Below are 56,663 nucleotides of genomic sequence, written 5' to 3' on the forward strand. Positions count from 1 at the left end.
ACGGTGATGCCGAGGTTCTCGTGGATGTGCTTGATTTCCAGCTGCATGTGTTCGCGCAGCTGCTTGTCCAGCGCGCCCAGCGGTTCGTCCATCAGCACCAGCTGCGGTTCGAACACCAGCGCCCGCGCCAGTGCCACACGCTGTTGCTGGCCACCGGACATCTGGCCCGGATAGCGGTGCGCCAGCGCATCAAGCTTGACCATGCCCAGCGCCTTTTTCACGCGCTCGGCGATCTCGCTCTTGTTCATCTTGCGCAGGGTCAGCGGGTAGGCAAGGTTTTCCGCCACGGTCATGTGCGGGAACAACGCGTAGTTCTGGAACACCATGCCGATGTTGCGCTTGTGCGGCGGCACGTTGTTCAGCAGCTGGCCGTCAAGGCGGATCTCGCCGTGGGTCGGTGTTTCGAAGCCGGCCAGCATCATCAGGCAGGTGGTCTTGCCGGAGCCGGAGGGCCCGAGCATGGTAAGGAATTCCCCGCGACGGATGTCGAGGTCGAGATGCTTGACGATCAGAGACTCACCATCGTAGCTCTTCTGCACGCCACGAAAGCTGACCAGCGCGTCACTGGCCGGTGTTGAGTTGCCCATCCAGTATTCTCCATTGCAGTTCCGCATTGCGGAATTATGTTTCAGTTTATCCAGATTAACCAGCATCGCTTGGACTGTAAAGCGCTTTTGTTCTGCATACCGGGGCGGTCAATCTGCGCTCAACTAGCGTCTATTAATTTAATCACACCGTTTAATAAAACAAGCAAAAATTATTTTACCCATCCGGCACCCTCATTCCTTTTTATAAGACATAGGAATGAACGGCACCTTGTTGGTGCGCAAGATACGGTCGTTCTGGCAACAAATCTGCCTATACGCGGAAAAAATGGAATTTGGTGCACCGCAACCAGCCCGTCCCTGCACCACACATTCAAACAACCGTTTGTCGTAAAGCGACAACAAAAAAAAGCCGACCTTGCGGTCGGCTTCAAAGGGAGTAGTAAAACGGAAACTTAAGCGAGCAGGTGGTTGTTCAGCTCGCGCATGCCGGCAGACAGCATCGCCAGGTCCAGCACGTCGAAGGACTGCAGTTCGACGAACATCTGCTGGCAGGCCTCGACATCGGCGCCACGCTGTGCAAGCCAGGCGTTGACGAAGGTCGCTTCGCTGGCCTCGTGCAGCGCCTGACGCGTCAGCTCGCGGTGCTGGCGATACAGGTCGTCGCGCAGAGCGGAGCGCGCCAGCGATTGCCAGCGGTTGTCGCGCGGCAGCTGGGTGATGGCAGCACGCAGCCAGTCCAGTTGCAGATCGCGGCCCAGCTGCAGGTAGTTGGCCGCAATTGCGTCCAGTGCCAGCTCGCTGCCCTCGCCGATCTCGATGATGTCCATCAGTGGTACCGCGAACTCCAGGCGCGCCAGCACGCTGGCCAGTTCGGCTGGAACGTTAGGCTGGGCGAAGCGGGCTTCCAGACGGGCAACCTGCGGGTAAACCTCGGCACTGATCAGCTGCGGCAGTTGCTGCAGCAGCGCCTGTACCTTGGCACCGTACTGGGCGATGACCGCGTTGACCGAACCGGACGGACGGCGGTTGCGCAGTACCCAGCGCACTACGCGTTCCACCAGGGTACGCACCACGACCATCATGTCGACCTGCAGGTCGGCCGATACCTTGTTGTCCAGCGCCTCGATCTGCGTCCACAGGCTCTCGGCGTCGAACACGCGGCTGGCGATCCAGAACGCACGGGTGATATCGGCAGCGGAGAACGCCGACTCTTCCTGCAGGCGGAACACGAAGGTCACGCCCATGCGGTTGATGATCTGGTTGGCCAGCTGGTTGGCGATGATCTCGCGCTTCAGGTGGTGCTTCTGCATCTGCTCGCCGAAGCGCTGTTGCAGCGGTTTCGGGAAGTAGTTGACCAGCACTGGCAGGAAGTCGGCATCGTCCGGCACGTCGGTCGCCAGGATCGCCTGATCCAGCGAGATCTTGCCGTAGGCCAAGAGTACCGCCACTTCCGGCGGCGTCAGGCCCTGGCGCGCCAGGCGACGCTCGTTGATCTGGGTTTCCGACGGCAGGTACTCGATCTCGCGATTGAGTTCGCCGGTCTTCTCCATGTGGTTGATCATGCGGCTGTGCGCGCTGAGCATCGACGCGGCGTGGCTGCGGTTGATCGCCAGCACCTGGGTCTGCAGGTAGTTGTTGCGCAGTACCAGATGGCCGACTTCTTCGGTCATCTCGGCCAGCAGGTCGTTACGCTGTTTCAGCGTCATGTCGCCGGCCTGCATCACCGCACCCATCAGGATCTTGATGTTGACTTCGTGGTCGGAGCAGTCCACACCGGCGGAGTTATCAATGGCGTCGGTGCAGATGCGGCCACCGGACAGCGCGAACTCGACACGGCCCAGCTGGGTGCAGGTCAGGTTGCCGCCTTCGGCCACCACGCGCACTTGCAGGTCGCGACCGTCGACACGTACCGGATCGCAGGCGCGGTCGCGGGCGTCGGCGTGGCTCTGGGTCGAGGCCTTGACGTAGGTACCGATACCGCCGTTGTACAGCAGGTCGGCCTTGGCCTTCAGGATTTCATGGATCAGCTCGTTCGGCGCCATGCTGTCCTTGTCGGTTTCCAGCCAGGCCTTCACTTCCGGCGACAGCGGGATCGACTTGGCGGAACGTTCGAAGATGCCACCACCCTGCGAGATCAGCTCGCGGTTGTAGTCGCTCCAGCTGGAACGCGGCAGGTTGAACAGGCGTGCACGCTCGGCGAAGCTCGCCGCCGCATTCGGCGTCGGGTCCAGGAAGATGTGCAGGTGGTTGAACGCGGCCTTCAGGCAGATGTGTTCGGACAGCAGCATGCCGTTGCCGAATACGTCGCCGGCCATGTCGCCGATACCGATTACGCTGAAATCCTGCTCCTGGGTGTTGATACCCAGGTGGCGGAAGTGGCGTTTCACCGATTCCCACGCGCCGCGGGCGGTAATGCCCATGCCCTTGTGGTCGTAGCCGGCGGAGCCGCCGGAGGCGAACGCGTCGCCCAGCCAGAAGTTGTAGGCTTCGGAGATGCTGTTGGCGATGTCGGAGAAGGTCGCGGTGCCCTTGTCGGCAGCCACCACCAGGTATGGATCATCCGGATCCAGGCGACGCACGTCGGCCGGCGGAATGATCTGGCCGGTCACCAGGTTGTCAGTGATGTCCAGCAGTGCCGAGATGAAGGTCTTGTAGCAGGCGATGCCTTCGGCCATGAACGCTTCGCGGTCGGATGGCGCCGGCAGTTGCTTGCCGACGAAACCGCCCTTGGAGCCCATCGGCACGATCACGGAGTTCTTCACCATCTGCGCCTTGACGAGGCCCAGTACTTCGGTGCGGAAGTCTTCCATGCGGTCGGACCAGCGCAGGCCGCCACGGGCGACCTTGGAACCGCGCAGGTGCACGCCTTCGATACGCGGGCTGTAGACCCAGATCTCGAACATCGGGCGCGGCTGCGGCAGGAACGGAATGGCGTTGGATTCCAGCTTGAAGGAAACGTAGGACTTGAGCGCGCCCTGGGCATCCTTCTGCCAGAAGTTGGTACGGCGGGTCGCCAGGATCACCTGCAGGAAGCCGTTCAGGATGCGGTCTTCGTCGAGGTTGGCCACGTCGTTGAGCAGGTCTTTCAACTCGGCCTGCAGGTTGGCCGCAGCGGCGTCGTCAAACGCGCTCGGGTGCAGGCGTGCGGCGAACAGTTTCATCAGACGGCGGGTGATCTGCGGGTAGTGCGCGACGCAGTTTTCGATGTAGGCCTGGCTGAAGGTGAGGCCGCCCTGGCGCAGGTATTTCGCCAGTGCGCGCACCAGCGTGATCTCGTGCCAGTCAAGGCCGGCCACCAGGGCCAGACGGTTGAAGCCGTCGTTTTCCACGTCGCGGGCAAACACGCGGGCCAGCAGCGTCTGGAAGTTCTTCTGGACGGCCTCGTCCTGCATCGCCTCGGCGTGTGCGCCCAGCTCCAGGCCGAAGTCGCTGATCCAGACGGTTTCGCCGTTGCGCTCCACCAGGTACGGATGCTCGTCACGCACCTGCACACCCATGTTTTCCAGGATAGGCAGGCTGGCGGACAGACCCAGCGGCTGGCCGGCACGGAACAGTTTCAGGTTGTACCCCTGGCCGCGATGGAAGGAACGATACAGCTTCATGGCCAGGCCGTGCTGTTCGGCGGCATCCTCGATCAGCTGGATGTCCAGCACCGCGTTGCGTGCCGCGAATTCTTCGCGGTAGGCCACCGGGAAGGCGCCACGGTAGCGGTTGAACAGCAGGTTGCCCTTCTCTTCGCCGTGCGCTTCCAGCAGCTGCTGGTGCAGTTCTTCTTCCCAGCCGCGTACCACGCGGGCAATGTCTTTTTCCAGCTCGTGCTCGTGGAACTGCGGCAGCTGGCCGCCCTGCACGCGGATGATGTAGTGCACGCGCGCCAGCGGGCTGTCGCTGATCTGCACGCTGAACTCGGCCGCGGCGCCGTTGAAGGCACTCATCAGCACTTTTTCGATCTTCAGGCGGATCTCGGTGTTGAAGCTGTCACGCGGCACGTACACCAGGCTGCTGACGTAGCGGTGGTAGCGGTCGGCACGGGTGAACAGGCGCACGCGCGGGCGCTCCTGCAGGCTGACGATGCCTTCCACGATAGGCTGCAGCGTTTCCACCGGGATCTCGAACAGTTCGTCGCGCGGGTAGCTTTCCAGCACGAAGGCCAGGGTCTTGGCCTTGTAGCTGTTGTCCACGTAGTCGCAGGCATTGACCACCGACGCCACCTTCTGGCGCAGGATAGGGATGTCCTTCGGTGCCGCCTGGTAGGCGCTGGCGGTGTACAGGCCGAGGAAGCGGCGCTCGCCGATCACTTCGCCCTTGCTGTTGAAACGCTTGATGCCGACAAAGTCCATATAGGCCGGACGGTGCAGCACGGAGCGCGATTGCGACTTGTTGAGGATGATCAACTGCGGCTGGTGCGCCAGTTCGCGCAGTGCCGGCGGCAGTGCCTCGAAGCTCTCCGAGTACTCCTTGCCGCCCTGATCCTTCAGGAAGCCAAGACCGGAGTCCTTCACGATCTTCAGGCTGTCCTGGCCATCGCGCTTGACGAGGTCGTAGTCGCAATAGCCCATGAAAATGAAGTGGTTGGCGGCCATCCAGTCGAGGAAGGCCACGGCTTCGGCCGCTTCGTCGGCACGCTCGCCCTTGACGTTGTCGAGGTCGGCACGCAGCTGCGCCAGCACCTCGCGCATTTGCGGCTCGTCCTTGACCACGGAACGCAGATAGGTCAGCACCTGCTCCAGGTCCTGCTGCAGCGCGTGCAGTGCGGCCGGGTCGCTGATGCGGTCAACCTGCACGTGGATGAAGGATTCCAGCGGCAGCGAGCGGTCTTCGGTGCGCTTCAGCGCGTCGATCACACCGTTCGCGTCGCGGCCTACCGACAATACCGGGTGTACCAGCAGGTGCAGGTTCAGGTTGTGGCGGGTCAGCAGCATGGCGATGGAGTCGATCAGGAACGGCATGTCGTCGTTCACGATCTCGATCACGCTGTGCGTGCTCTGCCAGCCGTCCCGCTCGAAATCGGGATTGTAGATACGGGACTTCAACTGACCCGGCGCGCGCTTGAGCGCGAACTCCAGATGAGCATTGGCCGCGCCGAACAAGTCCAGGGCGGAGAAGATCTTCAGATCTTCCGATTCAGTCTCTTCAAAGTAGAGGGGAATAAAACTACTGAGGCGGGCACTTTCCGTATCGGCCAGTTTTTGCTCTGCCACAGCTTGGATATCGGCGATCAGGCCAACAAATTCGGTCTTATTCGTAAGCGACATGTTGCTTCTCGTTTGTTATGAGGACACAGGCGTTGTGTGGTCGCATTGTAAGAGCCACCACAGACAAGGCATTTCCATATTGCGACATCCCCGTACAGATTCATTGACCGCACTGCACAAAAGCGGATATGGCGACACGCAGAAAGAAAGTTCGTTGCGCATTTTTCATTACAGCAATGCGACGGCAAATTACAGAATGGACCGTACCAAGCCATCGTCATTTCAGTAAAAAATCAAACGCAACGCATTGATATTGCTCACATTTTCAAAACAAACAAAAAACCGGTAGAATGCGCCCCCCTGCCGCTCAGGTACCTGCCATGACAGGTGGTGGATTGTACGTCGCCGCGTTGCGTGCCAACATTTGCCTGCCTCCCGACAGAGGAGGCGGTAAAACAACAAAACGTTATCCAGCACCAAAGGGAAGGGCCGCGACTGGCTCGAATGTCCGGAATCGAGCGGCGACATGCCGCCGTCTGGGCATGATTCTCCTGCCCGGGGAATCCTTCATCTTTCAGAGAGATAGAGACACATGAAAAAAGCATTTGTTCTGGCCGCGCTCGCCATGACCGCCACGGCTTTCGGCGCCCAGGCCGACACCGTCCGCTTCGGTATCGACGGCAACTATCCGCCGTTTGCCAAGCAGGGTGCCGACGGCAAACTGCATGGCTTCGATGTGGATATCGCCTACGCGCTGTGTGCCGCGATGAAAGCCAGCTGCGAGATCGTGCCGCAGGACTGGGATGGCCTGATCCCGGCGCTGAACGCCAACAAGTTCGATGCCATCCTGTCGTCGATGTCGATCACCGACGAGCGCAAGAAGGCGGTCGACTTCACCAACAAGTACTACAACACCCCGAGCCGCATGATCGCCAAGGCCGGCACCAAGGTTGACCAGGCCGCGTTCAAGGGCAAGAAAATCGGTGCGCTGCGCGCATCCACCCAGGAAAAGTTCGCCAAGGACTTCTGGGGCAAGAGCGGCGCCACCATCGTTTCCTACGGCAAGGCACCGGAAGGTTTCCTCGACCTGAAATCCGGCCGCATTGACGGCATGTTCGTCGACTCCGTGGTCGGCGACGCCGACTTCCTGAAAACCGCACAAGGCAAGGGCTTTGCCTTCGTCGGCCCGGAGTACAGCGACAGCAAGTACTTCGGCTACGGTGCCGGCATTGCCGTGAAAAAAGGCAACAAGCAGCTGACCGAGCGCCTGAACCAGGCCATCGCCCAGATCCGCAAGGACGGCAGCTACAAGAAAGTACAGGACAAGTACTTCAGCTTTAACGTGTACGGCAACTAAGCCACCCTAACCCCGCCCTCAGCCGAAGGCGGGGTTCTCACACCTATAAAAATATCCTGTCGGAGAACTCATGAAGAAGCCTTTGCTCGCGCTAGGCACGCTTGCCCTTGCCCTGTCCGCAACCGTGTCCGCAGAAACCCTGCGATTCGCTACCGATGCCAGCTACCCGCCGTTTTCGAAACAGGGTGCCGACGGCAAGATGACCGGTTTCGACCCAGACATCGCCCAGGCGCTGTGCGCGGCGATGAAAGCGAAATGCGAAGTCGTGCCACAGGATTTCGACGGCATCATCCCGGCGCTGAACGCGAAGAAATTCGACGCCGTGATCGCGTCGATGAACATCACCGAAGAGCGCAAGAAGGCAGTCGACTTCTCCGACAAGTACTACAACATGGCCAGCCGTCTGGTGGCCAAGCAGGGCTCCCAGGTCAACCCGGCCTGGTTCAAGGGCAAGAAGATCGGCGTGCTGCGCTCCTCGATCCAGGAAAAATACGCGCGTGACACCTTTGTCAAGCTGGGCGCGCAATTGGTGACCTACGGCAAGGCGCCGGAATCGTTCATGGACCTGAAAGCCGGCCGCGTCGATGCCGCCTTCGTCGATGCTGCGGTCGGCGATACCGACTTCATCAAGACCCCGAACGGCAAGGGCTTTGCGCTGGTCGGCCCCGACTACAACGATCCGAAATACTTCGGCATCGGCTCCGGCATTGCCGTGCGCAAGGGCGACAAGGCACTGCTGGCACGCATCAACGGCGCGCTGAAGCAGATCCGCGCCGACGGCAGCTACGACAAGATCCAGAAGAAGTACTTCAGCTTCGACATCTACGGCAAGTAAGCGCCAGCGGCGCAATACCGTGCAGCTGCGGCCGACTCCAAGGTTGGCCGCAGCGTCCAGACGCAAAAAACGGAGTAATACCATGTTTCTACAGGGCTACCTGCCCAGCATCATGGAAGGCACCATTCTGACCCTGCAGGTTGCAGTGTCGGCATTGCTGGTGTCCGTGGTACTGGGCCTGATCGGGGCGATGTTCAAGATGTCGCCATCCAAGCCACTCGCCTGGCTGGCTGAAGTCTATTCCACCGTGGTACGCGGCGTGCCCGACCTGGTGTGGATGCTGCTGCTGTTCTTCGGCGTGCAGATGCTGATCAACGAACTGTTCGCGCAAATGGGCTGGGAAGCGCCGGAGATCAACTCCTTCTTCGCCGGCGTGATGACCATCGGCTTCATCTTCGGCGCCTACATGACCGAAACCTTCCGCGGCGCCATCATGGCGGTGCCCAAAGGCCAGATGGAAGCCGGCCTCGCCTACGGCATGAGCCCGCTGCGCGTGTTCCTGCGCATCACCTTCCCGCAGATGGTGCGCTTCGCGCTGCCGAGCTTCTCCAACAACTGGCTGGTACTGGTGAAATCTACCGCGCTGGTGTCGGTGATCGGCCTCAACGACGTGATGTACCGCGCCGATACCGCCAAATCCATCACCCAGGAGCCGTTTACCGTCTACGCCGTGGTCGGCGGTATCTTCCTGGCCATCACCAGCGTGTCCGATCTTGCCCTCAAGCGTCTGGAAAAGCGCTACTCCACCGGTGTACGGGAGACTGAACTGTGATCGACGTAAACCTGATTATCGAACGCTTCCCGGCTTTCCTCGGCGGCACCGACGGCGCCCCGATCCTGTCCACCTCCGACGGTCTGCAACTGACGCTGGAGCTGCTCGGTCTGTCGCTGGTGTTCGGCCTGCTGCTGGCGGTGCCGATGGCGCTGATGCTGGTGTCGCGCAACAAGTGGGTCGCGCGCCCGGTGTGGCTGTACACCTACGTGTTCCGCGGCACCCCGCTCCTGGTGCAGCTGTTCATCATCTACTACGGCCTGTCGCAGTTCGACTGGGTGCGTGACAGCTGGGCGTGGGAATACCTGCGCGAGGCCTACGTCTGTGCCATCCTGGCGTTCACGCTGAACACCGCCGCCTACACCACCGAGATCCTCGCCGGTCAGATCCGCAACACCCACTACGGCGAGATCGAAGCCGCCAAGGCCATGGGCATGAGCAAGTGGCTGATGATGCGCCGCATCGTGATCCCGTCCGCGCTGCGCCGCGCGCTGCCGGCCTACAGCAACGAGGTGGTGATGATGATGCAGTCGACCTCGATCGCCGGCCTGGTGACCCTGGCCGACCTGACCGGTGTCGCCCGCCGCGTGTTCAGCGACACCTACATGCCGTTCGAGCCGTTCCTGACCGTGGCCGGCATCTATCTGGTGATGACCTTCGCACTGGTCTGGCTGTTCAAGCGAGCCGAGCAGCGCTGGCTGGCCTACCTGGCGCCGCGCAAGCACTAAGGAGCTGCCATGCACAGAATCGATCACCCGCTGCCGCCGACCAGCCTGAACACTGCCCGCCAGATCAGCAGTTTTCACTTCGGTCGCGCCGGACAGGGCGAGAAGGTCTACATCCAGGCCAGCCTGCACGCCGACGAACTGCCGGGCATGCTCACCGCCTGGCAGCTGAAGCAAAGGTTGGCCGCACTGGAGGCCGAAGGCCGCATCCAGGGCGAAGTGGTGCTGGTGCCGGTCGCCAATCCGATCGGTCTCGACCAGAACCTGAACGGCGTGATGCTGGGCCGCTTCGAGCTGGCCAGCGGCCAGAACTTCAACCGCCACTACCCGGCTTTTGCCGCCGACCTCTTTCACGAGCTGAAGGCGGAACTGGGTAGTGACGCCAAGGCCAACACCCGCCTGATCCGCGAGCGCCTGCGCAGCAAGGTTGCCGCCATCACACCGGCGAGCGAGCTGGCCGCGCAGCGCAAGACGCTGATGCTGCTGGCCTGCGACGCCGACGTGGTGCTGGACCTGCACTGCGACTGCGCCGCGGCGATGCACCTGTACACCGGCACCCCGCTGTGGGAGCAGTGCGAACCGCTGGCACGCTATCTCGGTGCCGTCGCCACGCTGCTGGCCGAGGAATCCGGCGACAACCCGTTCGACGAAGCCTGCAGCCAGCTGTGGTGGCAACTGCGCGACATGGCGGCTGCGGCCAACCTTGATGCCGCCATCGACATGGCCTGCCTCTCCGTCACCATCGAGCTGCGCGGCCAGGCCGACGTCAACCATACGCTGGCGACACAGGATGCCGATGCCATCATCGCCTTCCTGCAACACCGCGGCGTGATCGCCGGCACCGCCCCGGCGCTGCCGGAACTGCGCTATCCGGCGACGCCGCTGGCCGGCTCCGACAGCCTGCTGGCGCCGCATCCCGGCGTGGTGCACTACCACTTGCAATCCGGTACCGTCGTCGCCGCCGGCGACGCCATCGCCGACATCATCGACCCGGTCAACGACCGCGTCACCACCTTGCGCGCCAGCCGTCCCGGCATGCTCTACGCTACAGAAAGCCGCCACTACGCCATTACCGGCCAGTGGCTGGCCAAAGTGGCCACCCCTGAATCCTTTAAAACCGGAAAGTTGCTATCAGCATGAAACCGCTAGAACATGATCTCGCCGTCGGCGCCGCCGCTGATGGCAACACCAAACTGAACGTCATCGACCTGCACAAGAGCTACGGCAGCCACGAGGTGCTGAAAGGCGTCTCGCTGACCGCCCACGCCGGCGACGTGATCAGCATCATCGGCTCTTCCGGCTCCGGCAAGAGTACCTTCCTGCGTTGCATCAACATGCTGGAACAGCCGCACAGCGGCACCATCGCCGTCACCGGCGAAACGCTGAAGCTGATCACCGACAAGCGCAACGGCGCGCTGAAGGCGGAAGACCCGAAACAGCTGGCGCGCCTGCGCACCAAGCTGGCGATGGTGTTCCAGCACTTCAACCTGTGGGCGCACATGACGGTGCTGGAAAACATCATCGAGGCGCCGATCCACGTGCTGGGCGTGCCGAAGGATGAAGCCATCGCCCGCGCCCGCAAGTACCTGGACAAGGTCGGCCTGAAGAATGTCGAGGACAAGTACCCGTCGCACATGTCCGGCGGCCAGCAGCAGCGCGTGGCGATCGCCCGCGCGCTGGCGATGGAGCCGGAAGTGATGCTGTTCGACGAACCGACCTCGGCGCTGGACCCGGAGCTGGTGGGCGAAGTGCTGCGCGTGATGCAAGACCTGGCCCGCGAAGGCCGCACCATGGTGGTGGTGACCCACGAAATGGGCTTCGCCCGCGAAGTGTCCAACCATGTCATTTTCCTGCATCAGGGCCGCATCGAAGAACAGGGTCATCCGAAGGAAGTACTGACCAAGCCGAAAAGCGAACGTCTGGCACAATTCCTGTCCGGCAGCCTGAAATAAGCCGTACAATCTCCGCTTGACAAGCACGCGCCATGCTGACGATAACCTCGGCATGGCGCCTTCTTATTTGCATCGCCCTTCGCCCCATCACCAGATTGCTGACATGGTCAACGTAACTTCCGGCACCAAACCCGTCCGCTACGGCTTCCTGCTGCTGCCCAACGCGTCGATGGCCGACTTCGCCATCGCCACCGAGGTGCTGACCCGCGCCAACCAGCTGGCGGAAAAAAAGTGCTACGAGTTCCTGCCCTTGTCGCTGGACGGCCTGCCTGTCACCCTCAGCAACGGCCTGCGCCTGGCGGTGGACCTGCCGCTGGCCCACGCGCCCAAACTGGACGTGCTGGTGGTGCTGGCCGACGAGGTCGGTGTCGACATCGCCGCCGACGAACTGGCGCGCCTGATCGGCAGCCAGCTCAACGAACACACCATGCTCGCCGGCATCAACTGCGGCAGCTACTGGCTGGCCCGCGCCGGCCTGCTGGCCGGCCACCGCGCCACCATCCACTGGCAGGAAATCAGCCGCCTGACGGACGAATTCCCCGACGTGATCGTGTCGTCCAACCTGTACGAGATCGACGGCAACCGCCTGACCAGCACCGGCGGCGCCGCCACCTTCGACTTCATGATGGCGCTGGTTGCGGCCAACCTTGGCCAGGAATTCGCCGCGCAGCTGTCGGAAGTATTCAGCATGGAACGGCTGCGCCCCGGCAGCGAACGGCAGCGCATCCCGCTGGCCACCCGCATTGGCGGCAGCCAACCCAAGCTGACCGAGGCGGTGAGCCTGATGGAAGCCAATATCGAGGAGCCGCTGACCACCGACGACATCGCCTACTACGTCGGCGTGTCGCGGCGCCAGCTGGAGCGGCTGTTCAAGCAGTACCTCGGCACCGTGCCGTCCAAGTACTACCTGGAGCTGCGCCTGAACCGCGCGCGCCAGCTGTTGCAGCAGACCAGCAAGTCCATCGTGCAGATCGGCCTCGCCTGCGGCTTCTCCAGCGGCCCGCACTTCTCCAGCACCTACCGCAGCCACTTCAACATCACGCCGCGCGAAGAGCGCGCGCAGCGCACCCAGGGCTAAGCGTCACCGCCTTGCCGCGCCGGCCCCGGCGCGGCCACCACGCCCCGCGCACAGCCCCCGCTTCACTCATTCAGTTTTTCTGAACAGATACTCAGAAATGCTGTGTTTTATTTTGTACTAACTAAAACTATCCTGACGAGAACCAAATCCGCGATGAACACTCCTATGCAACAGCGCAGTGTGACCCGTTCGATGGCGCTGGTACGCGAGCTGGTACGCACCTACCAGGCGTTCGAGCAGTTGAGCAGCAGCCGCATCCGCAGCCACGGCCTGACACCGCCGCAATTCGACGTGATTGCGACGCTGGGCAACACCCCGGGCATGAGCTGCAAGGAGCTCTCCAGCCGCACCCTGATCACCAAGGGCACGCTGACCGGCGTGCTGGACCGGCTGCTGGACAAGGGGCTGATCAGCCGCCGTGTCGACGCCAACGACCGGCGCAGCCTGTTCGTGGCGCTGACTGCCGAGGGGGATAGCGTGTTCCGCGCCACCTTCCCGGATGTCACCGCGCACTGCGACGGCGCATTCGATGCGATGAGCGATGAAGAACTGAAGCAGATCACGGCCACGCTGGCTGGTCTGCGTGCCGCCATTACGGCAAAACTGGAGCCCTGAATGAACATGAAGCAACGTTACCACCCGAGCCAGATCCTGCTGCACGCGGTGACCGGCCTGCTGATCGTGCTGACCTTTGCCTTCGGCAAGTACGTGGCCAGCCTGCCGCTGTCGCCGGCCAAGTTCCAGCTGATCAGCTACCACAAGTGGGGCGGCGTCATCGTGCTGCTGCTGGTCGTGCTGCGCATCGTGCTGCGCCTGCTCAAGGGCGCACCGCCGCTGCCGGCCACCATGACGCCGCTGTCCAGAGGGGCCGCCCACGCCGGCCACCTGGCACTGTACGCGCTGATGCTGGCGGTGCCGCTGTCCGGCTGGCTGATGAGCTCGGCCTACGGCATCCCGGTGGTGCTGTTCGGCGTGCTGCCGCTACCGGACCTGATTGCGGCCAACCCTGCGCTGGCAGAACAGCTGGGCGAAGTGCACGAACTGCTCAACCAGCTGCTGCTGATCACCGTGATCCTCCACGTACTGGCGGCACTGAAACACCACTTTATTGACCGCGACGGCCTGCTGCAACGCATGAGCCTGCGTCGTTAACCCGAAGGACGAAAGCCCCCGATGAAAGCCCTGTTGATCTCCGCCGGCCTGCTGCTGGCCAGCCCGGTGTTTGCCCAGAGTGTCGACCCTGGCAAGAGCCAGCTCGTGTTCACCATGAAACAGATGGGCGTGCCGCTCTCCGGCAGCTTCAAGAAATTCGCCGCCAAGGTCAGCTTCGACCCGGCCAAGGCCGAGCAAGGCAGCGCCGACATCAGCATCGACGTGAACAGCATCAGCCTGCCCACCGCCGACGCCAACACCGAAGCGCGCAAGAAGGACTGGTTCAACACCGCCCAGTTTCCGCAGGCCCGCTTCGTGTCCAGCAGCATCAAGCCGCTGGGCGGCAACCGTTACCAGGTCAACGGCAAGCTGACGCTCAAGGGCATCACCCGCGAGCTGAGCGCGCCGTTCACCGCCACCGCCCAGGGCAAGGCCGTCAGCATCGACGGCACCCTGCCGATTTCCCGGCTCGCCTTCAAGATCGGTGAAGGCAGCTGGAGCGACACCGGCACCGTTGCCGACAATGTCGACCTGCGTTTCCGTCTTGTTGTAGCCAACCCTTGAACCACCCCGGAGTGTTAACCATGATTCGTACCACCCTGTTTGCGACCCTCATTGCTTCTGCCGGTCTGGCATTTGCGGCACCAACCAGCTACAGCATCGACCCGAGCCACACCTACGCCGCCTACGAAGTCGGCCACCTCGGCCTGTCCAGCCAGAGCGGCGCGTTCACCAAGATCAGCGGCAAGCTGAGCGTGGACGAAGCGGCCAAGAGCGGCAACGTCGACATCACCATCGACGCCGCCTCGCTGCAGACCTTCTTTGCCGATCGCGACAAGCACCTGAAGAGCGCCGATTTCTTCAACGTCGAGCAGTTCCCGACCCTGACCTACAAGTCGGACAAGGTGGTATTCAAGGGCAACAAGCCGGCCGCCGTCGAAGGCAAGCTGACCCTGCTGGGCGTGACCAAGCCAGTCACCCTGCAACTGGTCAACGTCAACAAGGCCAAGCACCCGATGACCGGCAAGGAAAGCTGGGGCGCCAACGCGGTCGCCACCATCAAGCGCAGCGAGTTCGGCATGAAGACCTTCATCCCGGCCGTCAGCGACGAAGTGAAGCTGAACATCGTTCTGGAAGCCAGCAAGGCCGACTAAGCCTGCAGGTGATGGAACAGAGAAAGCCGCCCCAAGGGCGGCTTTTTTGTTGCGGCCAACCTTGCACGCCGCCACGCCTCGCTGCCCAGCAGCGACAGCAATTCGGCCAGCGGCATCGGCCGGTAGAAGTGATAACCCTGCGCAAAGCGGCAGCCAAGCTCGGCCAGCAGCGCCGCCTGTGCCACGTTTTCCACCCCTTCGGCCACCACCACGCAGCCCATCGCGCGGCCGAGGCTGATCAGCCCCGCGATCAGGCGCGCGTCGATGCTGCGGCCGGTGATATCCGTCACCAGGCTGCGGTCGATCTTGATCACCTCGGCGTGCAGCCGCTTCAGGTAGTCCAGCGACGCGTAACCCATGCCGAAATCGTCGACCGCCAGCTTCAGCCCCAGCGCGCGCAGCGCGGCGATGTCGGCCTCGATGGCGGCGGTGAGATAGGTCATCGAGGTCTCGGTGACCTCGATCTCGAGGTTGGCCGCCAGCGCCAGTCGTCCTGCCTGCAGCTGGGCGTTGAGGAAGGCCGGCACCCCGCGGCCCAGGCTCTGCGCCGAGATATTGAACGACAGGATGAAGTCCGGGCGCAGGCTGACCAGCTCGGTGACCGCTTCCAGCGTCTGCGCGATCACCCAGTGGTCGAGGTCGGTGGCCAGCCCGCTGCGCTCTGCCGCCGGCACGAAGGCGCCCGGCGACAGCGCGCCGATATCGGCGTGCGGCCAACGTAGCAGCGCCTCGGCGCCGACGATGCGGCCGCCGAGCAGGTCGACGCGCGGCTGGAACAGCAGGGTCAGCTCGCCGGACTGCAACGCCTGCCCCAGGTAGCGCTCGGCGTGGCGCGCCGCCTGCAACGCCCGGTAGTCGCCGTGCCCCAGTTCGATGAAGCGGCGCGGGTTGCCGGCGCTCTCGAAGTTGAGATGCAGCGCGCACGACTCCACCAGCATGGCTGCCTCGAAGCGGCGCAGCGCCGGCGCCTGCCAGTCCAGATGGATGCACAGCGCGCTGCAGGTATAGGCGATGCCGCCGCCGGCCTCCAGCGTCCGCCTTTGCGCCAGCACCGTCGCCGCCTGCGCCGCGGCCTCCTCTGACAGCAGCAGCGCCCAGCAGCCGTCGAACCAGCTGTACACCGGCCCGCCGCCGGCCAGCGGCGCGAGCCAGGCCAGCATGTCCTGCTGCAACAGCGGCTGCTCGGCCGGCGCCAGGCGCATGGTCAGCGCCAGATAGGTATCGACCTTGACCAGCAGCAGCGTCTGCGTCGCCCGCGCGCTGCGGGCCGCGGCCACCTGCGCCAGCAGCAGCGCCCGTCCCGGCACCGCCGGCGGTGGCGGCAGGCTGTCGCCGCGGCGGCGACGCCGGACCCTGGCGGCGACGGCGGCCAGCAGCAGCTCGAAATCGAGCGGCTTGGACAGGTAGTCGCCGGCCCCGGACAGGCGGCCACGCAGCGGGCTGCGACGCTCTGCCGGTGCGGCAAGCAGGATGAACGGCAGCTGCGCCAGCTCGCCGTCCTGCGCCGCCAGCGCCTCCAGCAGCTCGACGCCGCCCATGCCCGGCATCACCACCTCGCTCAGCACCAGGTCCGGCAGCTGCTGCGCCATCAGGGCCAGCGCGGCGCACGCGTCCGCGACCGCCAGCAGGCGGTAGCCGGCCGCGGGCAGCACTTCGCCCAGCCGCTGCCGCAATGCGGCATCGTCGCCGACATACAGAATGGTGTACACATCCGCCATGGGCCGTCGCCTTGTCCTCGCTGGCCCGGTTGCAGCGGCCGGCAGCCACGCATCAGGCCGATAATTCATCCTATGCAACAAGCCGCCGGTGCGCCGTCTTTCTCGGTCCCGTGCCACCCCGCAGCCGGCAGGCAAGCACACGCCGGCCACGACACTGGCGCAAAATGCTGCGCAAAAACGGCTTATAGTGGGTTAAAATGGCGGGTTAACCACGCCGGGAGAGACCGATCCCGTGTGTGCCATCCCTATTCACCTCGACTGTTTCTCGACGGAATCATGAACAAGACATCCAAAGCCCTGGTCGTCCTTTCGGGCGGCCAGGACTCCACCACCTGCCTGTTTTGGGCGCTGCGCGAATTCGGCGCGGCCAACGTCGAGGCCCTGACCTTCGACTACGGCCAGCGCCACCGCATCGAGCTGGACGCCGCTCGCAAGGTCGCCGAGCTGGCCGGCGTGCGTCAGACCGTACTGCCGATCGACACCTTCGCCGCCATCGGCGGCAATGCGCTGACCGACGACAGCATCGCGCCGGAAGAAGGTGCGCGAGACGACGCCGACACCGCGCTGCCCAACACCTTCGTGCCCGGCCGCAACCTGATCTTCCTCAGCTTCGCCGCCGCCTTCGCCTACACCCGCGGCATCGAGCACGTGGTCACCGGCGTGGCGCAGACCGACTACTCCGGCTACCCGGACTGCCGCGAGAACACGCTGAAGGCGCTGGAGCTGGCGCTGCGTCTGGGCATGGACAGCCGCGTCACCCTGCACACGCCGCTGATGTTCATGAGCAAGGCGGAAACGGTGCACCTGGCGCAGGAGGTCGGCGCCATGGACGCGATGGCGTGGAGCCACACCTGCTACAACGGCGCCGTGCCGCCCTGCGGCCACTGCGCCGCCTGCGAGCTGCGCGCCAAGGGCTTTCTGGAAGCCGGCGTCGCCGATCCGCTCGTCGTACGCTGCGGGGAACACTGACATGAACAGCAGCCATATCCTGGCCGGCGCCAGCTTCGAGGCGGCGCGCAACCTCGCCGGCATCGGCGAGCACGGCCACAGCTTCCGCGTGCTGGCACGCGCCGACGCCCATCCCGGCAGCGAGGCAGCACTGCACGCCGACCTGGCCGCCGCGGTGGCGCCCTTCCACTACGCCCACGTCAACGCCACGCTGGCCGACGGCAGCGACCTGTCGATCGCGCGTTACCTCGCGTCGCAGTGCGGCCAGCCGGTCAGCCTGCAGCTGGCCAGTGCCGCCGATCGCGGCGCGCTGCTGGACGAGGACGGCAACGAGTACGTCTATCTCGACACCCGTTTCGAGGCCGCACACCAGCTGCCGCACGTCGGCCCCGGCCACAAGTGCGGCCGCCTGCACGGCCACGGTTTCGGCGTGCGCATCGTGGTCGATGCCAGCCGTAACAGCCTCAACGACATCCTGCTCAAGGCGTGGCCGCCGCTGTTCGCACGGCTGAACCACAAATACCTGAACGCCATCGCCGGCCTGGAAAACCCGACCAGCGAGGTGATGGCGGCGTGGCTGTACCGCGAGCTTGCGGCCAACCTTGCCGGCCTCGCATGGGTGGAAGTGCGCGAGACGCACACCGCCGGCAGCCAGTTCGACGGCGAAACCTTCCGCATCTGGAAGGAACAGCACTTCGAGAGCGCGGTGCCGTTCGATGCTGCCGGCAACTACACCGGCCACAGCTACCTGATCCGCCTGCTGCTGCAAGGCAGCGTCGACCGGGTGATGGGCTGGGTGCTGGACTTCGGCGACGTCAAGGACCGCTTCAAGCCGGTCTACCGCCAGCTGGACCACAACCCGCTGGAAAAGCTGCCCGGTATCCGTGCCGCCGACGCCGCCAGCGTCGCCGAGTGGGTGCACGGCGAGCTGAAGCCGCTGGTGCCGGAGCTGTCCCGCATCGACCTGATGGAAACCCCGCAACGCGGCGTGTCGCTGATCTTCCGCGGCGACATGCAGTGGCCGCTGCTGTAAGGAGACGAGCATGGCCATCTATACCGTCAAGGAAATCTTCTACACGCTGCAGGGCGAAGGCCGCCAGGCCGGGCGCGCCGCGGTGTTCTGCCGCTTCTCCGGCTGCAACCTGTGGTCCGGCCGCGAGGAAGACCGCAGCAAGGCGATCTGCCAGTTCTGCGATACCGACTTTGTCGGCACCGGCGACGACGGTGGCAAGTTTGCCGGCGCCGCCGCGCTGGCCGAGCGCATCGCCGCCGAATGGCGCGGCACCGGCGGCCAACCCTACGTGGTGTTCACCGGCGGCGAGCCGCTGCTGCAGCTGGACGACGCGCTGGTCGACGCCATGCACGCGCAGGGTTTCGAGGTCGCCGTGGAAACCAACGGCAGCCTGCCGGCACCGGCCGGTATCGACTGGATCTGCGTCAGCCCCAAGGCCGGCGCCGACTGGGTGCAGAAAAGCGGCCACGAGCTGAAACTGGTGTTCCCGCAACCGACGCTGCTGCCGTCGGAGCTGCCGGACGACCTGCAGTTCGAGCATCGCTACCTGCAGCCGATGGACAGCCCGCTGCAGCGGCAGAACACGCAGGAAGCCATCGCCTGGTGCATGGCGCATCCCGAATGGCGGCTGTCGGTGCAGACGCACAAGGTGATTAACATCCGCTGAACGCGGCGCGCGCCCGGCAAAAAGCCACGATGTCAGTCGTGGCTTTTTTGTGCGCGTTGCGGCCAACCTTGCTCAGATATCGTCGGTATCGGCCCAGCCGGTGCGCGAGCCGCGGTGGAACACACGGTCCTGCGGCAACACGTCGCCGGCGCCATGCGCCGCCACGCCCTGCAGCTGCCGGTAGTAGGCGGTGAAATCGGGCGCGGTGGCGTCAAACAGCTGCTGGAAGCTGTCGATCACGAAGTAGGTCTTCTGGAAGGTGTCGATGCGGTAGCGCGTGTTCATGATGCGCAGCAGGTCGAAGCCGATGCGGTTCGGGCTGTCGCTGTCCAGGCAGTACACCGATTCCGACTTGCTGGACACGATACCGGCGCCGTAGATGCGCAGCCCCTGCGGCGTGTCGATCAGTCCGAATTCCACCGTGTACCAGTACAGCCGCGCCAACAGCGGCAGCGCGCCGAGGTCTTTTGCCTTCATGCCGCCGAGGCCATAGGCCTGCAGGTAGTCGGCAAACACCGGGTTCATCAACAGCGGCACGTGGCCGAACAGGTCGTGGAACACGTCCGGCTCCTGCAGGTAGTCCAGCTGCTGCGGCTCGCGCAGCCACCATGTCACCGGGAAGCGGCGGTTGGCCAGATGCTCGAAGAACACCTCGTCCGGAATCAGCCCCGGCACCGCCACGATCTGCCAGCCGGTGGCAGCGGCCAGTTTCCGGTTCAGGCGCGCGAAGTCCGGCACCCGGTCGGCATCGATGGCCAGCGCCTCCAGCCCAGTGAGGAATTCGTCACAGACGCGGCCGGGCAGCATCTCGCACTGACGGCGGTACAGCGTGGCCCAGGTCTGGTGATCCTCGGCGCTGTAGCGCTCCAGCGGCTGCGGCAGGGTGAAGTCGGCGGCGTGCTCGAGGCCGACATTCTTGCGGACGGTGATGTCCGGCACGGTAAACGGGGTTGTCTCCATCATCGATCTTCTTGTGTAGGCGGCAGCGAGGCCAGAGCCCGCAGTGTAGGCGCGCTACGCTGCGGCTTGGCCGCAACATTTGCCATCGGCACGGATTATTTGCATACTTCCCGCACCAAAAACCGGAATATGCACAAAATGCGCAATATCGACTTCGACCGTTTCGACTACCAGATTCTGGAGGCGCTGCAGAAAGACGCGCGCGCCACCCACCAGAAGCTGGCACAGGACATCGCGCTGTCGCCGTCGCAGATCGGCCGCCGTATCCAGCGGCTGGAAGAGTGCGGCGTGATCCAGGGCTACCATCTGGCGCTGCGTCCCGACCTGCTCGACCTGTCGGTAACGGCTTTCGCTAATGTCAGTCTAGAACGCCACGGCGAGGCGTCCATCCGCGAATTCGCCGCCGCCATCACCGACCTGCCGGAAGTGCTGGAGTGCTACGCGGTGGCCGGCGAGGCCGACTACTGGCTGCGCATCGTGGTGCCGGACCTGCCCTCGCTCTCGCGCTTCGTGATGAACAAGCTGATGACGCTGCCGCTGGTGCGCAGCGTGAAATCGACGGTGGCGCTGGAGCCGATCAAGCACACCACCCGCCTGCCGCTGCCGCAGCGGCGCTAGGCCAGGCGGCCTGCCACTTTTGGCACGCCGCGGCCCAGCAAGCGGCCTGCTCCGGAGTACGGATAGCCGCCGGTACGACGGGGCCGGCTGAAGTGCTCTTTCGCATCGGAAGCAAACAGATGGCAGACGGCCCGGTCATGCAGGGGCTTTCTTGTATATTTCAATAATTCTTGTATAGTTGACGAATGGAAAAACAAACCGCCACCCAAGTATTCGAGTCGCTGTCCTCCGGTATCCGGCTGGACATCTATCGCCTACTCGTCAAGCGCGGCCTGGAAGGCATGGTGGCCGGCCAGATCGCCAGTGCACTCGACTTGCCGCCCAACAATGTGTCCTTCCACCTGAAGGGCATGACACATGCCGGGCTGGTTTCGGTGGAACAGGAAGGGCGCTATCAGCGCTACCGCGCCAATCTTCCCTTGATGCTGGAACTGATCGCCTACCTGACTGAGGAGTGCTGTGCGGGACATCCTGAGCAATGCGCCGAGATCCGTGCCGACTCCTGCTGCCCCGAAGCGGTCCTGCCCCCATTACCCAAGACTGAAATGGAAAGTTGAACTCATGAACGTGCTTTTTCTGTGCACCGGAAACTCCTGCCGCTCGATCCTGGGCGAAGCAACTTTCAACCACCTGGCACCTGCAGGCTGGAAAGCGATGAGTGCGGGGAGCCAGCCAACAGGCCAGGTGCACCCACGCTCGCTGGCACTACTGGCACGCGAGGGGATTTCGACCGAGGGCTACGCCAGTAAATCCTGGGACAACCTGCCAGCCACGCCCGACATCGTGATCACGGTATGTGCCAGTGCCGCCGGTGAAACCTGCCCGGCCTACCTGGGGCCGGTGTTGCGCACCCACTGGGGCGTGGAAGACCCGGCTCACGTCACCGGCACCGACGAGGAGATCGATGCCGCATTCATGACCGCTTACCGCATCCTGCGCGCCCGTATCGAAGCCTTCCTGGCGCTGCCCTTGGCTGAGCTGCAACAGGATCGCGTTCGTCTCAAGGCCGAGCTGGATCGTATCGGCACCCTGTTGCCGTAAGGACGTCACCAATGAGCGAAGATAAAAGCTACCACCAGCTGATTACCGGTCATGTCTACCTTGGCGGGGCGAGCGATGTTGCCGCCATGGTGGAACAGGATGGCGTACAAGTGATTGTGGATCTGCGTGAGGAGTCCACAGGCTGCGCAGCGGCCAACGTGATCTGGACCAAGATCCCCTTGGGCGATGATCCTGGCCAGGATCAGGCTGCGCTGTTCAAGGCCGCCATCGATGCGGTGGTCACCGCCTATCGTGCGGGGCAGAAGGTGGGCTTCCACTGTGGCGGCGGCAAGGGCCGTACCGGCACCGTCGCGGTTGGTGTGCTGCTGGAGCTGGGCCTGTGCCAGACTCTGGAAGAGGCAGAAGCCAAGGCCAAGGCGATACGCCCGGTCATCAGCATGAAGCCCGCACAGCGCACAGCCTTGCAGCGGCTATACCCGCAAGCCTGATCGGCTTGCCACTCGAAATGTGAGAAAGGATTGCCATGAAAACCATTCAGATTTTTGATCCGGCACTGTGCTGCAGCACGGGCGTATGTGGTGTGGACGTTGACCAGGCACTGGTGAGTTTTTCCGCCGACGTGGATTGGGCAAAGCAGAACGGCGCACAGATCGAACGCTTCAATCTGGCGCAACAACCGCTGGCCTTTGCCGACAATGCCGTAGTGAAGGGCTTTCTGGAGCGCTCCGGCCAGGAGGGCTTGCCGCTGGTACTGGTAGACGGCGAAGTGGCCATGGCTGGTCGTTACCCTACCCGCAAGGAACTGGCACGCTGGGCCGGCATCATCGAGATCAGTGCCCCGCAGTCAACAACCGGTAGTTGCTGCTCCGGCAGCAGCTGCTGCTAAGCGGGAGGCTCCCCATGCACTTCCTTGATCAACCCCCACGTTTCCTGTTCTTCACCGGCAAGGGCGGTGTCGGCAAGACCTCGATCGCCTGTGCTACTGCCGTACAGTTGGCCGCAGACGGCAAGCAGGTACTGCTGGTCAGCACCGATCCGGCCTCCAACGTGGGGCAGGTGTTCGGCATCGCCATCGGCAACCACATCACGGCAATACCCGCCGTGCCAAACCTGTCGGCACTGGAGATCGACCCGCAAGGGGCCGCCCAAGCCTACCGCGACCGCATCGTTGGTCCGGTGCGCGGCGTGTTGCCGGAAGCGGTGGTCAAGGGCATCGAGGAGCAGCTGTCCGGCGCCTGCACTACCGAGATCGCCGCCTTTGACGAGTTCACTGCACTGCTGATCGAATCGCCGCTGACTGCTGGCTTTGATCACATCATTTTCGACACCGCCCCCACCGGCCACACCATCCGGCTGCTGCAATTGCCCGGTGCCTGGAGCGGTTTCCTGGAAGCGGGCAAAGGAGACGCGTCCTGCCTGGGACCACTTGCCGGTCTCGAAAAACAGCGGGTGCAGTACAAGGCGGCGGTGGATGCACTGGCCGACCCGCTACGGACCCGGCTGGTACTGGTGGCCCGTGCCCAGCGCGCGACGTTGCGCGAAGTGGCGCGCACACACGAGGAACTGGCCGCGATTGGCCTGTCGCAACAATATCTGGTGATCAATGGCCTGCTGCCGCAGTCGGCCATTGCTCTGGACGAACTGGCGGCCGCCATTGCCCAGCGTGAGCAGCAGGCTCTGGCAGCCATGCCGGCGGTACTGCAAACCCTGCCAACCGATACTGTGGCACTCAAACCATTCAATCTGGTGGGGCTGGATGCCTTGCGCCGATTGCTGGTAGATGACAACACAGCTGGTGAACAGGCATCACTCCCCCCGGTCGCACTGTTGAATGCGCCAAGCTTGTCCGCACTGGTGGACGATATTGCCGCTGATGGTCACGGGCTGGTGATGCTGATGGGGAAAGGTGGGGTCGGTAAAACCACATTGGCCGCCGCCGTCGCCGTCGAGCTGGCGCACCGCGGTCTGCCTGTACACCTCACCACCTCGGACCCCGCCGCGCATCTGACCGAAACACTGGAAGGCTCCATGCCCAATCTGGCTGTCAGCCGTATCGACCCGCATGACGAAACCGAGCGCTATCGCAAGGAAGTTCTGGCCAGCAAGGGTGCCAGGCTGGATGCTGCAGGCCGCGCCCTGCTGGAAGAGGATCTGCGTTCACCGTGTACCGAAGAGATCGCCGTGTTTCAGGCCTTCTCTCGCATCATCCGTGAAGCCGGCAAGAAGTTCGTGGTGATGGATACCGCCCCTACCGGTCACACCCTGCTGCTGCTGGATGCCACCGGCGCCTACCACCGCGAGGTATCCCGCCAGATGGGCAGCAAGGGCCTGCATTTCACCACGCCGATGATGCAGCTGCAGGACCCCAAACAGACCAAGGTACTGCTTGCTACCCTGGCAGAAACCACCCCGGTGCTGGAAGCGGCCAACCTGCAGCAAGACTTGCGCCGTGCCGGCATCGAACCCTGGGCCTGGGTGATCAACAACAGCGTAGCCGCCAGTCAGCCGCGCGCCGCCCTGCTGCGCCAGCGTGCGCAGAACGAACTGAAGGAAATCGATGCCGTGGCCACGCATCATGCCCAGCGTTACGCCGTGGTGCCGCTGCTGAAGCAGGAACCGATTGGTGTCACGCGCCTGCTGCAACTGGCCAATCCTGCCAACGAGGCAGGCTGACGCCGGTGAGGCCCGGCGGCTAGCGCCGCCACTCGCGCCGTAGCGCGGGCAGCGAGATCAGGACCAGCGCGGCGGCGATCAGCAGCATGCCCAGCGCCTCGGCCTGGCTCGGTACCTCGGCCAGCAGCAGCCACGCCATCAGCACCGCCACCGCCGGTATCGCCAGGATGCTCATGCCGGCCATGCCGGCCGACAGCCGTGACAGCAGCAGCATCCACACCAGCCAGCCCAGGCCGCCGGCGAGCACGCCGGAGAACAGCAGCACGCCCAGCAGCGGCCAGCCCCACTCGATGTCGCGGCCAGGGAACAGCGGCAACAGCAGCGCCAGCACCAGCGTGCCCCACACCATCTGCCAGAAAGTCAGCGCCAGGGTATCGACCTGGTGCTGCGCGCGCAGCTTCTTGGCGATGATCGCCGAGCTGGCCCACACCAGGCCGCCGGCAATCGCCAGCGCGTCCGACAGCCAGTTGCCACCGAGATCCCACGGTTCGAGAATCGCCAGCAGCCCGACCAGGGCCAGCGCCACGCCCAGCCACTGCAGCGGTGCCAGCTTTTCGTGCAGCAGCAGCCGCGCCAGCAGCAGCGTCCAGAACGGCATGGTGTAGCACAGCACCGACACCTTGCCGGCGCCGCCGGCCACCAGCGCCAGATTGGTGAACACCACGAAGCCGGCGGTCTGCGTCAGCCCCAGCCAGAAGGTTGGCCGCAACGGTGTCGGTTTGAAGCGCCGGCCGGTGGCGCGCATGATCAGCGCCAGCGTGACGATGGCGAGCACGGTACGGCCGAGGCCGAGCTGAAAGGCACTGGCGTAGGCCAGGCCGAGCTTGGTGACCACCCAGTTGGTACCCCAGGCGAACCACAGCGCCAGCAGCATCAGCACGCTGGCAGTACGGTCGGAAACAGCAGACATGATGGACAAGGTTGGCCGCAAGAGAACAGGAAAAGAAAAACGGGCCGGAAGCATCCGGCCCGCGTCAGCACAGCATTGTACGCTTTATGCCGTCAGGTTTTTCGATACAATCTCGAACACGTCGTTCGACAACCCCGGCTTGGCCAGGATCTGCTGCAGGGCGGCGGTCATCAGCTGCTGGCGTTGCGGCTCCAGCTTGCGGCGGCGGTTGAATGCCGCCACCAGCCGGCTGGCCACCTGCGGGTTGATGTCGTCCAGCACCACGATCTGCTCGGCGAGGAAGCGGTAACCGGAGCCGTCAGCGGCGTGGAAGTGCAGCATGTTGCGGCCGAAGCTGCCCAGCAGCGCGCGCGCCTTGTTCGGGTTGCGCAGGGTGAACGCCGGGTGCGACATCGCGGCCTTCACGTGGTCCAGCGTGCACGGCAGCTGGCTGCTGGCCAGCAGGCTGAAGTACTTGTCCATCACCAGCGCGTTGTCCTGCCAGCGTTCGGCAAAGGCGAGATAGCAGTCGGTGCGGACATCGCCGTCGCGGTCGCGCAACGCCAGCAGCGCGCCCATCTGGTCGGTCATGTTGTCCGCGTTCAGGCACTGCTGTCCGGCCGCTTCTTCCGGCCAGGCGTCGGCCAGGCGCGTCAGCATGGCCAGCGCCAGGTTCTTCAGCGCGCGGCGGCCGGCATCTTCCGGCTGGTAGGCGCCACACTGGTTGATGTCGAAGGCCTCGTGCCATTCGCCGCGCAGCGCCTGTGCCAGCGAGGCCAGCACGAATTCGCGCACCGCGTGGATGTGCGCCGGATCGGCGACGTCGACCATCTCCAGGATCTCGGCCTCCGACGGCAGCGTCAGCATCAGCGCCTTGAACGCGGCATCGGCCTCGTGGTCGCGCAACACCGCGCGCAACGCCTCGACAAAGCCCTCGGCCAGTTGCAGCGGGCGGCCGGCGGCGTGATCGGCGATCAGCTGCTTGAACAGGCGCTCGGCGTAGGCCTGGCCGGCCTCCCAGCGCGCGAACGGGTCGCTGTCGTTGGCCATCAGGAACGCCAGCTCGTCGTCGCGCCAGTCGAACACCAGCTTCACCGGCGCCGAAAAACCGCGCAGCAGCGACGGTACCGGCGGCTGGCTGACGTTGACGAAGGTGAAGCACTGCTCGGCGGCACGCACATCCAGCACGCGGGTGGTGGCGCCGGCCTCGGTCTCGCCCTGCAGTTGCAGCTGCAGGTCCTGGCCGTCGCGGCCAACCAGGCCCAGCGCCAGCGGAATGTGGAACGGCTGCTTGTCGCCCTGCCCCGGCGTCGCCGGGCAGTGCTGCACCAGATGCAGGGTGTAGCTGAGCGCAACCGGATCGTACTCGCCGCGCACCGTCAGCTGCGGCGTGCCGGCCTGGCTGTACCACAGCGCGAACTGGGTGAGGTCCACGCCATTGGCGTCGGCCATGGCGGCGCGGAAGTCGTCGCAGGTCACCGCCTGGCCGTCGTGGCGGCGGAAATACAGCTGCATGCCCTTCTGGAAGCCTTCTTCACCCAGCAGGGTGTGGTACATGCGCACCACTTCGGCGCCCTTCTCGTACACCGTCATGGTGTAGAAGTTGTTCATCTCGATGTAGCTGTCCGGGCGGATCGGGTGCGCGGTCGGGCCGGCGTCTTCCGGAAACTGCAGCTGGCGCAGGTTTTTCACGTCCTGGATGCGCTGCACCGCGCGACTGTGCAGGTCGGAACTGAACTCCTGGTCGCGGAACACGGTCAGGCCTTCCTTCAGCGACAGCTGGAACCAGTCGCGGCAGGTGACGCGGTTGCCGGTCCAGTTGTGGAAGTACTCGTGGCCGATGATGGCTTCCACGCGCTCGAAGTCGGCGTCGGTGGCGGTGTCCTGCCGCGCCAGCACCGCCGAGGTATTGAAGATGTTGAGGCCCTTGTTTTCCATCGCGCCCATGTTGAAGTCGCCGACGGCGACGATCATGTAGATGTCGAGGTCGTACTCCAGGCCGAAGCGCTGCTCGTCCCAGTGCATCGAGCGCTTCACCGCGCCCATCGCGAACGCCACCTTGTCCTGGTCGGCCGGCACGGTCCAGATTTCCAGCGCCACGCGGCGGCCGCTGGCGGTGATGTAGCTGTCCTTCAGCGCCGACAGCCGGCCGGCCACCAGTGCGAACAGGTAGGACGGCTTGCGGTACGGGTCGACCCACTTCACCCAGTGCCGCTTCTTGTCGGCCATGCCCTCGCCCACCTTGTTGCCGTTGGACAGCAGTACCGGGTACTTCTGCTTGTCGGCGATGATGGTGGTGGTGAACTTGGCCATCACGTCCGGACGGTCGGGATAGAAGGTGATCTTGCGGAAGCCTTCCGGCTCGCACTGGGTATACAGGTTGCTGCCGCCGGAGGCGTACAGCCCCATCAGGCTGCTGTTGGCCACCGGGTCGATCTCGGTTTCCACATCCAGAATGAAGCTGTCCGGTACGTTGGCGATGCTGAGGCCGTCATCGCGCAGGCTGTAGGCGTCGGCGGCCAGTACTTCACCGTCCAGCTGCAGCGACAGCAGCGTGGCCGAGCCGTCCAGCTGCAGCACGTTGGCCGCGGTGGCCGCCGGATTGCGGTGCATGATCAGGCGCGAACGCACGCGCACCAGATTGTCGTCGAGGATGTCGAAGGTCAGGTCGACCTTGTCCACCAGATAGGACGGCACTTGATAGTCTTGCCGGTACTTGATTTGGGCTTGTTGGCTCATGCCATGTTTCCTGTGTAGGGTACGGGGCGGGTCAGCGCACTGCCCGCCCTCCTTGTTGTCTACGCGAAAGCGTCCCCGGTTAATGCGTCGGCCAGCCGGCGCCGTTGTCCTCCAGGCGCAGGCGGCAGGTATCGGCGGCGGTGGCGGCCAGCGTTACCTTGTAAGTGTTCAGTTCGTCGCGGCGGAAGGTGTGGATCTTCACCGTGTCGCCGATGCGGCAGCGGCCGATCGCCTTGTCCAGGTCGCCAACCTTCAGCCCGTTGACGGCAATGATCACGTCGCCGCCGGCCAGCCCGGCCGCCTGCGCCGCACCGCCGTCCAGCACGCTGACGAGGCGCACGCCGAGGGCGTCCGGCGCGCTCTTCACGCCCAGGGTTGGCCGCAACGTTGCGGCGCGGAATTCATCGACCACACTGCCGCTGTCGCTGGCACTGTCGGCCGGCACCATCTGCATCTGAACCCCCTGCGTGGCGAGGAGTTCCGCCAGCGGCAAATCGGCGGTGGAACGGATCGCCATGTCGAAGAACTTGCCGAGCTTAAGGCCGGTCACCTCTTCGGCCACGCGCTCCCACTCGTCTTCCGCCAGGCCTTGGCCGTCGGCCAGCCACTTCTGCCACAGCGCCAGCATCACCGTGTCCAGGCTCTTGGCGCCGCCGGTTTCGCGGCGGATATGCAGGTCCAGCGCCAGTGCCGCCAGCGAGCCCTTGGTGTAGTAGCTGACGATGCTGTTGGGGCTGTTCTCGTCCTGGCGGTAGTACTTGGTCCAGGCGTCGAAGCTGGAATCGGCCAGCGTCTGCTTGGTGCGGCCGTTGCCACGCGCCACGCCGGTGATGGTTTTGGCCAGGAGGCCGAGGTAGCGTTTCTCGTCGATCAGGCCGCAACGCAGCAGCGCGAGGTCGTCGTAGTAGGAGGTGATGCCCTCGAACGCCCACAACAGCGTGGTGTGACCTTCGCGGTTCAGGTCGTAGGGGGTGAACGCCGCCGGCTTCATGCGTTTCACGTTCCAGCTGTGGAAGTATTCGTGGCTGATCAGGCCCAGCAGCTTGAGGTAGCCGTCGCCGATCTCGCCGTCCGCCAGGCCCGGCGCCGGCAGGTCGTCGCGGCTGGCCACCAGCGCGGTGGAGGCGCGGTGTTCCAGGCCGCCGTAGATGTCGCCGCCGACATACAGCATGAACACGTAGCGCTCGAACGGCGCCGGCTCGCCGAAGAAGCGGATCTGCCATTCGCAGATGCGTTTAGTGTCTGCGGCCAACCTTTTCAGGTCGGCCTTGTATTGGCCGGAGACGACAAACTCGTGCGGCACGCCGCAGGCCTTGAAGGTGACGCGCTCGAACTCGCCCAGCTCCACCGGGTGGTCGATCAGCTCGTCGTAGTTGGCCGCACGGTAGCGGCCGAAGCCGGATTTCTTGATGTCCGTAGCCGGCAGGCTGGTGGCCACCTGCCACTTGGCCTGTGCCTTGTCCTGCGGCGGCAGGATTTCCACCTCGCACGGCTCGTGCTCGAAACCGTCGGCCTGCAGAAACACGCTGGTGCCGTTGTAGAAGCCGCGCTCGCCATCCAGGTAGGCGCCGCGTACCGACAAATCGAACGCGTACACGGTGTAGTGCACGGTCAGTTCACCCTTCACCGGTGCCGCCTGCCAGCTGTGCTTGTCGAGCTTCTGCAGCGCCACCGCCTTGTTGCCGCTCTCGGCGCGGATGGCGACGATGTGGCGGGCGAACTCGCGGATCATGTAGCTGCCGGGTATCCACGCCGGCAGGCGCAGCACCTGCCCTGCGGCGGCGGGCTGGCGAAGGGTCAGCGAGACTTCAAACAGATGTGCCTGCGGATCAAGCGGGCAGAGGCGATAGCGGACGGCAAAGCTCATGACACGACCCCGGACTGGAAGGGAAAGTGGGGGATTCTAGCACCATGTCCTGTCTGGCGCAGGCGGGGTGGCCGCTTGATCTTCATCAAAATGGGCACCGGCAATGACAATATAATCGCAGTGGGCAAAAAGGGCTTTTCAGCCTGACACGCCGCAACGAACAGCGCAAAAAGCCGGGCTCACCGGCGCTGTCGTCTGGCCGCTGACACCCGATTTGATTTAGAATGCCTGATTGAATAAATGGGGATTCGGGGCGCTTTACATACCGACTGGATAATACCGGCACCATGCAGCATCACCATGGTTCACCCGGCTTTATACCGTCCAGGCTCTCCGTCATCCCCGCGACTTGCCCGACTTCATTTTCATATGGGGTTACGCACCGGGGTTTCAAGTCGCTACGGTTTTACGTTCTAGTTCGCAACCTTGGAGAAAACCCTAAATGGAAACGCAATCCACTTATAACTATAAGGTGGTGCGCCAGTTCTCGATAATGACCGTAGTCTGGGGCATTGTCGGCATGCTGGTTGGCGTCATTATTGCGGCCCAGCTGGTGTGGCCGGAGCTCAATTTCGGACCGTGGTTCCACTACGGCCGTCTGCGTCCTCTGCACACCAACGCCGTGATCTTTGCATTCGGCGGCTGCGCGCTGTTTGCCACGTCCTACTACGTAGTTCAGCGCACCTGTAACGTTCGCCTGATTTCCGACAAGCTGGCCGCGTTTACCTTCTGGGGCTGGCAGGCCGTTATCGTGCTGGCCGCCATCACCCTGCCACTGGGCCTCACCGCCGGCAAGGAATACGCCGAGCTGGAATGGCCGATCGACGTGCTGATCACCATTGTCTGGGTCGCCTATGCCATCGTGTTCTTCGGCACCCTGGCTATCCGCAAGGTGAAGCACATCTACGTAGCCAACTGGTTCTACGGTGCCTTCATCCTGGCCGTCGCCCTGCTGCACATCGTCAACAGCCTGGCCATCCCGGTATCGATGTGGAAGTCCTACTCCATCTACGCCGGCGCAGTCGATGCCATGGTGCAATGGTGGTACGGCCACAACGCGGTGGGCTTCTTCCTGACCGCCGCCTTCCTCGGCATGATGTACTACTTCGTACCGAAACAGGCCGGTCGTCCGGTGTACTCCTACCGTCTGTCGGTGGTGCACTTCTGGGCGCTGATCTTCACCTACATGTGGGCCGGCCCTCACCACCTGCACTACACCGCCCTGCCTGACTGGACACAGTCGCTGGGTATGGCGTTCTCCCTGATCCTGTTCGCGCCAAGCTGGGGCGGCATGATCAACGGCATCATGACCCTGTCCGGCGCGTGGCACAAACTGCGTACCGACCCGGTACTGAAGTTCCTGGTGGTATCGCTGTCCTTCTACGGCATGTCCACCTTCGAAGGCCCGATGATGTCGATCAAGACCGTCAACGCGCTGTCGCACTACACTGACTGGACCGTTGGTCACGTGCACTCCGGTGCCCTGGGCTGGGTTGCCTTCATCTCCATCGGTTCGCTGTACTACCTGATCCCGCGCCTGTTCGGCCGTGACGGCATGCACAGCAGCAAGCTGATCGAAGCCCACTTCTGGCTGGCGACCGTCGGCGTGGTGCTGTACATCGCCGCACTGTGGATCTCCGGCGTGATGCAGGGCCTGATGTGGCGTGCACTGAACGCGGACGGCACCCTGACCTACGCCTTCGTGGAAGCGGTTAAAGCAACCTATCCGTACCACTTCGTGCGCCTGCTGGGTGGCCTGCTGTTCCTGTCCGGCATGCTGATCATGGCGTACAACACCTTCCGTACCGTTGCCGCTGGTCGTCCGGTTGATGCCAAGATCCCGGCCGTTGCCGCTCACGCGCACTAAGGGGCAGAAAGAACCATCATGGAAAAAATCCAGAAACTGATCGAAGAAAACGTTGCGTACCTGATCGTGCTGACCCTGCTGGTAATCAGCGTGGCCGCACTGGTCGAGATCGTGCCGCTGATGTTCCAGAAGTCGACGACCCAGCCGATCGCCGGCGTCAAGCCGTACAACGCGCTGCAGCTGACCGGCCGCGACATCTACATCCGCGAAGGCTGCTACACCTGCCACTCGCAGATGATCCGTCCGTTCCGTGCCGAAACCGAACGCTACGGTCACTACTCGGTCGCTGGTGAGTCGGTATACGACCACCCGTTCCAGTGGGGCTCCAAGCGTACCGGTCCGGACCTGGCCCGTGTTGGCGGTCGTTACTCCGACGAATGGCACCGTGTCCACCTGACCAACCCGCGCGACGTGGTACCGGAATCCAACATGCCGGCCTTCCCGTGGCTGGCGCGTGACCTGGCCGATGCCGACGGTGTCGCCGCCAAGATGACCGCGCTGCGCAAGGTAGGTGTTCCTTACACAGATAAGGAAATTGCCGAAGGCAAAGCCATGGTCGAAGGCAAGTCCGAGCTGGATGCACTGATCGCCTACCTGCAGGGTCTTGGCCTTGCACTGAAGAACGCGCGCTAAGTCATGGACTTGACCAATCTGGCCCGCATCCTGTTCACGGTATTCTGTTTTGTGACGTTTACCGTGATCCTGATCGGTGCATTCGGTAAAAAATCGCAGCGGCGTTATGACGATGCGGCCAACCTTGTCTTCAATGGCGACGAGGAAGAGCAGCAAGCCATCGACGCCACTAACGGAGCGAAGAAATGAGTGATTTCGTGAGTGATTTCTGGAGTATCTACATCACGGTAATCGTGGTTGTAGGTATCGTCGGTCTGACGTACTTGCTGTACACACAGTCGAAGACCACGGTACAAAAAGGGGAAGAAGTAAAAATCACCGGGCACGTCTGGGATGACGACCTGGCGGAATACAACAACCCGCTGCCACGCTGGTGGATGCTGATGTTCTACATCACCCTGGTATTCGGTGCCGTCTACCTGGTGCTGTATCCGGGTCTGGGTACCTGGAAAGGCCTGCGCGGCTGGACTTCCGTTGGCCAGTACAAGGAAGAGAAAGCCCAGGCGGAAGCCAAGTACCAGCCACTGTACGACAAGTTCATGAAAATGGACGTGAAGGCCGTCGCTGCCGATCCGGAAGCCCAGGCCATGGGCAAGCGCCTGTTCCAGACCTACTGTGTACAGTGCCACGGCTCTGACGCACGCGGCGCCAAGGGCTTCCCTAACCTGACCGACAACGACTGGCTGTACGGCGGTACCCCGGAAATCATCAAGACCACACTGAATGGCGGCCGTCACGGCCAGATGCCGGCCTTCGGCGCGGCCTTCGGTGAAGAAAAGGTCAAGGATGTGGCCAACTACGCGATGTCGCTGTCCGGCAAGAAGCATGATGCCGAACGCGCCAGCCGCGGCAAGGAAACCTTCGCTGCCATCTGCTCGGCCTGCCACGGTCCTGACGGCAAGGGTAACCAGGCTCTGGGTGCCCCTAACCTGACCGACAACATCTGGCTGTATGGAGGTACCGAGAAGACCATCATCGAGACCGTGACCAACGGTCGCAACAACCAGATGCCAGCCTGGAAAGACTTCCTCGGCGACGGCAAGGTTCACCTGCTGGCCTCTTATGTCTGGAGCCTCTCCAACAAAGCCAAAGCAGAGTAATTGATGCTGCTCAATACTGCCCGCGCAAGCGGGCAGTATCTTTTGCAACGCACAATCTATCTATTGATAAAATAAACAACCATTAAGAAGACTTCGCACAGTACATAATGCATTGTGTATTGCGCGAAATTTTCTAGCCAGGAACCGCAGCATGAGCCAAAAGCTGAAAGACATTCCGGTCAAGGTCGAACCGGCCAAACCGGAAATGCAGACCGTGTCGCTGTACGAGGCACAGAAAAAAATCCATCCGCGCAGCGTCAGCGGCCTGTTCAACAACTGGCGCATCCTGTTCGTTGTCGCCACCCAGCTGGTGTACTTCGGCCTGCCCTGGCTGCAATGGAACGGGCGCCAGGCGGTGCTGTTCGATCTGGTCAACCGCAAGTTCTACCTGTTCGGCCTCACCATCTGGCCGCAGGACTTCGTCTACCTCGCCGCGCTGCTGATGTGCTGCGCCTTTGGCCTGTTTGCCTGGACCACCATCGCCGGCCGGTTGTGGTGCGGCTACTCCTGTCCGCAGACCGTCTACACCGAGATCATGATCTGGATTGAGCAGCTGGTGGAGGGCGACCGCAACAAGCGCCTCAAGCTCGACAAGGAGCTGATGGGGCTGCGCAAGCTGCGCCTGCGTGCCACCAGCCAGGGCCTGATGATCGTGTTCTCGCTGCTGACCGGCTTCACCCTGGTCGGCTACTTCACGCCAATGCTGGACCTGGTCTCCGCGCTGCCTAGCTTCGACTACGGCTCGTGGGAAATCTTCTGGATGTTCTTCTACGCCGGTTTCACCTACCTGCTAGCCGGCCACATGCGCGAGCAGGTGTGCAAGTACATGTGCCCGTACGCCCGCTTCCAGAGCGCGATGTTCGACGAAGACACGCTGATCATCTCCTACGACGAAAAGCGCGGCGAACCGCGCGGCGCGCGCAAGAAGGGCCAGGAAAACGCCAACCTCGGCGACTGCATCAACTGCGGCATCTGCGTGCAGGTGTGCCCGGTCGGCATCGACATCCGCAACGGCCTGCAATACGAGTGCATCGGCTGCGCCGCCTGTATCGACGCCTGCGACGAGGTGATGGTCAAGGTCGGCAGCCCGAAAGGCCTGATCCGCTACACCACCGAGGCGGCACTGGAAGGCAAGTATCCGGAAAGCGAATTCTTGTCGCGGCTGAAGCGGCCGCGCGTGGTGCTGTACGTGCTGCTGCTGGTCATCATTTTCGGGGCCGCGGTCACTTCGCTGGTGATGCGCAAACCGTTCAAGGTCGACATCCTGAAAGACCGTGCCTCGCTGGTACGCGAGACCGATGACGGCTGGCTGGAGAACAGCTACAGCGTGCGCATCATCAACGTCTCCGAAACGGAACAACACTTCCGCATCACGGTCGAAGGCCTGCCGGATCTGAAACTGGTGGTCGACCGCAAGGACATCCTGGTCAAGCCGACCGAAAACGAACAGATCGACGTACGGGTACAGGCTGATCCACAATACGCGACCAAGGGCAGCCACAAGATCTACTTCCGGGTCGAATCGCTGCCGGATGGCACCGCCATCGAGGAAAAATCGAGCTTTATCGGAGAATGACGATGCAGAAACAGACAGGGGCGACCCGCCCCTGGTACAAGGAGCGCTGGTTCTGGCTACTGATGTCGGGGCCGCTACTGGTGGTGATGGCCGGCTTTGTCACCTTCGGCATCATCGTGCGCGGCGCCGACGACATGGTCAACGACGACTACTACAAGCAGGGCAAGGACATCAACCTGGAACTGAAGCGCGACCGGGTCGCCCAGACGCTGGGCATCAGCGCCCAGGTGATGTTCAGCGACGACATGCGCAGCGTGCGCGTGGTCGACACCAGCGCCAAGCCACTGACCGGCACACCGGAACTGCTGCTGCTGCATCCGACCCGGCAACACGGAGACCAGCGCATCGCGCTGCAGCGTATCGGTGAAAAGCTGTACCAGGGCGTGCTGCAGCCGGACCAGGTCAGCCACTGGTATGTGCGGCTGCAGGACAAGCAGGGTAGCTGGCGGGTACAGAATGAATGGCTGCCGGCGGAAGGCGCGATGCTCACCCTCGGCAAGGCCGCCACGGAGCAAACCCCATGATGCACACCACTCTTCCCCGCCGCCAGCTGCTGCTGGCACTGTCCGCCGGCCTGCTGGCCGCTTGCGCCACCCCGCTGCGGCCAACCCTGGCCTATCTGAACGGCACGGTATCCTACCGCGAGAAGCTGCTGTGGCCGCAGGACAAGACCCTGCTGCGCGTGCGCCTGCTGGCACTGGGCGACGGCACGGAGGCCGCGGCGGTGGTCGCCGAGCAGTCGCTGGAGACGATCGCCTTCCCGGCCGCCTTCTCGCTGTGCTACGACCCGCAGGCCATCCAGGCCGGCCAGCGCTACGCCGTGGATGTGCGCCTGTTCGTCGACGGCGAGCTGCGCATGCACAGTGCCCGCCCCTATCCGGTACTGGATGGCGGCACTGCCGCGCCGGACATCGCCCTGCAGATGATCTTCGCCTAAGCAAAACGGCCCGCGATTGCGGGCCGTTTTGCGTTGCATGCGACGGAGTGTTGCGGCCAACGTTGGCCGCAACACCTCACTCCGGCCACAGCACCTCCGGCGAGATGTCGGCCAACGTACGGCAGCCGGTCAGCGCCATCGCCACCTCCAGTTCCTCCTGCAGTGTGCGCAACAGGTGCGCCACCCCCAGCGCACCGGCAGTCGCCAGCGCGTGGAGGTAGGGACGACCGATCAGCACCGCCGAGGCCCCCAGCGCCAGCGCCTTCAGGATGTCGCTGCCACGGCGAATGCCGCCGTCCAGCAGCAAGGGCAGCGCCCCGTCCACTGCCTCGGCGATACGCGGCAGCGCGTCGAGACTGGCCGGCACCGAGTCCAGCACCCGCCCGCCGTGATTGGACACGATCAGGCCGTCCACGCCCTGCTGCACGGCCCGTCTTGCATCGCGCGGCGCCAGCACCCCCTTCAGCAGCAGCGGCAAGCGCGTCTGCTGCCGCAACCAGTCGATATCCGCCCAGCTCGGCGCCACCGCCATCAGGCCGTCAAACACCATGCTCTGCCCCGTCGCCAAAGCTGGCTGGTACGGCGCCATGCCCACCAGATTGGCGGCCTGTACCCGTGGTGGCAACTGGAAACCGGCGCGGGCCTCGACATTGCGCACCCCGGCCAGCGGCGCATCCACCGTCAGCACCAGCGCACGATAACCTGCAATCTCGGCACGCCGGACCAGCTCCGCTACCACCGCGCGGTCGTGCTGCCAGTACAGCTGGAACCACAACGGCCCCTGTGCCGCGGCGGCGACCTCCTCCAGTGGCGTACTGGCCAGCGTGCTGACCAGCATGCTGCTGCCCATGGCGGTGGCAGCATAGGCGGCCGCCCGCTCGCCATCGGCGTGCACCAGCTTCTGGTATGCCACCGGCGCCAGCAGCAGCGGATGGCTCAGCGACAGCCCGAACAGCTCACAACGGCAATGACCGCCGCGGACATCGGCCAGCACCTGCGTCTGCAGCTGCCGGCACGCGAAGGCGGCAAGGTTGGCCGCATGGCTCAGCTCGTCCGCGGCGGCGCTGTCGACATAGGCACGGGCGTTGGCGCTCATGTGGTGCGCGGCGTAGCGCTGGTAGTCGGCCGCGGACACCAGATCGGCGGGGATGTGATCGAGGGGGGGCAACTGGGCGGTCATGGCAAAGTGCGGCGAGGTGAAAACCGCACCATAGCGAAATCGAGAATGACTATCAACTACTAGATGCGCAGTGGGGCCCCGTCAAGCCCACCTAGTTGCCGGCATTGCGGAAAACGTTGATCGTAAACAGCAGCACCGCGATGCCGAGCACGATGGATGCCGCGCCGGCCAGCGGCTCCATCGCACGATGGCCGCGATGAATCGCCGCCACCGCCAGCATCAACACCGGCAAGCCGAGGTTGTACAGCCAGAACTGGGCCTGCGCCAGCGGCGACGCGCCCATGGCCGGAAACTTGCGAAACAGGATGCCGAACAGTGCCATCGACACCCAGCCCAGCAGGTTCAGGTGGGCGTGCACCGGGTACAGCGAGTGGTCACCGGAGGCGCCCATGTAGATGCCCAGCCAGACGCCGGCCACGAAATACACGGCAGCCAGGCGTAACCAGATGGTGCCGTGCGGACTATCCACTTTGATCTTCATGTTGCGCTCCCCCGCCGGCCTACCCCGGACGGGTGTCGGCCGGGACAGCACTCATGCCTAACCATAGGATAGTCCGCAGCAACATCAAACCTGTCGCCACCTGTCGATGGCGGTGACGGCGCGACGCGGCACTACCGCATCGCGCCGTCGCGTACCGGAGGCTAGACCGGCTTCAACCGCGCGGTGAAGTGACGCAGGATGGGAGGCTCGTACTCGAAGGTCAGGCCACGGATACCGGCGGCACGCTCGCGGATGTCGATCAGGCAATCGGCGATGTAGTCCATGTGGTCGTTGGTGTACACCCGGCGCGGGATGGTCAGGCGCAGCAGCTCGAACGGAGATGCCTCCTGTTCGCCGGTGGCCGGATTGCGCCCCAGCAGCAGCGAGCCAATCTCCACGCCGCGGATACCGCCTTCCAGGTACAGCTCGCAGGCCAGTGCGTGTGCCGGGAACTGCCCGGCCGGGATATGCGGCAACAGCTTCTTGGCGTCGACGAATACCGCGTGGCCGCCGGTCGGGGTCTGGATCGGGATGCCGCCGGCCGCCAGACGCTCGCCCAGATAGGCCACCTGCCCGATGCGGTAGGCGAGATAGTCCTCGTCCATCCCTTCTTGCAGACCGATCGCCATCGCCGCCATGTCGCGGCCGGCGAGGCCGCCGTAGGTGATGAAGCCTTCCATCGCCACGCAGCGCACCTGCACCGTGCGGAACAGGTCCTCGTCCTCCTTGAAGCAGCACAGGCCGCCGATGTTCACCAGCGCGTCCTTCTTCGACGACATGGTGAACATGTCGCCGTGGCTGAACATCTCGCGCACGATGGCCGGCACCGGCACGCCGGCGTAGTCCGGATCGCGCTGCTGGATGAACCAGGCGTTCTCGGCGAAGCGCGCGGCGTCGATGATCACCGGAATGCCGTGCTGGCGTGCCAGTGCCGCCGATTCGCGGATGCTGGTCATGCTCACCGGCTGCCCGCCGGCGCTGTTGCAGGTGACGGTGATGATCAGGCCGGCAACGTTGGCCGCACCGACTTCCGCTATGGTTGCGGCCAACCTTGGCAGGTCGAAGTCGCCCTTCCAGTCGTAGGCGGTGGTGGTGTCCAGCGCCTTCTCGGTGAGGATGTTGATGGCGCGGGCGCCGGCGATCTCGACGTGGGCCTTGGTGGTATCGAAGTGGTAGTTGGACAGGAATACCGGCTGCGCACCCTTGCAGCGCTTGACCAGCTCCGGGAACAGGATCTGCTCGGCGCCCCGGCCCTGGTGGGTCGGCAGCGTGTGCCGGTAGCCGAACACCTCTTTCACGGTATCGGCCAGCTGGTAGTAGTTGCGGCTACCGGCGTAGGCTTCGTCGCCGGTCATGATGCCGGCCCACTGCCGGTCGGACATCGCGCCGGTACCGCTGTCGGTCAGCAAATCGATATAGACATCCTCGCCGCGCAGCAGGAACGGGTTCCAGCCGGCCTCGGCCAGTGCCTGGCGGCGGAATTCCGGGGTGGTCTGCTTGATCGGTTCTACCATCTTGATGCGGAATGGTTCGGGAATGCGTCGTGCCATGATGATGCTCCTTGCCTTGCGGCCAAGCTTCAGGCGCACGCCGACGAGCTGCCGGGCGCAACAGCGCGCAGGCAGGCGGCGTGGCACGGGGCCACAGGCGTCAATTCAATTGTAGGAAAGGAAAAGCAAGGGCAGCCGGACGGCTGCGGCAGGCATCAGGCGCGCGGGAAGTCGTAGGCGAGTACGATGTCGAGGGTGTACCAGTGTTCCGTCAGGCAGCCGGACAGGGCGGCAGCCCGGAACGGGCAAGCGTTGCGCTTCATCGGGCAGTCTCTCCAAGGGCTTGGCAACAGGTCGTGCCCATGCACGACCAGGACAACAGGCTACACCCGCCATCCGTAGTTCAGCAAGCTGCGCTGCAACATGCGACGGCAACAAAAACGCCACGAGTCAGACTCGTGGCGTGATGGCGACACCGGGACAGACCGCGGCGGCTTACTCCAGTCGCGGCAGCAGGCACTTCTGCCGCAGCAGCGGCTCCACCGCCTCCGCCGACACCGGCTTGGACAGCAGGTAGCCCTGCACCTGGTGGCAGCCTTCCTGCGCCAGGAACTGCCACTGTTCCACCGTCTCCACCCCTTCCGCCACCACCTGCATGTTGAGGTTTTTCGACATGTTGATGATGGCGCGGGTAATCGCGCTGTCGTCCTGGTCGCCCGGGATGTCGCGCACGAAGGAGCGGTCGATCTTCAGCTTGTCGGCCTTGAAGCGCTTGAGGTAGGCCAGACTGGAGTAGCCGGTACCGAAGTCGTCGATCGACATGCGGATGCCCATCGCCTGGATGGCGCGGATGGTCTGCACCGTCGATTCCAGGTCGTCCATGATCACGCTCTCGGTCACCTCCACGTCGAGGCAGCTGCCCGGCAACTGGTACTCCGCCAGCGCGTCCTGCAGCAGGCCGACCAACTCCTGGTGGCGGAACTGCAACGCCGACAGGTTGACCCCCACCGTCATCAGCGGCAGACCCTTGGCGTGCCATTCCGCGATCTGGCGGCAGGCTTCGCGGATCACCCAGTTGCCGATCTGCACGATATAGCCGCGCTCCTCGGCGACATCGATGAAGTGCAGCGGCCCCAGCAGCCCCAGCGTCGGGTGGTTCCAGCGGATCAGCGCCTCGGCGCCGATGATGTTGCCGGTGCTCATCTCCACCTGCGGCTGGTAGTGCAGCACAAATTCCTGACGGTCGACGGCGTGGCGCAGCTGGCTTTCGATGGCCAGGATCTCGCGCGCACGGGCATTGAGATCGGCGGTGTAGAACTTGTAGTTGTTGCGGCCGCTGGACTTGGCGTGATACATCGCCGCGTCGGCATTGCGCACTAGGGTGTCGAAGTCGCGGCCATCGTCCGGGAACAGGCTGATACCGATACTGGCGGTGATCGCGAGCGAGTGGCTGTAGACGTCGATCGGCGCGGCGAACTCGGCGAGGATGCGCTCCGCCACATGCACTGCATCGGCGGCATCGTTGATCAGCGGCAGCAGCACCAGGAATTCGTCACCGCCCTGCCGTGCCACCACCTCGCCGGCACCCAGCACGCGACGGATGCGCTCGGAGGCGATCTTCAGCAGGATGTCGCCGGCGGCGTGACCCAGCGACTCGTTGATGGTCTTGAAGCGGTCGAGATCGAGCAGCAGCACACCTAGCTTGCCGTTATCGTGGGCGGCGTTCTGGATCGCCAGCAGCGCGCGATCCTGCAGGTGGCCGCGGTTGGGCAGGCCGGTCAGCACGTCGAAGTGGGCGAGGAACTGGATGCGCTCGTCGGCCGCCTTGCGCTCCGACTGGTCGCTGAAGATCGCCACGTAGTGGGTCACGTCGCCGGCCAGGCTCTTGACCGCGTTGATCGCCAGCCACTCCGGATACACCTCGCCGTTTTTGCGGCGGTTCCATACCTCGCCCTGCCACTGCCCCTGCTCGCTGAGCACCGACCACAGGCTGTCGTAGAATTCCTTGTTGTGGCGACCGGAGCTGAGCACCGTTGGCCGCTGCCCCAGCACTTCTTCCTGGCTGAAGCCGGTAATCTCGGTAAAGGCGCGGTTGACGCTGCGGATGCGGACCTGCGCATCGGTAATCATGATGCCTTCGGCGGTATTCTCGAACACCTTGGCCGCCAGCTGCATGCGCTCTTCCGCCGCACGGCGCTCGGAGATGTCGCGCACCATGCGCCATACCGCGGTAATGCGGCCGTCGGCGTCGCGCATCGCCACCGTCTTGACGCTGACCGGGATGGCGCTGCCGAGGCGGTTGATGTACTCGACCTCGAACTCGTCACAGAAGCCGAAGCGCATTACCTTGTTGTCCAGGTTGTAGCGCTCCACCGCCTCGCTGTTGTCGGACACCACCTTCCAGAAGTTCTGCAGCTTGAGCTGATCGAGGCTGTAGCCGATCAGGCTGAGGAAGGCGGGGTTGGCGTCGATTACCTGCCCTTCCAGCGAGCTGATCACGATGCCGTCGAGGTTGGACCAGAACAGCTCGCGGTACTTGTTCTCGGAGCGGCGCAGCGCATCCTCCACTTCGCGACGGCGTTCGATGTCCGCCTCCAGTGCCAGCGTCTTGGCCTTCAGTTCATCGATCAGGCGCTTCAGTTCGGCACGCATCCACTCCAGATGCTTGCCGACAGTACCGATCTCGTCCTGGCGTCCCCACAGGAAGGGCTGGTCCAGCTGCAGTGCGGCCAACTGCGTAGCCTGCTCCGACAGCTGGCGGATCGGTTTCAGGAAGCGCGAGTTGAGGATGCTCATGATCAGCACGATGGACAGCAACAGCTGAGCCGCCACGATCAGCAGCAGGTCTTTCAGCTGGTTTTTCTGGGCAATGCCCAGATGCTCGGTGTCGAACTCGATGTTGACCTGGCCGATTTCCTCGCCACGATAGACCACCGGCTTCTGCACGAAGGCCACGCCGCCGATACGGCGTTCGCTGCGCAGCGCGGACAGGAAGATGGTATTGGACTGGGTATCGGAAACGCGCACCGAAATGATGCGTTCATCATCCATCACCGACGATACCAGCGGCGCGCCCGCCTGGCGGCTGAGGTTCCACAGCGGCTCCTGCATGCCCAGCGCCACGATTTCCAGCAGACGGTTCTGGTCGACGGCCAGTTGCGTCTCCATCTTGTCGCGTTGCAGGTTGAAACTGAGGAAACTGATCAACAGGGCAGGAATCAGCAGGCCAAGCACAACGGCAATGAGGAAGGCCTGGCGTAGCGACAATCTGCCGCCAGGCTGGGAATAATCAAACGTCTCTGCTTGTCTTGTCATATATCGGGTTGCCGCAGGGCTGCCACATTATTTTATTTTTAAGAAAAGCCTGACTGTCACCCAGTCAGTTCATTTGCCACTGGCCACGAGGGCGCGCCTGCCGTGACGACTTCGTCATGATCGTCCTTTCATGCGTTTGCGCTGCACCATCATGGCGGGCCATTGTGTCCCAATGGCAAAACGACTGCAATTGTTCCTCATCTCGCAGCGCAACACGAAGCGGACACCGCTTTGCCTTACAATCGTGCTTTAATCGCGCGCGCCGACAACCACAAGGGCGGTTGTCGAAAGCGTACGGCGCTGCCTACAATCGCCGGCAATTATCTACAGGGTCACACACCAATGTCGCATCGTCATTACGACCAGCTCATCACCGCACGCTGGATTATTACAGTAGAACAAGATGGTGTCATTCTTGAGAACCATTCGCTGGCGATCAGCAATGGCCAGATTGTTGCCACTCTGTCGCCGGCCGAAGTCGCCGGCGTCAGCGCAAGCGAACACCTGAACCTCGACAACCACGTGCTGATGCCGGGCCTCGTCAACCTGCACGGCCACTCGGCGATGACCCTGCTGCGCGGCATGGCCGACGACAAGGCGCTGATGGACTGGCTGCAGAACCACATCTGGCCGGCGGAAGGCAAACACGTCAGCGATGCCTTCGTGTTCGACGGCACGCTGCTGGCGATGGGCGAGATGTTCCGCAGCGGCACCACCACCATCAACGACATGTACTTCTTCCATGCCGCGATGGCCCGTGCAGGGTTGGCCGCCGGCATGCGCACCTTCGTCGGCTGCTCGATCCTGGAATTCCCCACCGTCTACGCCCAGAACGCCGACGACTACATCGCCAAGGGCATGGCCGAACGCAGCCAGTTCCTGGGCGAGGAGCTGGTGACCTTCACCCTGGCCCCGCACGCACCATACACCGTGGCCGACGACACCTTCCGCAAGGTGGTGACGCTGGCCGAGCAGCAGGACATGCTGATCCACTGCCACATCCACGAGACCCTGGACGAGGTCAACGGCAGCGTCGAGCAGCACAAGCAGCGCCCGCTGGCGCGGCTGGCGAACCTGGGCCTGCTGTCGCCACGCCTGATCGCCGCACACATGGTGCACCTGACCGACGCCGAAATCGCGCTGGTGGCCAAGCACGGCGTGTCCATCGCGCACAACCCGACCTCCAACATGAAGCTGGCCTCCGGCATCGCGCCGGTACAGAAACTGCTGGCCGCCGGCGTCAACGTCGGCATCGGCACCGACGGTGCGGCATCCAACAACAAGCTGGATATGCTGTCCGAGACGCGCATGGGCGCGCTGCTGGCCAAGGTCGGCACGCTGGACCCGACCGCGGTGCCGGCCGCCACCGCCATCCGCATGGCGACGCTCCACGGTGCGCAGGCACTGGGTATCGCCGACAAGGTGGGCAGCATCCGTGTCGGCAAGCAGGCAGACCTGATCGCCGTCGATCTCGCCCAGATCGAGACCAGCCCCAACTTCGACCCGATCTCGCACATCGTGTACGCCGCCGGCCGCGAGCAGGTCAGCCACGTATGGGTCAATGGCCGCAATGTCCTGCGCGAGCGCAAGCTGACCACGCTGGACGAAGCAGAACTGAAAGCCCGCGCCGACAGCTGGCGCGTCCGCATTCTCGGTAACTAAGGAATCCGCATGAGCAACGTTGACGAACAGGAACTCGACAAATTCAGCCAGATCGCCCACAAGTGGTGGGACATGGACAGCGAGTTCAAGCCGCTGCATGAAATCAACCCGCTGCGTCTGGACTTCATCGACCAGCACGCGGCACTCGCCGGCAAGGCGGTGCTGGATGTCGGCTGCGGCGGCGGCATCCTGTCGGAAAGCATGGCCCACTACGAGGCCAGCGTCACCGGCATCGACCTCGCCAAGAAATCGCTGAAAGTGGCACAGCTGCACAGCCTGGAGTCCGGTGTCAGCGTCAACTACCGCTGCGTCGCGGTGGAAGACCTTGCCGCCGAAGCGCCGGCCAGCTTTGACGTGGTGACCTGCATGGAAATGCTGGAGCACGTGCCCGATCCGCAAAGCATCGTGCGCGCCTGCGCGCAGCTGGTGAAGCCGGGCGGCTGGGTGTTCTTCTCCACCCTCAACCGCAACGCCAAGTCCTACCTGCTGGCGGTGCTGGGCGCCGAGTATGTGCTGAACATGCTGCCGAAAGGCACGCATGAGTACGCGCGTTTCCTCAAGCCGTCGGAGCTGTCGCGCATGGCGCGCAACGCCGGGCTGGGCGTGGAGACGCTGACCGGCATCGGCTACAACCCGCTGACCCGCGTCTACAGCCTCAACGACGACACCGACGTGAACTACCTGATGGCCACCCGCCGCCTCGCCTGAGGCCGCCCCGGCCTGCGGCCAACCTCAAGGTTGGCCGCAACCGTCTGGATAACATGACCACACCCCTTCTCTCCCCGCCGCTGCCCCCCGCCGCCATCCGCTGGCTGCACGCGCTTGACATCCGCGACCGCCCGACGCTTACGCAATACGGTGCGCCCCGCGCCTATGCCCTGCTCAAGGCCGGCGGCCACACCGTGACGCTGAAGCTGCTGTACGCGCTGGAAGCAGCGATCCGCGGCGTGCACTGGTCGGCGCTTGACGATGACGACCGCCTGCGGCTGCGCACGGCGCTGGCGCAGTTGCCGCCGCAGCGCCCGCTGCCGCCACTGGCCGAACGGCAACGCTTCATGGCGCTGGCCCGCGAGCTGGCGCAACAGGCGGCCGAGGAAGGCGAGGTGCCGGTCGGCGCGGTGGTGGTCAGGCATGGCGAGGTGATCGGTCGTGGCTACAACCGGCCCTGTGCCAGCCACGACCCGTCGGCGCACGCCGAGATGCTGGCGCTGCGCGACGCTGCGGCCAACCTTGGCAACTACCGGCTGGCCGACTGCCAGCTCTACGTCACGCTGGAACCATGTCCGATGTGCAGCGGCGCCATCCTGCACGCACGCCTCGACCACGTGCTGTTCGGCGCCTTTGACGCCAAAACCGGTGCCGCCGGCAGCGTGCTGAACCTGTTCGCCGAGACTAAACTGAATCATCAGACCGCCATCGACGGCGGCATCGACGCCGACCGTTGTGCCGGCCTGCTGGCCGACTTTTTCCGCCAGCGCCGCCACAGCACCAGGAAGGACGCGTGATGAAACGGCTATTGCTACTGCTGCTGTGCTGCAGCGGCAGCCTCGTCGCCAGCCCGGCTGACTTCATCCTGCAGCAGCAGGACGGGCCGCTGGTGGCCGCCCATGCCAACCGCCTCAACCCCGGCCAGCCGTGGCTGCACGTCAGCGTCGCCGAGCAGTCGCTCACCCTCTACGACGGACGCGGCCTGCCGCAGAAACGCTACACCGTGTCTACCGCCAAGAACGGCGTCGGCGAGCGCGTCAACAGCTACCAGACCCCGCGCGGCTGGCACCGCGTGTGCGAACGCATCGGCGACGATGTCGCCGCCGACACCATCATCTACCGGCGCAAGGTGACGCCGTGGAAGTACACGCCGCAGCTGGCTGCCGAGTACCCGGACAAGGACTGGATCCTGACCCGCATCCTGTGGTTGTGCGGCATGGAACCGGGCAAGAACCAGGGCGGCGACGTCGACAGCTACGACCGCGCCATCTACATCCACGGCGCCGGCCAGCACGTGCCGTTCGGCACGCCAACCTCGCGCGGCTGCGTGCGCATGCGCAACGAAGACGTAATCGAACTCTACAACCTGACCGCGAACGGCATCGACGTGCTGATCAGCGAAGAAAACTAGCCATGCTCAACCTGACCACCCCGGCCCTGCTGTTTCCGGCCATTTCCCTGCTGCTGCTCGCCTACACCAACCGCTACCTGGCCCTGGCCGGCATCATCCGCAACCTGTACGACGACTATCAGCAGAGCCCCAACGACAAGCTGGTCCGGCAGATCGGCAATCTGCGCCGCCGCATTTCGCTGATCAAGTGGATGCAGAGCATGGGCGTGGGTAGCCTGTTTCTGTGCGTGGTGGCCATGTTCCAGATCTATACCGGTTGGCCGCAGGCGGCGCAGATCACCTTCGGCACCAGCCTACTGCTGCTGATCAGCTCGCTGGGCATGTCCCTGCTGGAGCTGCGCATGTCGACCGACGCGCTGAACATCCTGCTGTCCGACCTGGTCGCGGCAGAACAGACGCGGAAAAAACAGGCCTGAACAACCAGAACGACCCCATTCGTTCCCGAGCACGCTGGACGGCAAGGTTTTCCTTATAAGTGTTTGTGAAAATTCTTACCAAATTTGCAACACTTTTTCATACTTTGTATTTATTGCTTAAAGACTTGGTTTATTTAGTGAAAATGTCGCAATGATGAAAAATTGTATTCGCTCCCGACAAAACTGGCCGTGACTTAGCAGTAAAAGCAAACGGATTTCACCCTAAAATCATCGATCAGCAGCATTCCACAGCAGCTGTTTTGCAAATCACGGGTGCGACATGGCATATCCCATGTCAGAATCATGGTTATCATTTTTTTGGTATCCTGCATGATCCCCCTGCTTTCCTCTCGTCAGTTACGCCCTCTCCTGATCGGTTTCATCACGCTAACAGTCATCATGCTGCTGGCCCAAGGCATCGCCGTCGCACTAAGCATGAGCAAGGTGCTGGCCAACAGCCGACACGAACATCAGGTCGCCGATGCCATCAGTGACCGCATGAAAGACATCCGTTTCCACGTGGTGCAGATCCAGCAATTCCTGACCGACGTCAGCGCCACCGCCGACCGCGACGGTTTCAGCGATGCCAAGACGCATTACCAGCAGGCCCTTCAGCAGCTTGAGGAACTGAAAACCATCAGCCCGCAATACGAGCAGGAAGCCGCAACCACCCGCGCCGCAATCGATACTTTCTATCAGGTTGGCCAGCAAATGGCAGAAGGCTATATCAGCGGTGGCCGCGAAACCGGCAATGCGCTGATGAAGGCCGCCGGTAGCGGCTTTGACGACCGCGCCGAACAGTTGACCAAACAGCTGGAAAACCTGCAGGCGAGAGTGGATAGCGACGTGGCCACCATCAGCAGCGAAAGCGAAGCCCTGATCGAAAACTCGCGCGCCATCCTGATCGCCAGCAGCGCCCTGCTGGTACTGCTGGTATTGCTGGGCGGGGCACTGCTGTATCGTCGCGTGTTCCGCAGTCTGGGGGGCGAACCGGTCGAAGCCATGCACCAGACCCGTCTGATCGCCGCCGGCGACCTGAGCCAGCGCCTGCGCATTGCCAGCGGCGCTGAACGCAGCCTGATGGGGGCCCTGGGCGACATGCAGGACAAGCTGCGCGACATCACCGCCCATATCCGCGACCTGTCCGCGCAAATGCACGACAACGCAGCCGACCTCTCCGGCTCGGCCAGATCCGTGCAACAGGCCTCGCACACCCAGAGCGAGGCGTCGCGCGCCATCGCCGTGTCGGTAGAAGAAGTCCTGCAGAGCATCAACCAGCTGGCCGAACAATTGCACCATGTGCAGTCCGAGGCGCGCAGTGCCGACGATGCGGTCGAACATTGCGCCAACCTGATCCAGACCTCGGCACAGGACATCCACGGCATGTCCGAGCATATCGGCGACGCCGCTCGCGCACTGCACGAACTGCAGGAGCAGACCGGCACCATCGCCAGCATCACGCAGACGATTCACGACATCGCCGACCAGACCAACCTGCTGGCCCTGAATGCTGCCATCGAGGCCGCCCGTGCCGGCGAAAGCGGTCGCGGCTTTGCCGTGGTGGCCGATGAAGTTCGCAAGCTGGCCGAGCGCACCAGCCTGGCGACGGTGAACATCCGCCAGCAAACCGATGCGCTGGGCAGCGGCATGCATGCGGTCGTCAGCAGCATGCAGGTCAGCGTGCAGGCCACCCTGAACGGGGTGGTACAAAGCCGTCAGGCAAGCGAAGCCATCAGTAGCATTCGCGACAATACCACCCGCATCTCCGAGCACATCGAGTCCGTCGCCACCGCCCTGGACGAACAACAGCTGGCGGTGCAGGACATCGCACAGCGCAGCGAAGTCATCTCCGCGATGACGGAGGCCAACCAGAGTGCGGTCGACGCCACGGCCAGTGCCGCCGGCCAGCTGGCCGACCATGCCCAGGCACTGCACGGCGCGGTAGCCGTCTTCAGGATCTGAGGCCCGCTGCACTGCCGCACGGGGCGCCCTGGCGCCCCTTTTTCATTCCCCTCCCCGCCGATACGGACGCAAAAAAAAACCTCCCCAGCCTGGTGGCGGGGAGGTAACACCCGTGTCGTACCTGCAAGGTTCCCGATGGAACACGCAATAACATGCAAGGTTATTGCTCTTGAAGCAGCCGTCTCAATCATCTCCTTGCGAGCCACTTATGATGTTAGCCCCTCATGATCCTCGCCAGGCCCTGATTTAAACAAGCGTTTGAATAGTAAAATGCGAAACCTCTTCACGCAAGTGCATTCTTGGCGTTGACGGGAAAAACGGGCGATTTCGCAACAGGCTGACCTTGCTGCACTGCAATGCCGACGCGCAGGATTGATGCTAGAATGCGCATACAGTCAGATTGCCAGACAATATAAAGTTTACATAGCGTGTTGCAATACACAACAAAGAATCCATCAGGAGCTTTAATGAGCTTCAAGCCCAACGACTCCCTCACCGAACAGATCGCCCGCTTTCTCGGCAAGCAGATCATCGGCGGCGACATGCAGCCTGGCGAACGCATCCAGGAACTGCGCATTGCCGCGGAACTGAACGTCAGCCGCGGTTCGGTGCGCGAGGCGCTGCTGATCCTGCAGCGCCGTCATCTGGTCGACATCTATCCGCGCCGCGGCGCCATCGTCGCCAGCATGACCGCCGACGACGTGCGCGACTTCTTCGAACTGTGGTTCGTGCTGCTGGAACAGGCGGTGTCGCACCTGGCGCACAACTGGCAGAACGACGACCTCGCCGACTTCTTCGAGCTGATGACCGCGCTGGGCGAGTGCAACCGCAACGACGATCTCGACGGCTTTTACCGCCACGGCGTCAGTTTTCTCGGCGCCCTGTACCAGCACGCTGGCAACCGCTACCTGGCACAGACCCTGCACGACCTGCTGCCCCTGTCGCAGCGCTGCCTGTTTGCCATCCTGCGCGCCGGCAAGAGCCGTATCGAACAGACCCACGACTTCCTCGACGCGCTGCTGCAGGCGATCATCGCCCGCGACCAGCCCCGCCTGTGCCAGATGATCCGGCAGTTCGGCCACGACTACAGCCAGCTGGCGCAAGCCTCGGCCATGGCCTTGGGCGCGGACGCCGCTCACACACAGCAAGCATGAAAAAGGCGGCCTCGCGGGGCCGCCTTCTGCTTGGCTCACGCCACCTCAAGCGCAGCGCCGGTAGTCGACAAAGCGGTACACCAGCCCGTTGGCCGCGGTCTGCGCCGGCTGCGGCGTGGCCAGCCACTCGTCATCGCGCCACGCCGGAAACGTAGCATCACCGGCCACGTCCAGCTCGATATGGGTCAAGCGCAGCTGATCGGCCAGCGGCAGCGCCTGGCGGTACAGCTCGGCACCACCGATCACGCACACCTCGTCAACGTTGGCCGCAAGCGCCAGTGCCTCATCCAGCGAATGCGCCACCGCCACACCCTCGTGCAGCCAGTCCGGCTGACGGGTGATCACGATATTCAGCCGCCCGGGCAACGGCCGGCCGATGGAGTCGAAGGTCTTACGCCCCATGATCACCGGCTTGCCCAGCGTCACCGCCTTGAAGTGCTTCAGGTCTTCAGGCAGATGCCACGGCAGCGTGTTGGCAATACCGATCACGTTGCCGCGCGCCATCGCCGCCACCAGGGTCAAGGTTGGCCGCACGTTCATACCGCCACCTCCGCCTTGATATGCGGATGCGGATCGTAGCCTTCCAGCGTGAAATCCTCGAACTTGAAGGCAAACAGGTCGTTGACCTCCGGGTTGATGCGCATCGTCGGCAATGGCCGCGGTTCGCGCGTCAGCTGCAGGTGCGCCTGCTCGAAGTGGTTGCTATAAATGTGTGCGTCACCCAGCGTGTGCACGAAATCACCCGGTTTCAGGCCGCACACCTGCGCCACCATCATGGTCAGCAGCGCGTAGCTCGCGATATTGAATGGCACGCCGAGGAAGATGTCCGCCGAGCGCTGGTACAGCTGGCAGGACAGCTTGCCGTCCGCCACGTAGAACTGGAACAGGCTGTGGCACGGCGGCAGCGCCATCTCGTCCACCAGTGCCGGGTTCCACGCCGACACCATCAGCCGGCGTGAGTCCGGATTACGGCGGATCATGTCCAGCACATTGGCGATCTGGTCGATGTGGCGGCCATCCGGCGCCGGCCAGCTGCGCCACTGGTAGCCGTACACCGGGCCGAGGTCGCCGTTTTCGTCGGCCCACTCGTCCCAGATGCGGACACCATTTTCCTGCAGGTAGCGGATATTGGTGTCGCCGGACAGGAACCACAGCAGCTCGTGAATGATGGAGCGCAGGTGGCACTTCTTGGTGGTCACCAGCGGAAAACCGGCGGCGAGGTCGAAGCGCATCTGGTAGCCGAATACCGAGCGCGTGCCGGTGCCGGTGCGATCGGACTTGTCGGCGCCGTGCGCCAGCACGTGCTGCATCAGGTCGAGATACTGTTTCATGGCCACATCCGCAAAGAAAAACCGCCCGATTCTACCCGCAAGTCACCGCGCCGTCTAAAACCGGCTGGCCACAAGGCTTGTCCCGCAACAAACCAACGGCGGATGAAATAGGCTACCATCCCGCCATTACCATCCTCCATACGCAAAGGGTCCGCACAGGCAGCCATGGCTGAAGACTCAGACAAGGAAGACCGCACCGAATCACCCTCGGCGCGGAAACTGGAACAGGCGCGCGAAGACGGCAACGTCCCCCGCTCGCGCGAACTGAACACCTTTGCCGTCACCATGGCAGGCCTGGCCCTGCTTATCGCCACCGGTGGCCAGCTGTTTGTCGCCATGAAGGAGAGCATGATCGCCTGGTTCACCTTCAACCAGGAGAGCCTGCGCGATCCGCTGGTCATCATGGAGCGGCTGCGACAAAGCGTGCAGGACGTGCTACTGGAAATGGCGCCGCTGCTGGGCGGGCTGTTTCTGGTGGCGGCGCTGACACCGCTACTGATCGGCGGCTGGAACTTCACCAGCAAGGGCTTCATGCCCAATTTCGGCAAACTCAATCCGCTCAGCGGCATCAAGCGCCTGTTCTCGGTCAATGCCGCCACCGAGGGGCTGAAGGCGGTGCTGAAAAGTGCGCTGATCGGCGGTGTCGCCACCTGGACGATATGGAACGAGCGCGACGAGCTGATGGGGCTGATCAGCATGCCGCTGGACGGCGCGCTGATCAAGCTGGTGGCGCTGATGGAACACACCTTTCTGGTGGTGGTCGGCGCCATGCTGCTGCTGGTGGCGCTGGATGTGCCGTTCCAGCTGTGGCAGTACCACAAGAACCTGCGCATGACCAAGGAAGAAGTAAAACAGGAATACAAGCAGCAGGAAGGCTCGCCCGAGGTCAAGGGCCGCATCCGCCAGCTGCAGCGCGAAGCGGCACGCAAGCGCATGATGCAGGAGGTTCCCAACGCCAACGTAATTGTAACCAACCCGACTCACTATGCCGTTGCATTCAAGTATGATGAGCAGATGGCTGCGCCGGTGCTGATCGCCAAGGGCAGCCTGAAGCTGGCCGAACGCATCATCAATGCCGGACAGGAGCACCGCATCGCCATCCTGCGCGCCCCCAGTTTTGCCCGCGCACTGTACTTCAACGTCGAGCTGGGCGAGCAGATTCCGTCGCAGCTGTATACCGCCGCCGCGCAGGTGCTGGCCTATATCCACCAGCTGAAACACTTCGAGCAGAAAGGCGGTCTAGCCCCGGTTTTCCCCGACCAGCTGGACGTCCCGGCCGAACTTGACCCCGAAAGCAAACGCCAGCAACATACGCCGCCAAAAACCTAACGCAGCACGTCATCGCAACGAGGCATGAACACACTGCAGGACTTCCTGAAAAAGATTGATCTGAACACCCTGGCAGGCCCGGTCCTGATCATCCTGGTACTTGCCATGATGGTGTTGCCGCTGCCGCCGGTGCTGCTGGACATCTTCTTTACCTTCAATATCGCCGTCTCCATCATCGTGCTGATGGTGGGTATCAACACGCGCGAACCGCTGGAATTTTCCTCCTTTCCCTCGGTGCTGCTGATCACCACCCTGCTGCGCCTGTCGCTGAACGTGGCCAGTAGCCGGGTGATCCTGCTGGAGGGCCATAATGGCTCCAGCGCCGCCGGCGCGGTGATCGAGTCCTTTGCCCACTTCCTGATCGGCGACAACGTCACCATCGGTATCGTGGTGTTCATCATCCTCACCATCATCAACTTTGTGGTGATCACCAAGGGTGCCGGCCGTATCGCCGAAGTGTCGGCCCGCTTCGCGCTGGACGCGATGCCCGGCAAGCAGATGGCGATCGATGCCGACCTCAACGCCGGCCTGATCGGCGAGGACGAGGCGCGCACCCGCCGCGCCAAGATCGGCGAAGAGGCCAACTTCTTCGGTTCGATGGACGGTGCCTCCAAGTTCGTGCGCGGCGATGCCGTGGCCGGCATCATGATCATCGTGATCAACATCGTCGGCGGCCTGATCATCGGCATCGTGCAGCACGACCTGCCGGTGGCCGAGGCCGCCAAGACCTACACCCTGCTCACCATCGGCGACGGCCTGGTGGCGCAGATCCCGGCACTGATCATCTCCACCGCCGCCGGCATGGTGGTGGCGCGGGTCGGCACCGAAAAAGGCCTGTCGGAACAGCTGCTGGGGCAGATGTTCTCCAACCCGACGGTGCTGTACCTCACCGCCGCGGTGATCGGCATGCTGGGCCTGATCCCGAACATGCCGCACGTCGCCTTCCTGATGATCGCCGCCATCCTCGCCGGCACCGCGCGCTGGCTGGAAATCAGCGCCACGCGCCGCGCCACACAGCCGGCCGAGATCGAGGTACTGCCGCCGGCGGTGCTGGACCAGCCACTGACCGAAGTCAGCTGGAAAGACGTGCAGCCGGTCGATGCCCTCGGGCTGGAGGTCGGTTACCGCCTGATTCCGCTGGTCGACCGCGAGCAGGACGGCGAGCTGTTGCGCCGCATCCGCGGCATCCGCAAGAAAATGGCGCAGGAACTCGGCTTCCTGGTGCCACCGGTACACATCCGCGACAACCTGGAAATCCGCCCCAACGCCTACCGCATCCTGCTCAAGGGCGTGGAAGTGGGCAGTGGCGAAGCCTTCGTCGGCCAGTTCATGGCCATCAACCCCGGCCAGGTCAGCGGCGAGCTGCAAGGTACCCCGACCACCGACCCGGCCTTCGGCCTGCCGGCAATCTGGATCGACGCCAGCAAGCGCGACGAGGCGCAGACGCTGGGCTATACCGTGGTCGACGCCAGCACCGTGGTCGCCACCCACCTGTCCAACCTGCTGCAGACCCACGCCGCCGAACTGCTCGGCCGCGAGGAAGTGCAGGCGCTGATCGACCACCAGGCCAAGGAAGCGCCGAAACTGATCGAGGATCTGGTGCCGAAGGTGGTGCCGATCGGCACGCTGCAAAAAGTGCTGCAGCAACTGCTGACCGACGGCATCCACCTGCGCGACTTCCGCACCATCATCGAGACGCTGGCCGACCACGTCGGCGTCACCGCCGACATCGACGAGCTGACCTCGGCGGTACGTACTGCACTGTCGCGCGCCATCGTGCAGCAGCTGTTCCCCGGCGAGCAGGAGCTGCCGCTGATGACGCTGGACCCGCAGCTGGAAGGCATTCTGCTGCAGGCAGTACAAAGCAAGGGCGGCGGTCTGGAGCCGGGGCTGGCGGAAAACCTGCTGGCCAATGCCGCGGAACAATCGGAACAAGTCGAAAACCAGGGCTTTAATCCCGTATTATTGACCCCACCGGCATTACGGCCTTTGCTGGCACGCTTTCTGCGCCGCGCACTGCCGCAGTTACGCGTGATTTCGCATAATGAAATACCGGACAGCAAATCCATTCGTATAATTGCGGTGATCGGGGGGAGCAAAAGCTAACGCATCATGGTGGTCAGAAAGTTCTACGGCAAAACAACACGGGATGCGCTACGCCAGGTTCGCGAAGAACTGGGCGCCGACGCGCTGATCCTGTCCAACCGCCCTACCCTGGGCGGTGGCGTAGAGATCATGGCCGTCGCCGATGCCGATGTTTCCGCGCTGGCCACCACCCTGACGCCGCCGTCGCAGCCGAAACACCCGCCGCGCAATGCGCCGACCCCGGCCCCCGTGCCGCCGGCCACCGCTGGCGGCAGCATGAACCGCGCCATCGCCCGCACCTACGCGATGCCGGTGGAGCCGCTGGAAGCGCCGGCCGTGCCGACGCCACCGCCGCCGCAACCGAAAGCCAGCGCCGAACCGAAACCCTTCCTCGCCCACGTGCAGGACAACAGCCCTCCGCCGAAGGCCGCAGCACAGCCGCAGGCGGCCGCCGCCCGGCCTGCGGCCAACGTTGCCAGCAACAGCGACGCCGAGCGCGAGCAGATGGCGCAGGAACTGAAACAGATCGGCGACGAGATCAAGCAGCTGCGCAGCCTGCTGCAGAGCCAGCTGGCCGGTTTCGCCTGGTCGGACATGGAGCAGCGCACGCCCAACCGCGCCGAGCTGTTCCGCCACTTGCTCACCGCCGGTTTCAGCTCGACGCTGATCCGCCAGCTGACGCAGAAGCTGCCGCCGCAGTACGAAGGCGACGTCGCGCAGAAGTGGGCGCGCTCGGCGCTGATCCACAACCTGAAGTGCATGGACCCGCAGCACGACCCGATCGAACGCGGCGGCATCTACGCGTTGGTCGGCCCCACCGGCGTCGGCAAGACCACCACTGTCGCCAAGCTGGCCGCCCGCGCCACCATGCGCCACGGCGCGCAGAACGTGGCGCTGATCACCACCGACACCTACCGTATCGGCGCGCAGGACCAGCTGCGCATCTACGGCAAGATCCTGGGCGTACCGGTGTTCTCGGTACAGAACGAGGGCGACCTGCAGCTGACGCTGGCCGATCTCGCGCAGCGCAGGATCGTGCTGATCGACACCGTCGGCATGGGCCAGCGCGACGCGCGGGTGCAGGCGCAGCTGGACATGTTCAACCAGACCGGCCGCCCGGTGGAGCGCCTGCTGTTGCTGGCGGCCAACGCCGACGGCCACACGCTGGAAGACGTGGTGCGCCACTATCGCGGCGACGGCCTCGCCGGCGCCATCCTGTCCAAGATCGACGAGGCGCTGATGCTGGGGCCGGGACTGGACGTGGTGATCCGCCACCGCCTGCGCCTGTTCTACGTCACCAACGGCCAGCGCGTGCCGGAAGACATCCACGCAGCGCACGCCGAGCTGCTGATCGACCGCGCACTGCGCGCCGCGCAACTGGCCTCGCCGTTCAATCCGGAAAGCGATGAAATGGCGATGCTCAATGCCGCCCAGTCCGGCTGGCTGTCATGAGCGTGCTGGATCAGGCCTCCGGGCTGCGCCGCCAGGCGCGGCACGACTACCCGCCCTCCTTCGCCTTTTTTGGTGCCGACAAGTGCGGCCAGAGCAGTGTTGCCGGCGAGCTGGCGGCCGCGCTGGCGCTGCAGCGGCAACGCCCGCTGCTGATCGAGCACCGCAACGGCCAGCAACTGGCGCGCCGCCTCGGCCTGCCGGCCGCCGGCACGTTGGGTAGCGTCGCGGTCAGCCTCGGCGACCTCAACGAACTGATGGTCGGCAACCGCCACGGCCTGACCCTCATCAACCTCGCCGCCAGCGTCGACGAGCGCACGCGGCTGTCGCCGCGCATCTGGCGCCGCCTGATCAACGAGTTCGCGTCGGTGGAGCAGGACGCGGCGCTGCTGCTGCTGGATACCCCGCCGCTGGGCGAAGACCCCGGCCCCTGCTGCATCGCCGACAATCTGGTACTGGTGCTCAGCCCGTCCTCCGACAGCCTGATGGGCGGCTACGCGCAGCTGAAACGCCTGGCGCAGGACTACGCGCGCCGCCGCTTCAACGTGCTGGTCAACCGTGCGGCCAACTTTGACGAGGCGCAGGCGATCTTCAGCCGCCTGCAGCGCGTGGCCGGCGACTACCTGCCGGTCGGCCTGCGCTGGGTCGGCTTTGTGCCGGATGACAACACCATCAGAAAGAGTCAGACTTTGCGGCGCCCGGTGGTGGAGGCGTTT

Annotated in this window: 52 protein-coding genes (2 of these 52 only partly in view); 38 read left to right on the forward strand and 14 right to left on the reverse strand. The window is 63.7% G+C overall.

The features are described from left to right. Together PQU96_RS08935 and PQU96_RS08940 are read right to left on the reverse strand one after the other, a co-directional pair. Window positions 1-587, reverse strand: the 5' portion of a protein-coding gene (locus tag PQU96_RS08935; RefSeq protein WP_272771966.1) for an ABC transporter ATP-binding protein. Its footprint begins 529 nt before the window's first position; the window shows 587 of its 1,116 coding nt (coding positions 1-587); the start codon lies at window positions 585-587; its stop codon lies beyond the left edge, outside the window. Window positions 588-1,000: 413 nt separating this feature from the next. Beyond that, a complete protein-coding gene (locus tag PQU96_RS08940; protein WP_272771967.1) occupies window positions 1,001-5,803 on the reverse strand; it encodes an NAD-glutamate dehydrogenase in 4,803 nt (1,600 codons plus the stop codon). Window positions 5,804-6,335: 532 nt separating this feature from the next. Here PQU96_RS08940 and aotJ (PQU96_RS08945) point away from each other — a divergent pair. From aotJ (PQU96_RS08945) to PQU96_RS08995, 11 genes are all read left to right on the forward strand, one after another. Continuing rightward, window positions 6,336-7,100 carry an L-arginine-binding protein AotJ gene (aotJ, locus tag PQU96_RS08945; RefSeq protein WP_272771968.1) on the forward strand — a complete coding sequence of 255 codons (765 nt, stop codon included), beginning with the start codon at window positions 6,336-6,338 and terminating at the stop codon, window positions 7,098-7,100. A 70-nt stretch (window positions 7,101-7,170) separates the two neighbouring features. Further along, on the forward strand, window positions 7,171-7,935 hold the full coding sequence (gene aotJ / locus PQU96_RS08950; protein ID WP_272771970.1) for an L-arginine-binding protein AotJ: 765 nt from the start codon (window positions 7,171-7,173) through the stop codon (window positions 7,933-7,935). An 82-nt stretch (window positions 7,936-8,017) separates the two neighbouring features. Further along, complete coding sequence (locus PQU96_RS08955) at window positions 8,018-8,707, forward strand: ABC transporter permease (RefSeq protein WP_272771971.1); 690 nt, start codon at window positions 8,018-8,020, stop codon at window positions 8,705-8,707. Continuing rightward, window positions 8,704-9,435 (forward strand): ABC transporter permease, encoded by a 732-nt coding sequence (locus PQU96_RS08960; RefSeq protein WP_272771972.1) that lies wholly within the window; start codon window positions 8,704-8,706, stop codon window positions 9,433-9,435. Before PQU96_RS08955 ends, PQU96_RS08960 begins: the two co-directional genes overlap by 4 nt. 9 nt (window positions 9,436-9,444) lie before the next feature. Further along, the gene (locus PQU96_RS08965; RefSeq protein ID WP_272771973.1) at window positions 9,445-10,572 is read left to right on the forward strand and encodes a succinylglutamate desuccinylase/aspartoacylase family protein; all 1,128 of its coding nucleotides are present in this window, start codon (window positions 9,445-9,447) and stop codon (window positions 10,570-10,572) included. Beyond that, complete coding sequence (locus PQU96_RS08970; protein WP_047966145.1) at window positions 10,569-11,384, forward strand: ABC transporter ATP-binding protein; 816 nt, start codon at window positions 10,569-10,571, stop codon at window positions 11,382-11,384. The genes PQU96_RS08965 and PQU96_RS08970 overlap by 4 nt, the downstream gene beginning before the upstream one ends. Before the next feature lie 103 nt (window positions 11,385-11,487). Then, complete coding sequence (locus tag PQU96_RS08975) at window positions 11,488-12,462, forward strand: GlxA family transcriptional regulator (protein ID WP_272771974.1); 975 nt, start codon at window positions 11,488-11,490, stop codon at window positions 12,460-12,462. Window positions 12,463-12,615: 153 nt separating this feature from the next. Then, on the forward strand, window positions 12,616-13,077 hold the full coding sequence (locus tag PQU96_RS08980; RefSeq protein WP_272771975.1) for a MarR family winged helix-turn-helix transcriptional regulator: 462 nt from the start codon (window positions 12,616-12,618) through the stop codon (window positions 13,075-13,077). Beyond that, complete coding sequence (locus PQU96_RS08985) at window positions 13,078-13,614, forward strand: cytochrome b (protein WP_272771976.1); 537 nt, start codon at window positions 13,078-13,080, stop codon at window positions 13,612-13,614. Between the two features lie 21 nt (window positions 13,615-13,635). After that, window positions 13,636-14,178 (forward strand): YceI family protein, encoded by a 543-nt coding sequence (locus PQU96_RS08990; RefSeq protein ID WP_272771977.1) that lies wholly within the window; start codon window positions 13,636-13,638, stop codon window positions 14,176-14,178. A gap of 20 nt (window positions 14,179-14,198) precedes the next feature. After that, the gene (locus PQU96_RS08995) at window positions 14,199-14,768 is read left to right on the forward strand and encodes a YceI family protein (RefSeq protein WP_272771978.1); all 570 of its coding nucleotides are present in this window, start codon (window positions 14,199-14,201) and stop codon (window positions 14,766-14,768) included. On the opposite strand, the gene PQU96_RS09000 is transcribed toward PQU96_RS08995, so the two are convergent. Further along, window positions 14,765-16,486 carry an EAL domain-containing response regulator gene (locus PQU96_RS09000; protein ID WP_272771980.1) on the reverse strand — a complete coding sequence of 574 codons (1,722 nt, stop codon included), beginning with the start codon at window positions 16,484-16,486 and terminating at the stop codon, window positions 14,765-14,767. The two genes, PQU96_RS08995 and PQU96_RS09000, sit on opposite strands and share 4 nt — an antisense overlap. Window positions 16,487-16,762: 276 nt before the next feature. On the opposite strand from PQU96_RS09000, the gene queC reads away from it, so the two are divergent. From queC to queE, 3 genes are read left to right on the forward strand one after another with little or no spacing between them, the layout of a single operon-like run. After that, window positions 16,763-17,455 carry a 7-cyano-7-deazaguanine synthase QueC gene (gene queC / locus PQU96_RS09005; RefSeq protein WP_272771981.1) on the forward strand — a complete coding sequence of 231 codons (693 nt, stop codon included), beginning with the start codon at window positions 16,763-16,765 and terminating at the stop codon, window positions 17,453-17,455. 1 nt (window position 17,456) lies between these two features. After that, window positions 17,457-18,467, forward strand: coding sequence for a 6-pyruvoyl trahydropterin synthase family protein (locus PQU96_RS15995; RefSeq protein WP_444546108.1), 1,011 nt, complete (start codon window positions 17,457-17,459; stop codon window positions 18,465-18,467). Between the two features lie 10 nt (window positions 18,468-18,477). Next, window positions 18,478-19,113, forward strand: a complete 636-nt coding sequence (gene queE / locus PQU96_RS09020) for a 7-carboxy-7-deazaguanine synthase (RefSeq protein WP_272771982.1) — start codon at window positions 18,478-18,480, stop codon at window positions 19,111-19,113. A 72-nt stretch (window positions 19,114-19,185) separates the two neighbouring features. On the opposite strand, the gene phhA is transcribed toward queE, so the two are convergent. Beyond that, the gene (phhA, locus tag PQU96_RS09025) at window positions 19,186-20,076 is read right to left on the reverse strand and encodes a phenylalanine 4-monooxygenase (RefSeq protein WP_272771983.1); all 891 of its coding nucleotides are present in this window, start codon (window positions 20,074-20,076) and stop codon (window positions 19,186-19,188) included. Between the two features lie 135 nt (window positions 20,077-20,211). Here phhA and PQU96_RS09030 point away from each other — a divergent pair, with 135 nt between their 5' ends. From PQU96_RS09030 to arsA, 6 genes are all read left to right on the forward strand, one after another. Then, a complete protein-coding gene (locus PQU96_RS09030) occupies window positions 20,212-20,691 on the forward strand; it encodes an Lrp/AsnC family transcriptional regulator (RefSeq protein ID WP_272771984.1) in 480 nt (159 codons plus the stop codon). A gap of 185 nt (window positions 20,692-20,876) precedes the next feature. After that, a complete protein-coding gene (locus PQU96_RS09035; protein WP_272771986.1) occupies window positions 20,877-21,248 on the forward strand; it encodes an ArsR/SmtB family transcription factor in 372 nt (123 codons plus the stop codon). A gap of 4 nt (window positions 21,249-21,252) precedes the next feature. After that, window positions 21,253-21,732, forward strand: coding sequence for an arsenate reductase ArsC (locus PQU96_RS09040; protein ID WP_272771988.1), 480 nt, complete (start codon window positions 21,253-21,255; stop codon window positions 21,730-21,732). Between the two features lie 11 nt (window positions 21,733-21,743). Then, complete coding sequence (locus PQU96_RS09045; RefSeq protein WP_272771990.1) at window positions 21,744-22,181, forward strand: protein-tyrosine phosphatase family protein; 438 nt, start codon at window positions 21,744-21,746, stop codon at window positions 22,179-22,181. Between the two features lie 35 nt (window positions 22,182-22,216). After that, window positions 22,217-22,579: an arsenite efflux transporter metallochaperone ArsD gene (gene arsD, locus PQU96_RS09050; protein ID WP_272771991.1), complete on the forward strand. Its 363-nt coding sequence runs from the start codon at window positions 22,217-22,219 to the stop codon at window positions 22,577-22,579. Window positions 22,580-22,593: 14 nt separating this feature from the next. After that, window positions 22,594-24,366: an arsenical pump-driving ATPase gene (arsA, locus tag PQU96_RS09055; protein WP_272771992.1), complete on the forward strand. Its 1,773-nt coding sequence runs from the start codon at window positions 22,594-22,596 to the stop codon at window positions 24,364-24,366. Between the two features lie 19 nt (window positions 24,367-24,385). Here the strand turns inward: arsA and PQU96_RS09060 are convergent, their stop codons facing one another. The 3 genes from PQU96_RS09060 to PQU96_RS09070 all read right to left on the reverse strand — a co-directional run bounded on the left by PQU96_RS09060 (window position 24,386) and on the right by PQU96_RS09070 (window position 29,861). After that, entirely contained in the window at window positions 24,386-25,276 is an 891-nt protein-coding gene (locus PQU96_RS09060; RefSeq protein ID WP_272771993.1) for a DMT family transporter, read from the reverse strand. An 84-nt stretch (window positions 25,277-25,360) separates the two neighbouring features. Beyond that, the gene (pepN, locus tag PQU96_RS09065; protein ID WP_272771994.1) at window positions 25,361-27,994 is read right to left on the reverse strand and encodes an aminopeptidase N; all 2,634 of its coding nucleotides are present in this window, start codon (window positions 27,992-27,994) and stop codon (window positions 25,361-25,363) included. Between the two features lie 79 nt (window positions 27,995-28,073). After that, window positions 28,074-29,861 carry a M61 family metallopeptidase gene (locus tag PQU96_RS09070; RefSeq protein ID WP_272771995.1) on the reverse strand — a complete coding sequence of 596 codons (1,788 nt, stop codon included), beginning with the start codon at window positions 29,859-29,861 and terminating at the stop codon, window positions 28,074-28,076. Window positions 29,862-30,303: 442 nt separating this feature from the next. Between PQU96_RS09070 and ccoN the strand changes: the two genes are divergently transcribed. The 7 genes from ccoN (at window position 30,304) to PQU96_RS09105 (ending at window position 35,974) form a co-directional block, all read left to right on the forward strand. Further along, window positions 30,304-31,728, forward strand: coding sequence for a cytochrome-c oxidase, cbb3-type subunit I (ccoN, locus tag PQU96_RS09075; protein ID WP_272771997.1), 1,425 nt, complete (start codon window positions 30,304-30,306; stop codon window positions 31,726-31,728). An 18-nt stretch (window positions 31,729-31,746) separates the two neighbouring features. Beyond that, window positions 31,747-32,361, forward strand: coding sequence for a cytochrome-c oxidase, cbb3-type subunit II (ccoO, locus tag PQU96_RS09080; protein ID WP_272771998.1), 615 nt, complete (start codon window positions 31,747-31,749; stop codon window positions 32,359-32,361). 3 nt (window positions 32,362-32,364) lie between these two features. Further along, window positions 32,365-32,550 (forward strand): cbb3-type cytochrome oxidase subunit 3, encoded by a 186-nt coding sequence (locus tag PQU96_RS09085; RefSeq protein WP_272771999.1) that lies wholly within the window; start codon window positions 32,365-32,367, stop codon window positions 32,548-32,550. After that, window positions 32,547-33,461, forward strand: coding sequence for a cytochrome-c oxidase, cbb3-type subunit III (gene ccoP / locus PQU96_RS09090; RefSeq protein WP_272772000.1), 915 nt, complete (start codon window positions 32,547-32,549; stop codon window positions 33,459-33,461). The genes PQU96_RS09085 and ccoP overlap by 4 nt, the downstream gene beginning before the upstream one ends. Window positions 33,462-33,612: 151 nt before the next feature. Next, window positions 33,613-35,037, forward strand: coding sequence for a cytochrome c oxidase accessory protein CcoG (ccoG, locus tag PQU96_RS09095; protein ID WP_272772001.1), 1,425 nt, complete (start codon window positions 33,613-33,615; stop codon window positions 35,035-35,037). Window positions 35,038-35,039: 2 nt separating this feature from the next. Continuing rightward, the gene (locus PQU96_RS09100) at window positions 35,040-35,561 is read left to right on the forward strand and encodes a FixH family protein (RefSeq protein ID WP_272772002.1); all 522 of its coding nucleotides are present in this window, start codon (window positions 35,040-35,042) and stop codon (window positions 35,559-35,561) included. Next, window positions 35,558-35,974: a YbaY family lipoprotein gene (locus PQU96_RS09105; RefSeq protein ID WP_272772004.1), complete on the forward strand. Its 417-nt coding sequence runs from the start codon at window positions 35,558-35,560 to the stop codon at window positions 35,972-35,974. The genes PQU96_RS09100 and PQU96_RS09105 overlap by 4 nt, the downstream gene beginning before the upstream one ends. A gap of 76 nt (window positions 35,975-36,050) precedes the next feature. Here the strand turns inward: PQU96_RS09105 and PQU96_RS09110 are convergent, their stop codons facing one another. The 4 genes from PQU96_RS09110 to PQU96_RS09125 all read right to left on the reverse strand — a co-directional run bounded on the left by PQU96_RS09110 (window position 36,051) and on the right by PQU96_RS09125 (window position 42,392). After that, window positions 36,051-37,154 carry an alpha-hydroxy acid oxidase gene (locus PQU96_RS09110; RefSeq protein WP_272772005.1) on the reverse strand — a complete coding sequence of 368 codons (1,104 nt, stop codon included), beginning with the start codon at window positions 37,152-37,154 and terminating at the stop codon, window positions 36,051-36,053. A gap of 91 nt (window positions 37,155-37,245) precedes the next feature. Then, entirely contained in the window at window positions 37,246-37,635 is a 390-nt protein-coding gene (locus tag PQU96_RS09115; protein WP_272772006.1) for a hypothetical protein, read from the reverse strand. A 161-nt stretch (window positions 37,636-37,796) separates the two neighbouring features. After that, a complete protein-coding gene (locus PQU96_RS09120) occupies window positions 37,797-39,185 on the reverse strand; it encodes a tryptophanase (RefSeq protein WP_272772007.1) in 1,389 nt (462 codons plus the stop codon). Between the two features lie 435 nt (window positions 39,186-39,620). Further along, window positions 39,621-42,392, reverse strand: a complete 2,772-nt coding sequence (locus tag PQU96_RS09125) for a bifunctional diguanylate cyclase/phosphodiesterase (RefSeq protein WP_272772008.1) — start codon at window positions 42,390-42,392, stop codon at window positions 39,621-39,623. Between the two features lie 390 nt (window positions 42,393-42,782). Here PQU96_RS09125 and PQU96_RS09130 point away from each other — a divergent pair, with 390 nt between their 5' ends. The 6 genes from PQU96_RS09130 (at window position 42,783) to PQU96_RS09155 (ending at window position 48,599) form a co-directional block, all read left to right on the forward strand. After that, the gene (locus PQU96_RS09130) at window positions 42,783-44,102 is read left to right on the forward strand and encodes a TRZ/ATZ family hydrolase (protein ID WP_272772009.1); all 1,320 of its coding nucleotides are present in this window, start codon (window positions 42,783-42,785) and stop codon (window positions 44,100-44,102) included. A 9-nt stretch (window positions 44,103-44,111) separates the two neighbouring features. Beyond that, on the forward strand, window positions 44,112-44,810 hold the full coding sequence (gene ubiG / locus PQU96_RS09135) for a bifunctional 2-polyprenyl-6-hydroxyphenol methylase/3-demethylubiquinol 3-O-methyltransferase UbiG (protein WP_272772010.1): 699 nt from the start codon (window positions 44,112-44,114) through the stop codon (window positions 44,808-44,810). 53 nt (window positions 44,811-44,863) lie between these two features. After that, complete coding sequence (tadA, locus tag PQU96_RS09140; RefSeq protein WP_272772011.1) at window positions 44,864-45,607, forward strand: tRNA adenosine(34) deaminase TadA; 744 nt, start codon at window positions 44,864-44,866, stop codon at window positions 45,605-45,607. Next, complete coding sequence (locus PQU96_RS09145) at window positions 45,607-46,221, forward strand: L,D-transpeptidase (protein WP_272772013.1); 615 nt, start codon at window positions 45,607-45,609, stop codon at window positions 46,219-46,221. Before tadA ends, PQU96_RS09145 begins: the two co-directional genes overlap by 1 nt. A gap of 2 nt (window positions 46,222-46,223) precedes the next feature. Next, window positions 46,224-46,637: a DUF2721 domain-containing protein gene (locus PQU96_RS09150; protein ID WP_272772014.1), complete on the forward strand. Its 414-nt coding sequence runs from the start codon at window positions 46,224-46,226 to the stop codon at window positions 46,635-46,637. A gap of 330 nt (window positions 46,638-46,967) precedes the next feature. Then, window positions 46,968-48,599 carry a methyl-accepting chemotaxis protein gene (locus tag PQU96_RS09155; RefSeq protein WP_272772015.1) on the forward strand — a complete coding sequence of 544 codons (1,632 nt, stop codon included), beginning with the start codon at window positions 46,968-46,970 and terminating at the stop codon, window positions 48,597-48,599. A gap of 283 nt (window positions 48,600-48,882) precedes the next feature. Here the strand turns inward: PQU96_RS09155 and PQU96_RS09160 are convergent, their stop codons facing one another. Beyond that, window positions 48,883-49,077, reverse strand: coding sequence for a hypothetical protein (locus PQU96_RS09160; protein ID WP_272772016.1), 195 nt, complete (start codon window positions 49,075-49,077; stop codon window positions 48,883-48,885). Here PQU96_RS09160 and PQU96_RS09165 point away from each other — a divergent pair. Further along, on the forward strand, window positions 49,067-49,753 hold the full coding sequence (locus tag PQU96_RS09165; protein ID WP_272772017.1) for a GntR family transcriptional regulator: 687 nt from the start codon (window positions 49,067-49,069) through the stop codon (window positions 49,751-49,753). The genes PQU96_RS09160 and PQU96_RS09165 overlap by 11 nt on opposite strands. A 45-nt stretch (window positions 49,754-49,798) precedes the next feature. On the opposite strand, the gene PQU96_RS09170 is transcribed toward PQU96_RS09165, so the two are convergent. Together PQU96_RS09170 and PQU96_RS09175 are read right to left on the reverse strand one after the other, a co-directional pair. Beyond that, window positions 49,799-50,293 carry a dihydrofolate reductase gene (locus PQU96_RS09170; protein WP_272772018.1) on the reverse strand — a complete coding sequence of 165 codons (495 nt, stop codon included), beginning with the start codon at window positions 50,291-50,293 and terminating at the stop codon, window positions 49,799-49,801. Beyond that, complete coding sequence (locus PQU96_RS09175) at window positions 50,290-51,084, reverse strand: thymidylate synthase (RefSeq protein ID WP_272772019.1); 795 nt, start codon at window positions 51,082-51,084, stop codon at window positions 50,290-50,292. The genes PQU96_RS09170 and PQU96_RS09175 overlap by 4 nt, the downstream gene beginning before the upstream one ends. 165 nt (window positions 51,085-51,249) lie before the next feature. Here PQU96_RS09175 and flhB point away from each other — a divergent pair, with 165 nt between their 5' ends. The 4 genes in view from flhB to PQU96_RS09195 are tightly spaced (at most 24 nt apart) and all read left to right on the forward strand, a layout consistent with a single transcriptional unit that may run on beyond the window. Then, entirely contained in the window at window positions 51,250-52,413 is a 1,164-nt protein-coding gene (flhB, locus tag PQU96_RS09180) for a flagellar biosynthesis protein FlhB (protein WP_272772020.1), read from the forward strand. A gap of 24 nt (window positions 52,414-52,437) precedes the next feature. Next, the gene (flhA, locus tag PQU96_RS09185) at window positions 52,438-54,519 is read left to right on the forward strand and encodes a flagellar biosynthesis protein FlhA (RefSeq protein WP_272772021.1); all 2,082 of its coding nucleotides are present in this window, start codon (window positions 52,438-52,440) and stop codon (window positions 54,517-54,519) included. Between the two features lie 6 nt (window positions 54,520-54,525). Next, window positions 54,526-55,950 (forward strand): flagellar biosynthesis GTPase FlhF, encoded by a 1,425-nt coding sequence (gene flhF / locus PQU96_RS09190; protein WP_272772022.1) that lies wholly within the window; start codon window positions 54,526-54,528, stop codon window positions 55,948-55,950. Beyond that, window positions 55,947-56,663 carry the 5' portion of a MinD/ParA family ATP-binding protein gene (locus PQU96_RS09195; protein ID WP_272772023.1) on the forward strand. Its footprint extends 147 nt past the window's final position, so the window shows 717 of its 864 coding nt (coding positions 1-717); its start codon is at window positions 55,947-55,949; its stop codon lies beyond the right edge, outside the window. The genes flhF and PQU96_RS09195 overlap by 4 nt, the downstream gene beginning before the upstream one ends.

Origin of the sequence: Vogesella margarita (assembly GCF_028548475.1) — a bacterium.
Classification (GTDB): Bacteria; Pseudomonadota; Gammaproteobacteria; order Burkholderiales; family Chromobacteriaceae; genus Vogesella; species Vogesella margarita.

Coding starts and splice junctions, on each gene's coding strand:
- PQU96_RS08940 (WP_272771967.1), bottom strand. CDS start 5,803: ATGTCGCTTACGAATAAGACCGAATTTGTTGGCCTGATCGCCGATATC.
- aotJ (WP_272771968.1), top strand. CDS start 6,336: ATGAAAAAAGCATTTGTTCTGGCCGCGCTCGCCATGACCGCCACGGCT.
- aotJ (WP_272771970.1), top strand. CDS start 7,171: ATGAAGAAGCCTTTGCTCGCGCTAGGCACGCTTGCCCTTGCCCTGTCC.
- PQU96_RS08955 (WP_272771971.1), top strand. CDS start 8,018: ATGTTTCTACAGGGCTACCTGCCCAGCATCATGGAAGGCACCATTCTG.
- PQU96_RS08965 (WP_272771973.1), top strand. CDS start 9,445: ATGCACAGAATCGATCACCCGCTGCCGCCGACCAGCCTGAACACTGCC.
- PQU96_RS08970 (WP_047966145.1), top strand. CDS start 10,569: ATGAAACCGCTAGAACATGATCTCGCCGTCGGCGCCGCCGCTGATGGC.
- PQU96_RS08975 (WP_272771974.1), top strand. CDS start 11,488: ATGGTCAACGTAACTTCCGGCACCAAACCCGTCCGCTACGGCTTCCTG.
- PQU96_RS08980 (WP_272771975.1), top strand. CDS start 12,616: ATGAACACTCCTATGCAACAGCGCAGTGTGACCCGTTCGATGGCGCTG.
- PQU96_RS08985 (WP_272771976.1), top strand. CDS start 13,078: ATGAACATGAAGCAACGTTACCACCCGAGCCAGATCCTGCTGCACGCG.
- PQU96_RS08990 (WP_272771977.1), top strand. CDS start 13,636: ATGAAAGCCCTGTTGATCTCCGCCGGCCTGCTGCTGGCCAGCCCGGTG.
- PQU96_RS08995 (WP_272771978.1), top strand. CDS start 14,199: ATGATTCGTACCACCCTGTTTGCGACCCTCATTGCTTCTGCCGGTCTG.
- PQU96_RS09000 (WP_272771980.1), bottom strand. CDS start 16,486: ATGGCGGATGTGTACACCATTCTGTATGTCGGCGACGATGCCGCATTG.
- queC (WP_272771981.1), top strand. CDS start 16,763: ATGAACAAGACATCCAAAGCCCTGGTCGTCCTTTCGGGCGGCCAGGAC.
- PQU96_RS15995 (WP_444546108.1), top strand. CDS start 17,457: ATGAACAGCAGCCATATCCTGGCCGGCGCCAGCTTCGAGGCGGCGCGC.
- queE (WP_272771982.1), top strand. CDS start 18,478: ATGGCCATCTATACCGTCAAGGAAATCTTCTACACGCTGCAGGGCGAA.
- phhA (WP_272771983.1), bottom strand. CDS start 20,076: ATGATGGAGACAACCCCGTTTACCGTGCCGGACATCACCGTCCGCAAG.
- PQU96_RS09030 (WP_272771984.1), top strand. CDS start 20,212: ATGCGCAATATCGACTTCGACCGTTTCGACTACCAGATTCTGGAGGCG.
- PQU96_RS09035 (WP_272771986.1), top strand. CDS start 20,877: ATGGAAAAACAAACCGCCACCCAAGTATTCGAGTCGCTGTCCTCCGGT.
- PQU96_RS09040 (WP_272771988.1), top strand. CDS start 21,253: ATGAACGTGCTTTTTCTGTGCACCGGAAACTCCTGCCGCTCGATCCTG.
- PQU96_RS09045 (WP_272771990.1), top strand. CDS start 21,744: ATGAGCGAAGATAAAAGCTACCACCAGCTGATTACCGGTCATGTCTAC.
- arsD (WP_272771991.1), top strand. CDS start 22,217: ATGAAAACCATTCAGATTTTTGATCCGGCACTGTGCTGCAGCACGGGC.
- arsA (WP_272771992.1), top strand. CDS start 22,594: ATGCACTTCCTTGATCAACCCCCACGTTTCCTGTTCTTCACCGGCAAG.
- PQU96_RS09060 (WP_272771993.1), bottom strand. CDS start 25,276: ATGTCTGCTGTTTCCGACCGTACTGCCAGCGTGCTGATGCTGCTGGCG.
- pepN (WP_272771994.1), bottom strand. CDS start 27,994: ATGAGCCAACAAGCCCAAATCAAGTACCGGCAAGACTATCAAGTGCCG.
- PQU96_RS09070 (WP_272771995.1), bottom strand. CDS start 29,861: ATGAGCTTTGCCGTCCGCTATCGCCTCTGCCCGCTTGATCCGCAGGCA.
- ccoN (WP_272771997.1), top strand. CDS start 30,304: ATGGAAACGCAATCCACTTATAACTATAAGGTGGTGCGCCAGTTCTCG.
- ccoO (WP_272771998.1), top strand. CDS start 31,747: ATGGAAAAAATCCAGAAACTGATCGAAGAAAACGTTGCGTACCTGATC.
- PQU96_RS09085 (WP_272771999.1), top strand. CDS start 32,365: ATGGACTTGACCAATCTGGCCCGCATCCTGTTCACGGTATTCTGTTTT.
- ccoP (WP_272772000.1), top strand. CDS start 32,547: ATGAGTGATTTCGTGAGTGATTTCTGGAGTATCTACATCACGGTAATC.
- ccoG (WP_272772001.1), top strand. CDS start 33,613: ATGAGCCAAAAGCTGAAAGACATTCCGGTCAAGGTCGAACCGGCCAAA.
- PQU96_RS09100 (WP_272772002.1), top strand. CDS start 35,040: ATGCAGAAACAGACAGGGGCGACCCGCCCCTGGTACAAGGAGCGCTGG.
- PQU96_RS09105 (WP_272772004.1), top strand. CDS start 35,558: ATGATGCACACCACTCTTCCCCGCCGCCAGCTGCTGCTGGCACTGTCC.
- PQU96_RS09110 (WP_272772005.1), bottom strand. CDS start 37,154: ATGACCGCCCAGTTGCCCCCCCTCGATCACATCCCCGCCGATCTGGTG.
- PQU96_RS09115 (WP_272772006.1), bottom strand. CDS start 37,635: ATGAAGATCAAAGTGGATAGTCCGCACGGCACCATCTGGTTACGCCTG.
- PQU96_RS09120 (WP_272772007.1), bottom strand. CDS start 39,185: ATGGCACGACGCATTCCCGAACCATTCCGCATCAAGATGGTAGAACCG.
- PQU96_RS09130 (WP_272772009.1), top strand. CDS start 42,783: ATGTCGCATCGTCATTACGACCAGCTCATCACCGCACGCTGGATTATT.
- ubiG (WP_272772010.1), top strand. CDS start 44,112: ATGAGCAACGTTGACGAACAGGAACTCGACAAATTCAGCCAGATCGCC.
- tadA (WP_272772011.1), top strand. CDS start 44,864: ATGACCACACCCCTTCTCTCCCCGCCGCTGCCCCCCGCCGCCATCCGC.
- PQU96_RS09145 (WP_272772013.1), top strand. CDS start 45,607: ATGAAACGGCTATTGCTACTGCTGCTGTGCTGCAGCGGCAGCCTCGTC.
- PQU96_RS09150 (WP_272772014.1), top strand. CDS start 46,224: ATGCTCAACCTGACCACCCCGGCCCTGCTGTTTCCGGCCATTTCCCTG.
- PQU96_RS09155 (WP_272772015.1), top strand. CDS start 46,968: ATGATCCCCCTGCTTTCCTCTCGTCAGTTACGCCCTCTCCTGATCGGT.
- PQU96_RS09165 (WP_272772017.1), top strand. CDS start 49,067: ATGAGCTTCAAGCCCAACGACTCCCTCACCGAACAGATCGCCCGCTTT.
- PQU96_RS09170 (WP_272772018.1), bottom strand. CDS start 50,293: ATGAACGTGCGGCCAACCTTGACCCTGGTGGCGGCGATGGCGCGCGGC.
- PQU96_RS09175 (WP_272772019.1), bottom strand. CDS start 51,084: ATGAAACAGTATCTCGACCTGATGCAGCACGTGCTGGCGCACGGCGCC.
- flhB (WP_272772020.1), top strand. CDS start 51,250: ATGGCTGAAGACTCAGACAAGGAAGACCGCACCGAATCACCCTCGGCG.
- flhA (WP_272772021.1), top strand. CDS start 52,438: ATGAACACACTGCAGGACTTCCTGAAAAAGATTGATCTGAACACCCTG.
- flhF (WP_272772022.1), top strand. CDS start 54,526: ATGGTGGTCAGAAAGTTCTACGGCAAAACAACACGGGATGCGCTACGC.